We start from the raw sequence: 54711 nt of genomic DNA, 5'->3' as shown, positions 1-54711 counted from the left end.
TCGAAGGATTGCATGTGGAAGGAGTAGATGCTGCCATGTTCCTGCGTCGGACGGAATCTTATGTGGTAGCTTTGCAGCAGTTGGGCCGTTGCCTGAAAGCCGGTTCGGACCGTCATCCGGTAGTACTTGACTTTGTCAATAACCTTTCGGGGCGTTCTGTTTATGAGGCTATGTCAAGGGAGTTGGCTTATCATCCGGCGATCCGTGCTCCAAAAAGCTTTAAAGGCTTTATGGAGTTTGAGGTAACTGGATTTCTGTCTGATATCCGTGCCCGTGTGGATGATATGCTGGCGGAGTTGGATGCGTGGCCGGTAATGTATGAACGTTTAATCGAATATAAGGAACGTGAAGGACGCTGGCCGCAGGCAGCCGAAGGGAAGCTGGGAAACTGGTGCAACACCCAGCGGATTGCCCGGAAGAAAGGGACGTTGTCGGAAGATTATATCTTGCAGCTGGACCGGATTGGTTTCGAATGGGAGGTACAGGACAGCCGCTGGATGCAGTATTATGAAGAGTTAAAGGTTTTTATGTCCGTAGAACACCGTTGTCCCAAACGCGGTGAAAACAAACTGAATACCTGGTGCAACACCCAACGGCAGGCACGAAAGAAAGGTATCCTTTCCAATGAAAGGATACGGTTGCTCGATTCGATCGGCTTCTGGTGGGAGCAGGATCTGGATTCGCTCTGGACGGAGAACTGGCAGCAGGTACTTGCCTACTACAAAAAACACAAACGTTGGCCCAAAAGCAATGAAGGCAAAGCCGGCAGCTGGTGTAACACCCAGCGTAAGAACCGGAAACGAGGTTTACTTTCGGCTGAACGCATCGCCCGGATGGATGCCGAAGGTTTTATCTGGACTATCGATGATGTCTGGATGGAAAACTATGAAAAACTACAACAATTCTTCTCTGAAAACAACCGCTGGCCAACCGCCCGTGAGAACAAACTCGGCAGTTGGTGCTTCGTACAGCGCAGAGCCTTGAAAAAAGGCGAACTCCCTCCTACCCGTAAAGATCTTCTGGATAAGATCGCATTCCCCTGGAACTTAAAATAAAAAACGGGAAACTGCCGCTGCAGCCTCCCGCTTCCTAATAAACTACATAAAACACTTAAAAGAACAAACTTCTATTTTAGAACGCAACACCGAAGCGCACTCCCCAGTTGTTTATTCCATCCATGGAATAAGTCAGGACTTTACTTTTGTTTGTTGCATAATTATAGTAAGCAGCTACGTGCAAACCGAATTTCTTTTCAGGAGTAAAGAAAATATTCATACCAACTTCAGGAGCTACATAGAATCCCCATTGACGGTCGTACACTTTCATTACATTCATATAAGTCGACATTTCACTGTATTCTGCACCTAATTTAGCTGAAACATAAGGTTCAAACTGTCCTTCACGGGTAAAGCTATAACGGAATGCAGCACCAAAAGGCAACTGGAATAAAGAATGTTGCTGATCAGAAGTGATAGCAGATGTTTCGCTTACGTTGAGTGTCTGACGGTCAATATATTTATTGTTCGTGTGATAAGAAATAAATGCACCTACTGCAAAATTAGGAACCACATAATAACCGGCTTCACCGTGAGCACCCCAACCGCTTGTCTTGTCGGCAAAGTCATTACCGAACGGAGAGTTGATATCCCAGTCGATATTGAAATACATATTGTTTACTACCTGGGCGCCAGCCAGTGAAGGAATCGCTAAACAGGCGATAAGTAAAGCGACTAATTTTATTGATTTATTTATCTTTTTCATAAGACTCAAATTTTACTGATTCGCGTTTAATTATTTCCTGATATATGGTGATTGAACAAATGCCTGATCAATTGCACGGATGGATAGCTGAGTATCGATCTTATTTGAACCGGACAATAAACCTGCCATATATGAAGTCCAGATAACCGGTAACTTTGCATCAGCAGTCTTTGGTGTCGGAGATTTCAGGTCGACCATTTCAGCAAGCAGTGAACCTACGCTGTAGCTGTAAACAACAGGGTACGGATAATACCAGTCGTGCCAGTCATAACCCCATGTCGGTCCCCATCCCGGTCTCCAGTAATTAGGTGCCCAATAACCTGGGTAACCCCACCACCAATAATTGTTGTCATACCAGTTTGTAAAATAATTTACATTTTCAACAAAAGAAACCTGCAAACCCAGGTCTGCTTCTTCTTTGTCCATTGTGCGAGTGTAACCACGGCTTTCCATGTTACTGATAATTGTGGAAGTGATATCGTCTGCTTCAGTTGCTGTCCAGTACTGAGGCTTCTCGCTGTTGCCAATTACCAGTACACTATCAGGAATGTAGAATGTGGTGAAAGACTTGAAATCGGTCTTACTATCATGATTTGTGTACACCACGAAATCATTATCCAGCTTTGACATATCCGGATCTTTCTGACAAGATGCCAGTAAAAGGATCAACAAGAAAAAAGGAATAATCTTTTTCATCTCATTTTAACGTTTAAAACAGTTTATACTATTATTTGTGCTTATATATAAGTTACTCATGAAACAACAAGAAATTAAAAAAGGTTCTCTTCGATGTTATTTTGACTGTGTTAATTAACTTGTTGTAAGACTTCAAAACGCTCGTAAACGATAGTTAAAACGAGAAAAGGCCCGGAATAACTTACGCTATTCCAGGCCTTTCGATTATCTTTTAAAATAAATATTTATTTCAATGTCCCCTGTTGAGCATCCTGTATCATCTTTTCGTTGGCAAGGATCAGGATTTCCACACGGCGGTTCAGTGCACGTCCTTCCGGAGTGTCGTTGCTGGCAACAGGATCGTGAACGCCTTTACCTTCATATTCCATGCGGCGACCGCTTACACCTTGGTCGACCATCATATAGTCGTATACGCTTTTAGCACGTTTTTCCGACAAAGTCTGGTTGTAGTCTACCTTACCGGTGTTATCGGTATAACCAACGATCTTGATGTCGGTATCCGGATTTTCGTTTAGGCTAACAGCCAGTTTACGCAATGCGCTACGTGAAGCATCACTCAGTGTACTTGAATTAGTGGCAAACAGAATACCTGAATCGAAAGTTACTTTCAGGGCTTCACCGTTATTGATGGTTTCAACAGTCGTTTCGGGAGGAAGGGTTGCTTCCAGTTCCTTCTTCTGTTTATCCATCTTCTTACCGATCAAAGCACCGGCCGTACCACCGACAGCGGCTCCGATAACTGCTCCTAATGCTGTATTACCGGCCAATGCACCGATACCAGCTCCGGCTGCTGCACCACCACCTACTCCGATAGCGGTTCCTTTTGCCGTATTATTCCATGTTCCACAACTTGTAAAGACTACTGCCATGCATAGCAGTACAGATAATAGTTTTAAATGTTTCATCTTTTTGCTCTTTTATAAACTTTATATGAATATAACAGTTTATCAATCGAACATGTTGATAGAATCGCAATATTCAAGCTCGCCCTGTACAATAAAGCCTATTGCCTCGGGATCGAATTTGCCAACACCATCCTTCTGCGCATTCTTTACTACATATTCAATCAATTCATCCTCATCTATTTCAATGTCGGCATCATCGTCAGCATCGTCGTTCAGATAACCGCGTGATTCGTAGAATCGTAGATCAGGTCCACAATATAATTGATATCGTCATTGCTGAATTTGCCTTTCAATTCCTGAGGAAGATAGTTCTGAATAAATTTTACAGATTCGTCTTCATCGTAAATCAAATCGTCTTTGTCGCTCATAACTTTTTCAGTTTAATTGGTTACATACTTATGCAAAGATATTGCTTTAATTGAGATTTAAAAAGAATTATATGCTATTTGATCAAATCGTCCAAAGCATTGTTTCCTTCCTTCAATATGTTGTCGATGATGCCATGCTTTGTCTGGATTGTCAGATAAGTGGCTTTCAACTTTGTGATGCCTATCATTTCATCTGTAGAAAGTTCGGAACTATACTTATCATATTTTGTTTCGGCAAATTCGATATATTTCTTTTCCGCTTCTTCCCAATCTGCCTTAGAATACTTATCAGCACCAGCCTGTACTTTTTCTACGAACTTCGTGAAGTCCTTTACATACGAATCTTTAGATTCCCCGCAACCGCTTAATGTAAAGAGAGCCATCACAGCAACCATCATCATTAAAAACCTTTTCATATTCTTTTCCTTTTTAGATTAATGTTGCAAATGTAAACAAAAAAAGACCCGGATTTACAACAAACCCGAGTCTTAATCAATTTTCAATTTTTAATTTTCAATTCTTAAAGACCAGCCCCTCCCCTTCGCGATCGATCGTGATCGGACGGTTCTTGTCGATCTTCATGCCCAGAATTTCCTTCGACAGTTCGTTGAGGACATATTTCTGGATGGCACGTTTCACAGGACGGGCACCGAACTGGGAATCGTAACCGGCATCCGAGATAAAGTCGAGAGCGGCATCGGTAAAGTTCAAAGCGATACCGTTGTTTGCCAGCATCTTTTTCACACCGTTCAACTGTAAGGTGACGATCTTGCGGATCTCTTCCTCGTTCAACGGAGTGAACATGATGATCTCGTCGATACGGTTCAGAAATTCCGGACGAATGTTCTTCTTCAACAATTCCAGTACCTGAATACGGGTTTCATCGATCACCTTTTCACGGTTGTCGGGTGTAATCTTCTCGAAACTTTCACGGATCAGCGATGAGCCCATATTGCTGGTCATGATGATGATGGTATTCTTGAAGTTTACGACACGGCCCTTGTTGTCCGTCAGACGCCCGTCATCCAATACCTGCAAAAGAATATTGAATACATCCGGATGCGCCTTTTCGATCTCGTCGAAGAGAACAACAGAGTATGGCTTACGACGGATAGCTTCCGTCAACTGGCCTCCTTCATCGTAACCAACATATCCCGGAGGTGCACCTATCAAACGGGTCGCACTGAATTTTTCCTGATATTCGCTCATATCGATACGCGTCATCATGTTTTCATCGTCAAACAGATATTCCGCCAACGCTTTGGCCAGCTCTGTCTTACCGACACCTGTCGTACCGAGGAAGATAAAGGAACCAATCGGACGTTTCGGGTCCTGCAATCCGGCACGGCTACGACGTACGGCATCGGCTATCGCACTGATTGCCTCATCCTGACCGATCACACGGGTATGCAGTTCATCTTCCAAACGAAGCAGTTTGTCCCTTTCGCTCTGCAACATCTTATTAACAGGGATACCTGTCCAACGGGATACTACATCGGCAATATCTTCGCTGTCGACTTCCTCCTTGATCATGGCAGCAGCACCTTGCATCGTATGCAATTTGGCCTGTACTTCCTTGATCTCTTCTTCTTTGGCTTTTACTTTACCGTAACGGATTTCGGCCACTTTACCGTAGTCGCCTTCGCGTTCGGCTTTGTCGGCTTCGAATTTCAGGTTCTCGATGTCTATCTTGTTCTGCTGAATCTTGTTGATCAATTCTTTTTCGCTTTCCCATTGAGCTTTCTGTTTTCTCTCTTCTTCTTTGAGGTTGGCGATTTCCTTGTTCAACTGTTCCAGCTTGCCTTTGTCGTTCTCACGTTTGATCGCTTCGCGTTCGATTTCCAACTGTTTGATACGACGGGTTACTTCGTCCAATGATTCCGGTACGGAATCTACCTGCAAACGCAGACGGGCGGCAGCCTCATCCATCAAGTCGATTGCCTTATCCGGCAAAAAACGGTCGGTGATATAACGGCTTGAAAGCTGGACGGCCGAAATGATTGCGTCGTCTTTGATACGAACCTTATGGTGGTTTTCGTATTTCTCCTTCAAACCACGCAGGATAGAAATAGTATCCAGTTCATCCGGCTCTTCGACCATGACCACCTGAAAACGACGCTCCAGGGCTTTATCCTTTTCAAAATATTTTTGATACTCATCCAGGGTAGTCGCACCAATGGAACGCAATTCGCCACGTGCCAGTGCCGGCTTCAGGATATTGGCGGCATCCATAGCACCGTCGCCCTTTCCGGCCCCTACCAATGTATGTATTTCATCAATAAAGAGGATAATCTCACCTTCCGATTTGGTTACTTCATTAACAACCGACTTCAAACGTTCCTCAAATTCACCTTTATATTTGGCACCGGCAATCAAAGCTCCCATATCCAAAGAAAAAATCTGTTTCGATTTCAAATTCTCCGGAACGTCGCCACGTATAATACGATGTGCCAAACCTTCGGCGATAGCGGTCTTACCGACACCCGGCTCACCGATCAGGATCGGATTGTTCTTTGTACGACGGCTCAGAATCTGCAATACACGACGGATTTCATCGTCACGGCCAATCACCGGGTCGAGCTTGCCGCTACGGGCACGTTCGTTCAGGTTGATAGCGTATTTGCTCAATGAGTCGTATGTATCTTCTGCGGACTGACTGGTTACCTTATTACCTTTACGCAATTCTTCGATCGCTTTTTTCAGTTCATTTTCCGTCACACCTGCATCTTTCAAGATCTGTGAAGCAGTACTCTTTACGGTGAATAAAGCGAGGATGATATGTTCCAGGGAAACATACTGGTCGCCCATCTTACCGGAATAGTCGATTGCTTTCTGCAAAACGGCATTCGATTCGCTTGACAGATAAGGTTCACCGCCGGATACTTTCGGATAGGATTCTATCTGACGATCCAGCACCATGTTCAGATTCTGGATATTCACACCCAGTTTCTGGAAAAGGAAGTTCGTTACGCTCTCGCCCGTCATAATGACAGCCTTAAGCAAATGAACAGGCTCAATCACTTGCTGGTTGTTCTTCTGAACCAACAGAACGGCCTGCTGAACAGCTTCCTGCGATTTGATTGTAAAATTGTTTAAATTCATATGCTATATTATTTTCTTGTTATCTTTATTATTTTCAAATTTCACTGATATATCTACAAAAGAAATACCAGAATAAAAATAAGACATTTTGTCATATTTATATAAAATCAGAGAAAGACACCCTGTCGTTCAGTCGGAAGTAACGACACATTACGTACTTTCGGAGAGAAAACAACAAGAAAGCAAAAAAGGTTTGCCGGATAGTGTTATATTCGCTCCGAAAACTGGATCTGAGGATTGCTTCTTTACAGGATTCTCCGCTTTATCTTTTGATGATTCAAGAGACCCGGTAGCCTCTATCGCCCTAGCTTCAATCGTTTTACGTTCAATGGCTGTTATCTCTTTCCGCTTATCTTCCCAATACAATTTATCCCGTGCGATAGATTGCAAGAAGTTATCCATATTGATAAAATCCTCACCCATTTTAGCAGACGAATCGACAATAATATCTTCCGGAAGACCGATCCTGCGGGCTACTTCAACAGCAAACGAACTTCCCGGACTGCCGATGGAAAGCCTGTATAACGGCTGCATGCGTTCGGCATCGTAAAGCATGGCTCCGTTCACAACCCCGTCGGTCTCATAGGCAAAATGCTTCAGGTTCTGGAAATGGGTTGTTATTACCCCAAAGCTATGCTTCCGGTTAAACCGGTCGAGTATGGTTTCAGCGATAGCGCCTCCGATTTGCGGTTCTGTACCGCTACCAAATTCATCTATCAGGATAAGCGTTTTATTATCACAGTTTTCTACAAAAAACTTCATATTGGTCAGATGCGAAGTATAGGTACTAAGACTATTTTCTATACTCTGCCCGTCTCCTATATCGACAAAGATATGATCGAAAATACCTGTCCGCGAACTTTCATCCACAGGGATAAGAAGTCCGCACTGCAACATATATTGCAGCAAGGCAACCGTTTTCAGACAGAGGGACTTACCTCCTGCGTTTGCTCCGGAAACGATCAGTAACCTGTCCTTCCTGTTCAACCTGATATCCAAAGGGAATGCTTCCTTATTCTGTTGACGCAACTGTATATTCAGCAGCGGATGCACAGCCTGTATCCATTCCACCTGTTGTTCATTTTCAAAGACCGGTTTGATCCCATTGATACGCAGGGCAAATGAAGCTTTGGCACGGATAAAGTCCATTTCGCCCATAAAGTGATAGGAGCGCATCAGATCAGCAAGATGCGGGCGTACCAGATTTGTAAATTCGATCAATATCCTTGCAACCTCACGGCGCTCATCGTTCTCCAATTCACGAAGACGGCTACTGGCTGCTGCCACTGCTTCCGGTTCAATAAATACTGTTTTACCACTGCCTGAATCGGCATGTACCACGCCTTTGATCTTTCGTTTATTGGCTGCATTGACCGGAATCAACATATGGCCTTCACGCAGACTGGGTTGTGCATCCCTGCCGATAAGTCCTGCCGCCTGTGCCTCCCGTATCGCTATCTGCATATTGCGGGTAATGGCTTTAGCGGCTTCGGCTTTGTCCCTGCGTATATCCGCAAGCCGGCGCGAAGCATTATCTTTCACCTGGCAGGATTTATCCAATATGGAATTGGCTTTATCAATTAACAAAGGGAAAACGGTTATCCGACCGGCCATAAATGTCAATGAAGGATACTTCATTCTTCCGGTATCCGTCCTGGCATTATGCAGAAAGGCTACTATATCGCTGATAGTCTGAAGAGAATTCATCAACCCGGCTATTTCTTCTTCCGAAAGCCATGCCGTTATATCCTCTCCTATCCGTTGCAGGGTATCGCGGACATCCAAAAAGAAATCGACCGGGAAATCTTCTTTATTACGCAAGATTTGTAAAAACTCCCCTGTTTGCTCCAACCATCTGGCAATGGTGGCATAGTCTGTCGAAAAGTCCATCGCTGCGACCTTTTCTTCTCCCAGAGTACTTAAACATTTTTCTGTAACAAACTGACGAATTGTATCTATACCTATTCTTTGTTCAAAATTATTCGGGTAAATCATGTTCTCATTACTATATAGCATTGGCCGTCCATCAAATTTATAGACCAATATCTGTTTATAAAATAGTTTATTTAGAAAATGAGATTATCCATATTCCGACAGAATACCAACAAAACGATTGATCCGCCTCTCGCAAATATGCGAAGCTGACCGTTAGTATAATGACATCTCAAAGACCGGAGATGTGAACTCGAAATACGGATTTATACCGATGCACTAAACATAAAAAGGTTATTATATTGTTTTATTTACTCTGTTCGTACCGCAAAGATAGTTTGTTTTTTTAGATTTACAAGAGGCTTTCTGTCTTTGAGTCATTTTTTTAAGACCTTTGCGCTCAGACATTTCCAGTTTGAACGCATTATCTATTATGCAATTATGATGAAAAAAAGTATATCCGTCTTATTATTATTCTGTACATTCATATGCTTGTCATGTAACAAGTACCTCTTGAATGAAAAAGACAAGGAAGAAGAAAAAGAGGATATTTTTATTGAAGCATTCGACGGCTTTACAGACGTAGACCTATCCAAACGGAGCAATTGGATATTGGCAATGAATTATTCTTACATATATGATTACACTATAGACGGGAAAATGATTAAATCTTTTCCCAAAGATGAACCCTGTTATATTCCAGGCTTATTTATAGGAACAAACAACAATGGCGAAGACTGGCTTGCTCCGGGAGCTGGTCCGTTTATACTCTTTGCCTCACCTAGTTTTTACTCCAATTTCATATACGGAACTTCCGATACTGCCTCTATAAAGATTTTTGATCAAACAACCGAAGAAAAGTTATTAGCAGCCGATTGTCTATATTGTCAATATTCAGGAAAAGCATCTATAAGCATTTCCGGTACTCTGGTTCATTACAATGCTTTATTGGATTTGAATTGAAGAATGTTCCGGCCTCCGCTACTGTCATGCTGGACAACCAGATGTCAATCAAACCATTCAGGGACAAAAAGAACCCACAACATTATAAAGCGATTGTATTTGCTTATTGGGGGGAGGAATATTCACAAGTACATATAACAATGAACAACAAGACTTACATTGTCAAATTAATTCCTCATATTAACTTGCCCGATGAAAATAGTTATGCAACCCCAAGTATATCCCGCCACATAAAAAGTGATACATATTACAAATTCACCTTGTCTTTTGACAAAGAGAAGGATACATTTACTATTGGGGATATACAGAATGAGGTATGGAGTAAAGTTTCTATTTTATAGGTTATACCCCATATTATAAGACTCAACAAGCGATGCCCTTCATTTGTAGCATATTATTATAAAGTTAACGGATATAAATCATAAAATAAAAGGACTGTTTTATCGGCATCTTCCAGTATATCTTCTTTTCTTAGGTACTCGAAACCATTCTTTAAGTAAAAAGGAAGGGCTATCCGCAAGGCATCAACAGTAATAAAACCACATCCCGTTCTATTATCGGTAACAAACATTTTCTTGATAAAGAAGAGTATATCAGAACCCAAATGTTCATGTTGATACTTTTTACTTACAGCAAGTCTACCTATTTTCACTGCTGGATAATCATTCCTATGCTTTGCATGAGGAAAACGTTTTTTTATTCTGCGCCACGTAGCTTTATCACTCTCCGGGATAGATATTTTATCATTAGACAAACTAAAATAGGCAACAATGTCATCATCTGAAACCATTAGATAAGTAACAGAAAGCAAGCGTTGTTTATAAGGTAACGCATCTTCTACCAGAAAATTATTCAGATCATTATCTCCACAGTCAAAAGGTCTTAGCTGATAATTTTCCGATAACTTAATTATTCGGAAATTGGATCTCATACTTCTAAAATTTAAATGTCATCATTTTATTTATTCGTTGAAATCCTTCGTTCATTCGTTCCAGTTCTTCTTTACTGGCCTTTTTGCGCTGTTCTATTTTATAAATAAAATTGACAGCATCTTCGCCCTTTAGGACAGGTGTTGGTTTAATTTGTCGTGCCATAATATTTAATATTTTAGTCGTACAAAGTTAACAAGAAATTTCTTTCACAACAATCAATTGACCTATTATTTCATTAAACTTTTCCGGTATTCGTTTTTTGATTTCCCGCTTTATATCTTCCGGCATTCCATAATAAGCCTCTGCAATCCCGCCTGTTATGCAAGCCAGCGTATCGCTATCGCCACCCAGCGAAACAGCCAGACGAATGGCATGCTCAAAATCCGAACTATCCAGAAAGGCAATGATCGCTTCGGGAACGGTTCCCTGGCAACTAACATCAAAAGAATAGTCCGGACGAACGTCATCACAGGAACGGTCCAGGTCGTAAGAAAAGACGGTTTCTATATATTGCTTGATCTCCTGTTTGCACTTTCCGCTTCGTGCCAGGAAAATAGCGGCAGCAGTGGCTTGTGCTCCTTTTATCCCTTCGGGGTGATTATGAGAGACAATAGCCGTTTCCTTAGCCACTTCCAATGTCTTTTCCAATGAATCGAATTTCCATCCGACAGCACTTACCCGCATCGCCGAACCATTTCCCCAACTATTATAAGGTAACGGATTCTCTTCCATAAGCCAGTAACTGAAACGGCCACCATAACCGCCCATCGGACAAGGATATTCAGCTGAATACCGCTGCATAACCTTCACCAGGTCTCCCCCATTCAACAACCAGTCCGCAACGGCTACTGTCATGATTGTATCGTCGGTATAATCGCTTTCGTCCGTAAACAGCGGGAAGTCCGTTGTCTTTATATTATCAAACTCATAAACGGAGCCAATGATGTCTCCAGCTATTGCACCTGTCATAATTCTATCTTTTACAAAGTTTCAATTTATTATTCACTAACAATCCTGTCCGAACAAAACTTCTTCCGTTTACAGGTCTTACAGGGAATCCCCATCCACAAACAGTCAAATTGGTCGACAGCCTCTTTCACCAGTTCTTCCACCGAAGTAAATATTCCCGCTTCAAAGTTGCGGTTATCTTTTCCTTTCATACCCAAAGCGGCTCCCGTTAAGTTTGCCGACCCAATATAGGCCTGCTTCAAGTCGAATATCAACAGCTTGAAATGGACACGCGGACACAATACACGTTCCATCCGGCTCCAAAGCAAGGGATATTTATCGAAGTCGTCCCGAAAGTTCTGTCCCGGTTCTTTGGCATGGACCAGACGGACCTCCACACCTTCCTTCACCTTTTGTTCCAGTAGTTTCAACAGAGGGACGGCATTCTTTCCTTCCTTGATATAAAGGTCCTTAATATCGGCCGTCCCGATCCAGATCGTCCGCCTGGCTTGCCGGATAGCTTCGATAAAGAAGGTATAATGTTGTTCGTTTTTAATGTACTGTAGCATAAATAGTAACTTCTCTGATATTGGCCGCAATTAATCGATTGGTGCCGTTACGGTAAAAGGTGTATTACAGGCATTTATAGCTGCCTGTTGGCATATTCTAAAATTCTTTTCCGTAACAGAGTTATCTCCATACACATCAAGGAAAGGAGTATCAGAAAGTTCGACTTTGTAAATAGAGGTTATTAATGCCTGAAACAGCGTGCAAGAGGCAGTATATCGACCTATACCACAATCAAGATGACGATAATCTCTCGTTATATCCAACGGAGAATTGTTCAAGCTCGTATTTCTTAAGTTCTGGATTGCGGTACCGACCGGCACCAGTATATCCACCTCAGATTGGTTCATCATTACTTTCGTCGCATTGATGATGGCTTTGTACATCTTCTGTTGATTATATCCGTACTTGCCAAAATATTCTTCCTGACATCCGGTTCCATATGCCCAGGGCATTTGCCAGGCAATAACAGGTTTGGATTTACGACATTCGTTTTTTGCAATATCAATCAAACTGGAAAGAACAGGCTGATAAGTCTGATACCTTCCCGCATCATAAGAAACTTGTTGAAAGGTTATGATATTCCAGTCAGCATACTGTAATGCTTGCTTCAATGTAAAATTATCCGATATAGTCATCCACTCCATTTGATCATTTGTAACTTGATATATACCGATGGGAGAATTCTCCATATAACCTTCATAAAACTTTCTTAGAGAAGCTCCTCCCGCAATGAGGTGACCGATACAAATATGACTCAAACCGACTGATTTAATAATCCTTGGCAACCCACTTGTCGCATCTTCCGTAAAACTATTACCAATGCATAATATTTTCAACGCAGCAGGATTGACAGGAAGATGTTGCTTCTTATCAGACAAATGATTATTACTTTTCTGCCTCATAAACCGGAGGATCGTTCTGTCGGTATAATAAAAATAGAAGAAATGCCTTGACTCTATTATATTTTTAAGGACAGGGATGTCAGGCATATCCAAAGGCATGCCGGCCTGTATAGTCGTACTTTTTTCGTTTATCGACCAATTTCCTCTGCCATCGACATCTATAGACTGAAGGTTTGATTCGGAATTTGGTATGTTCGATAGGGCCTTTATATCGGTATTGACTCCATTGATCAACCAATTATTATTGTTTCCGATAGTTGTATAAAAGACTTTCTTTCCGGCGGGAAAAGAGATGACACTATTATCGCTGAACACAATCTCGAAGAAACCGGACGTTTGCTTAATTTCCCGAATGGACAAATCATTTTGCAAAGCCTGAAATAACAGTTCCTGAGAGACCCCAACCCAATCATCGCCTTCCTCTTTTTCCGCACATGAAATATTCAAAAGGAAAAACAAGCAAGCGAACAAAACATGTATCCTCATACCAACATTCATTTTATGCAGGCAAATATATAATATAACTTGATTTAACGGATTTCTAAATAAAATAAATTAAACGCATAAAGATTTAACAACAGCACCAAGTTGTATTTGTTATTGTTACTTTTACCTGTTGAAACAGATAAATAAATTAGTATGCTGATTATATTGACCTCGGCCAAAACAATGACCGGTACATCCAAAATAAAAGCTCCTGCCGGGACGATGCCGCGTTTCGCACAGGAAGCGAATGAAATAGCCCTGAATATGGCACAGTTCTCTACCGACGACCTGAAAAAGATTCTGAAACTGAATCCCAAACTGGCATTGGAGAATTACAACCGGTTTCAGGAATTCCATACCGCAGAGGTACACTCCTTACAGGCATTACTGGCTTATACCGGAGTTGTTTTCAAGAATATCAACCCCAAAGATTTCACGGAAGATGATTTCCTGTATGCAAACGACCATCTGAGGATCGCCTCCATCTGCTACGGACTGCTGCGTCCGCTCGACCTGATCAAGCCTTACCGGATGGAATATGAGGTGAAGCTGCCGGAGCTGGGAGAAGGAAATATGTATAATTATTGGCGTCCGCGTCAGACAGAACTGCTGATCGACGAAGTAAAAAAGAGCGATAACATCCTGATAAACCTTGCCAGCCAGGAAATACAGGGGGCGTACGACTGGAAGAAAGTCGGGAGCACCGTCCGCATCATCACACCGGAGTTCAAGGTATGGAAAGACGGAAAAGCGCAGACTATCGTGATCTACATGAAGATGGCCCGCGGCAGATGACACGATATATACTGAAAAACAGGATCACTGATCCGGAAGCTCTCAAAAACTTCTCTTGGGAAGGATTTACCTACGACGAGAGTCTGTCGAACGGGGATAACTGGGTTTTCCTGCAAAGCTAAATGAAAAGAAATTGCCGCTTTGTTCAATAATCCGGAGATAAAAACGTTATATGTATGTTCCTTTTTAAATGAATGATGAAATGAAAAAGACCTGTTTGCTATTACTTTTGCTCGTTGGAATAATCTACATAAACGAAGGTTACAAGATTATAAGCGAAGATATGCCGGTGAAAAGCACCACCGAAGGCTCCCTCTCAGACGTTGCCGACGAAGTGATCGCCATTCCGCTGGAAACAACATCCGACTGCCGGCTGAAACATGCCACACAGATCAAGCGCGACAGGAATGAATTGTTCCTGGTAAGCAACGGCCAGCTTTTTCATTTCGACTGCTCCGGCAAATTCCTTAGCCGGATCACCAGTAATAAGCATTTCCTGGTTACCGATTACGTCATCGATCCGCTCGAAAAACAACTGATCGTCATGGACGACCGGGAAAACGTTTATTATTATGATTACGACGGGACGTTGCTGGAAAGGAAAAGCCTTGCCGGAATCAATCCGTTGAAAACCCCTACTCGCCTGATGTACCATAACCGCCATATATGGATGACGGCACAATCGTTGTCACCCTCCGAAGAGGGGACCGGCAAACAATGTGTCAACCAGTGGCTCTATAAGTTCGATACGACATTCAACCTGCAGGATGCCCGCAAACTGACGGCTGCCGACCTGGGACGGTTCTATCTGGGTGCCTGCTTCTCTACCGAACTGTCCGTTACCAACGGGAATGTCTACGCCTATTCGCCTTCCACCCAGCCGGACGAGTTACTGGCGGATACGCTTTACCTGATCAGACGGAACAAACTGAATATACATGAGGAATATTCTTCAATCTTACCCCTCTGCATAGCCGGACGTTATTTGGTTTCCACTTACTCGGACGCAACTGATACGGATAAGAATTATACGTTCTGTTACGATCGCCGGGAAGACTATGCCTATAATGTTACAGGAGGCTTCGAAGATAATTTCTACCATACGGGAAGGGTTCCCGACCTGAAATCACTGAATATTTATAATAATTCTTTCTGTTATTGCCGTTCAGGAGAAGAAGTAAAGAAAGCATTCCCGGATCGTACGGAAGAAGATAATCCGGTGCTGTTCATTGTTAGGATGAAGGCATAATGAAGGATAAGGTAATTATAGCAAAATAGATATTTCAAATATTGTCAGATTTGAGCTATCCGATTATTGATCGGTTGTACCTGGCTCCCCTCTTGAGAGGGGGAAGGGGGTGTGTTATTGTTTAGCCCTATAACTAGCTTTAACACACCCCTTATCCCCTCTCAAGAGGGGAATTAGTTACTCCCGTCACTATAAACAGATAGTTCAATTTTTCCTAAATTGGCACATTGGCATATTACCACATTGGCTCATTATTTCCTAAGAATGAAATTATTCTACTACAATTACCCCCCTCTTTATCAGAACAATCTGCCGCAAAAGCGCAGTTTCATAACCGGATAAACAGTCAGTTTATCTATGATTTTTGTGAAACTGTCGTCTCCGTCGGTTGAAGTACTACCCAGGATTCCGGCGTCCGTATACACTTTGGGAGTTCCGTGGAACTGAACACCTAATTCAAACTGTACGCCGATACGCTTTTTAGGAACTGCACGTCCGAAACCTACTCCCAGATAAGGACGGAATCCGGCTGCTTTAAGACCGCCGGCGATATTACCATCCTTGTCTACCGGGATTGTCTGATCACCGATAACAATACCGGCCTTTCCACCTTCGTTCACATATTCCTTCAACTCATCACTGTGGCCAGTGATCTTCACTAACTTGGAACCGCCGAAATAAGCACCGGCCGTCACAAAGAAAGAAGAACTCAGGAACGGATAGTAGTTCACCAATAATTCTCCGGAAGCACGGCTCATACTACCTTTAAGGTCAAGCGTACTCGGATAGCTTCCCAGATCGGGGTCATTCAGTTCCACATCCACATCTGTGCTGATTTTAATACCCGGCATAAACGAAACACCTCCACGGATGGCAAAATGGGGAGTGACCGGAGTCGCTACATCAACGCCAATACCTGTTGTTCCGGCACTTACACCAACTGAAAGAGAATTGAAGATTCCCAATTCTTTCTGAGCGGAGACATAAGAAGAAATTACACTCATAGCTATGAGTGCACACATAAAAATTACCCTTTTCATAATCCAATAGAGTTATTATTAATACTAGCGGCTGCAAAAGTAATGAAATAAATATAACTTACATAAAAAAAGAAGTGGTACCGAAATTAATCCGATACCACTTCTTTTTTCTTATAAGGTCAAAGCGAATGTTATTCTTCTCCGCTTTCGTCTTCCTTCATATTATGGAATACATTCTGTACATCGTCATCTTCTTCCAGCTTTTCAATCAGCTTATCCAATGTTTCACGCTGTTCGGCTGTCACTTCTTTCAGATCGTTCGGGATACGAACAAACTCGCTGCTTGTGATTTCGTAACCGTTCTCTTCCAAATATTTCTGGATAGCGGAGTTCTGAGCAAATTCGCCGTAAATAACGACTTCTTCTTCGTCTTCGTCTACTTCATCCACTCCATAATCGATCAGTTCCAGTTCCAGGTCTTCCAACGAAATACCATCTTTCTTGTTGATATGGAATACACATTTATGATCGAACAGGAATTCAAGGCTGCCGCTTGTACCAGTGAGCCGCCATGTTTATTGAAATAACTGCGCACATTGGCAACCGTACGGGTTGTATTATCGGTCGCTGTTTCCACGAAGATAGCAATACCGAACGGGCCGTAACCTTCATAACTCATCTCCTTATAACCGGAGAAATCTTTTTCTACAGCACGCTTAATGGCACGTTCCACATTTTCTTTCGGCATATTCTCCTTCTTTGCATTCTGCATCAAAGCACGCAAATGGGGGTTATTCTCCGGATCAGGACCACCTGCTTTCGCAGCAATAGTGATTTCCTTACCCAGTTTTGTGAATACGCGGGCCATATTACCCCAACGTTTAAATTTTCTTGCTTTACGGAACTCAAACGCTCTTCCCATATTATATCTGTATTATATTATTATAAACTTTTGTCTTATCTCAATGATGCACCCAGTTTGCTTTCCAGATTCTTGCGAATCTTCTGCATGATCGCGTCGATCTGTTTGTCGTTCAATGTCTTCGTTTCATCTTGCAGGTAGAAACTTACGGCATACGATTTCTTTCCGTCCGGCAGGTTCTTGCCTTCGTAAACGTCGAACAGGGAAACCTCCTTCAACAGTTTGCGTTCGCTTTCTTCGGCGATCTTTTCGATCTCAGCAAACTGAACGGACTTATCCAGCAACAAAGCCAGGTCACGTTTTACTGCCAGGAATTTAGAGATCTCGGAGAATGTCACCTTATTCTTCTTTGTCTCCTTCATCAGCAATGTCCAGGACAACTCAGCATAATATACCTCGAAATCAATATCCATAGCCTTGCAGATCTTACGGTTTACGATACCGAACGTACCCAGTTCGCGGCCCGAAGTTGTTGTAATACTTACGCCTGTTGAATACATATCATTGCTCAGGTTTCCGAAGACAACCTTCTTCAGATTCACGCCCAGACGGATAAGGATATTTTCCACATAGGCTTTCAGTTCATATACGGTAGCCTTTTCATCTGCATGCGCCCAACTGTTTTCCACACGGTCGCCGCAAACCCATAATCCCAGGCGATAGTCTTCTGAGAATTCGGCCAGTGTAGCGTCTTCACGCTTCTTCTCTACATTATAATCGTAGCAGTTACCGAATTCGAAGAAACGGATATTGCCGTTCTTACGTTTCACATTATGTTCGATACTTTCCAGACCGCCGAACAACAATGTCTGACGCATACCGTTCAGGTCTGCACTCAGTGGGTTCATCAGCATAACGCAATGAGAAACCGGATAAGTAGTCAGTTCATCGTAATAAGCGGAACGTGTCAGCGAATTGTTCATAATCTCATTGAAACCTGAACCACAAAGCTGTTCAGAGATCAGGTTCTGCAGATCATAACTACGATCGGTAGCTGTCTTGTAGCTCAGGTTTGATTTTACGCTGTCGCTGAACTCTATATTATTATATCCGTAGATACGGAGGATATCTTCAATTACATCGACATCACGCTGTACGTCGATACGGTAAACCGGCACATGGATGGTCAGACCCTCAGCTGTTTCCGATACGATTTCCATCTCCAGGCTAGCCAAAATACTCTTAACGGTCTCTACCGGAATGTCCTTACCGATCAGACTGTTGATCTTGTTGTAAGTCAGTTCTACGGTATAAGGCTGTACCGGATTCGGATAAACATCCTGAATAGATCCGGTAATCTTACCACCGGCTACTTCCTGGATCAACAGAGCGGCACGTTTCAATACATAGATTGTATTGTTAGCATCCAGACCGCGTTCGAAGCGGAAAGAAGCATCGGTGTTCAAACCGAAGCGACGAGCTGTCTTACGAATCCATGTCGGATGGAAACAAGCCGATTCAAGGAATACATCCGTAGTCTGCTCCGTCACACCTGAATCCAGGCCGCCGAACACACCACCGATACACATGGCTTCTTCCGTATTGCAGATCATCAGGTCACGATCGGTCAACGTACGTTCAACACCATCCAGGGTGACGAACTTGGTACCTTCCGGCATCGTCTTCACGATCACTTTATCGCCTGTCACCTTGCCTGCATCGAATGAATGCAGAGGCTGTCCCATTTCATGCAATACATAGTTTGTTACGTCCACTACGTTATTGATAGGACGCAAACCGATTATATTCAGACGGTTTTTCAACCATTCCGGACTTTCTTTTACTGTTACGCCCTTGATCGTAACACCGGAGTAACGGGGACATGCCTCCGTATTTTCAACGATCACTTCGATAGCCGGAGTTTCATCGTCGATCTTGAAAGCGTCGACAGACGGACGTTTCAGTTCTGTCGGCTTACCGTTCTGTTTCAGGTAAGCAGCCAGGTCGCGGGCAACACCGAAATGGGAAGTTCCGTCCACACGGTTCGGAGTGATATCCACTTCCAGCACATAGTCGCTCTTTACATTATAATATTCCTTGGCAGGAGTTCCTACAACCGCATCAGCCGGAAGCACGATAATGCCGGCATGGTCTGTTCCGATACCGATCTCATCTTCCGCACAGATCATACCGTTCGACTCAACGCCACGGATTTTTGATCTTTTAATGGTAAAGACTTCGTCACCGTCATAGAGTTTCGTACCGTTCACAGCGACAACCACTTTCTGGCCTGCTGCGACATTGGGCGCACCGCAAACGATTTGCAAAGGTTCTTCCCCACCGACATTCACCGTCGTGATATGCAAGTGGTCAGAATTCGGGTGTTCCACACAAGTCAGAACTTCGCCGATAACCAGTCCTTCCAGTCCACCTTTGATCGTTTGAACTTCTTCTACTCCCCCGGTTTCCAAACCGATAGAGGTTAGTGCTGCTGATACTTCTTCGGGCTGCAAGTCGAAATCAAGATACTCTTTCAGCCAGTTGTAAGATATATTCATTGTTCTAAAATTTATTCAATCAAATTTCTATGCGTCTGCGAGATTCCCCGCTTGCGGCAATTTGACTGGCAAAAGTACAAATAATAGAATAATTATTCAACGAGTGTACGGACTTTATTCTTACCACAAGCCAAAAAATCTTATTAATCAACGGTTATTTCATTTCCAAATCTTTGTCCAATATAAAAATTCAGCCTAATTTAGAGGCGTAATTCTTACTGAATATCAAAAAATACAAACACACTAGGGATAAAATATTTACTTAATCATTCATAATGTAATGTCTAACAGGATTCTATCAGTGCAATATATACTCATACTTGTCCTATTTTTTATTCTAAATAGATCATGCAACCAGACAACGCCTCATAAACACATATTAATCATCCAGTCTTACGAAGCCGGCCTCCCTGCATATAAGAACATGAAAAATATCTTTGCCGAACAATTACGGAAAAGAGACATACATGCAGAGATCCATACCCTTTATCTGGACGGAACCAAGAAAACGGAGAAAAAACAAAAACTGACTATATATGAGGAACTGAACAGGTTATCATCCTGGAATCCGGATATCATCCTGACCTGTGACGATCCGGCCCTGAATGCCTTACTGACCTGCGACCATCCTTCCGTTAAAACGACTCCGATCGTCTTTACCGGAGCGAACTACCCGAACGTGCCATTCATTCAAAAACAGTCCAACATAACAGGCTTCCGTGACAAACCGGATTACAGAACCAATATAGAACTGATAGAACAACTCATAGGAAAATGTATTGTTGTGCGGGTTACCGACGATATCTATGCAGACAAAATCATCCTGGCAGACATGGATGAACAGATCAAAGATATCTGCAAAACAAACAATATCTTCTCCCCGGACAAAATACGCTTATCCGGAAAACGCGGTACCTCCATCTCCAAAAACAAAAAAATAATACCGGACGCCATGTACATAAGCACGATCAACGGAAAATCGACCCGTTCGTTGATCAAAGGGTTAGGCGAGAACTATTATAACAAGGCCTATCTGGCAATCAAAAGAGATTATCTGACTCTCTCTTTGGGACGTTTCAGTTCTTTCCCCGGTTTTCGGTCCTCAACGAAATGGTCGGTTATAATTATGGTGTAATCGGAGGATATGTCACGACACAGCAAGAACAAACAACCCTGGCCGCCAACCGTATTGCCGATATACTGAACGGGGCTCCAGTAAGCAACTTTCCACAAATTACGGAGGCAGGCAAAAAGTACATATTCGATTATAAAATACTCGACCAATGGGGAATCAGTCTCAACAAACTGCCGATAGACAGCGAGATCGTAAATATCCCCTTTTATATCCGTTACCAGTTCTATATTATATGTATAGCAGTTTTGCTGGGAATTATACTGATAATTATTATCATTTACCAGCGAATGTTGTATAAGAGAGAGGCTGCCCATAAAAAAGAGGTACAGGAAAATCTGAAACATGAGAAGGAATTTCTATCTTTCGCTTTGGAGAGCGGTAACATTTTCACATTCCGGTATAAAAACGGAACTTTCTATTTCGACAAAGAGTTTTATCATTATCTGAATATGCCAGAAGAGCCCATCAGTGCGGAACGTTTCAGCAAGGCTATCCACCAGGACGAACAGGCTGATTTCCAATTAAACAGGTATAAGCTGGATCATGGTTTCCCCTCCCGTCAGATAACCAGAAGAAGATATGATTTTAACGGACAAGGTCATCAGTGGTGGGAATTTCGGTATGCCCAGAACACCAACATAAAGACTGCCGGCAATGATTATTCCGTCGAAGTAAACGGCCTCTGCCTTAATATTCAACAAATCAAGGAAACAGAAATCAATCTGACCAAGGCCCTGAAAAAGGCGGAAGAATCCGATAAGATGAAATCGGCCTTCCTGGCCAATATGAGCCATGAGATACGTACACCGCTCAACGCCATCGTCGGCTTCTCCCAACTGCTGAGTTCGGATATGGAACTGGAGCAGGATGAAAAAAATGAGTTTATCGGCCTGATAAACACGAATAACGACTTGCTTCTCAAACTGATCAGCGACATTCTGGACCTGTCGCGCATCGAGTCCGGACAAATATCCTTTACCTATGCAGACTGCGATCTGAATCAATTGGTGGAAGATATCTTCAATACACATCGCGTACTGATGCCTCAGGGAGTAGAATTGCTCAAAGAAGTTCCGGAGATTCCGGCCATTATCAACACAGACCGTTTCAGACTGACCCAGGTAGTTACTAATTTCATTAACAATGCGACAAAATTTACCACTCACGGATATATCAAAGTCAAATACGAATACGACACCGAACATATCCTTCTGTCGGTCGAAGATACGGGAAAAGGTATTCCCAAAGATAAGATAAAGCAGGTATTCGAACGTTTCCAGAAACTGGATGAGTTTGCCAAAGGAACCGGTCTCGGACTGGCAATCAGCCTGAGCATTATAAAAACGTTTAAAGGAACCATCCTGTTGGATTCGGAAGAAGGGAAAGGCAGCAAGTTTACTATCTCGCTACCCTATACTCCTCAATAAAACGCTTATTGGCTTTTGCCTCTTTAGTCCATTCCGGTATAACGGTTTTCAGAAATTCATCTTTGGCAGCCAGTTCTGATTTCATATCCAGACCTATATATTTCTGCGCCTTCTCCTTGGTTGAGATATCGGGCATGGGCACTTCTTGATTATAACCGTGTTTATTCAGTACGTCTTTTATGACCAGGCGTGCTTGCATCGTTTTATACAGGCCATCGCCTAAAATACGTTGTACTTCCTGGGGAGCATGGAAGGCAGCGCCATGGGAAGCGATAGCAAAATCCCAACGCCACTGGGCCTGGCGAAGCAGTTTGAGCACGGGCTCCATCTGGTTATCCGACGCACCTCTATCCCAGGCAAACTTAGCTTCGATATGTGCTTTTACCAACTCTTTTTCCAATTTATTACGCAGTTCCATGGCTTTGTTCTGCCGGGTATATACGTCCTGACGAAGCACTTCCGCACTTTCATGATGACAGGTCTGGCATGTTTTTTCGATCATCGCCAACGGGCTTTGGATATGATGATTATTATATGACCGGAGCTCTTCCTCGACATACGGCATATGGCACTCACCGCAGGAAACGCCCCGGCGGGCATGGATCCCCATCTGAGCCAGTTCAAAATCCGGATGCTGGGCTTTCAACATGGGAGTTCTACTCAGTTTATTGACATAATCGGAAAAACCTATTTTATCGTAGTAGTTCTCAATAGCTTCGACAGTATACCCGGAATCCCAGGGAAGAACAACCTCTTTATTCTCCCCTTTTAAATAATACTCCGCATGGCACTGAGCACAAACAAGCGAACGCATCCTTCGGTCCGAAGCATCTTCAATGGGATCGCCTTCCCGTTTCAGAGCGTCGATCAGGAACTGACGCGGAACACGCAAATCCATACTCTCCGGATCATGACAATCGCCGCAACCGACAGGATTGACCACTTCCGATCCCCAGTCGTACCATTTCTTTTTATAGAACCCATCCGAACCCACTTCGTCTATCAGCCGTGGAACATCCAGGCTTTTACAGGCCCAACAGGAAGCGGGCTGAGGACCATCATTCGCTTTTCGCGGAGCTCCGGTACGCAAACTATGATAAAGATCTTCAATAGCATACATATGTCCTCTCGGAGACAAATAACTTTTTGAAAAACCATAACCCGCCCACAAGATTACCATTTCGGGCCGCATAGCCAGAATGTCTTCGGCCTGATTACCGTTATACAAACTTTTGAAAGTCGTATCCGCCGTATTTTTCCAACTCTTATATTCGTAGGAATTCGATAAATCCAGTTCATTGGTTTGAAAAAGATCTTCCGTTCCTCCGTTTTCCACTTCATCGATAAATATGATTTCTCCCCTATTTACATAAGAATATCCTGTAGTCACGATTAAAATGGCTATAACAGTTGCGAGCAGCAACACTTTTAAATACCCTACACCTAGTGTTTTTTTCATCAGATATAATTTGCTTATATAAAATCCATATGCAAATAGCTTTAATAAGCTTTGATTTTTGAGCTGTTTGATTTAGATCACAAATGTAGTAAAAAGATATTATGGACCAAGAGAATTTTGATAACTATAAAATAAAGCTGTATTTTTGCAGCATAAATAAATGAACCTCTATGCGTATCGACATACTGACCGTACTTCCGGAAATGATCAATGGAATGATTAATTGCTCCATCGTAAAAAGAGCACAGGACAAGGGACTGGCTGAAATCCATTTACATAACCTGCGTGACTACACGACCAACAAATGGCGGCGTGTGGATGATTATCCTTTCGGCGGTGAGGCCGGGATGGTGATGCAGATCGAACCGATCGACCGGGCTATCTCCGCTTTGAAAAGCGAACGGGAGTATGACGAGGTTATTTACACCTCTCCCGACGGGGAAACATTCAACCAACCGATAGCAAACAGCATGTCCCTGCTCAATAACATGATCATTCTATGCGGCCATTATAAAGGGATCGACTACCGTATCCGTGAACATCTGATCACCCGGGAAATATCCGTAGGCGACTATGTCCTGACAGGCGGCGAACTGGCTGCCGCTATTATTACCGATGCGGTTGTCCGCCTGATACCCGGAGCCATCGGTGACGAACAGAGTGCCCTCTCCGATTCTTTCCAGGATAACCTGCTGGCTCCGCCGGTCTATACACGCCCGGCTGATTATAACGGTTGGAAAGTTCCGGATGTGCTTCTCTCCGGCCACCAGCGTAAGATCGACGAATGGCGGTTGCAGCAGGCACAGGAACGGACGGCACGGCTACGGCCGGATTTGCTGAAAGGGGAATAAACCGAAACAACTTTTTTGACAAAATAACACCCTACCAGGTATTTTATAAACATATTGATATGTTAAAAAATATTACCCGGTAGGGTATTTTATTTTACCCGGTATATTAATCCGATTTACCCGGTAGAGTAGTGTCATTTTGATAGTTGTCTATTTTAGCAAAATACTCAAATCACTATTCTTTTGTCGCGCCATCAATTGCGCTATATATAAGGAACGGGGAAATAGATTGATCTCATTCTGTCCTTCCCAGATGCCATCCGGGCGATCGGTAAAATGACCGGGATACTTCTTACCTTTCAGTCCTATGCAATAATTATGTCCCGAAGTCCACGGGTTCTGTACGGCAGCACGGTTCACCCGGCAATTCCACAATACCTGCGTCACGCCTGCCCAGCCATGTCCGCTTCCCATCTGGCCACGGTCCTGTACGTTTATTTCGCCATCGGTGACGATATTGTCATATAATGTGCCGACAGACCAACGGTGGTGCGGACCTATATCGGCAAACGTCTGCGAAGCCGTGCAATTATAAAAGACATTCGGACCGCATACCTGTGCACCGGTTACATAATCATGACGGCCTTCCGTCGCCTGGCAGTTCATAAAGAGATTCTGCTGTCCCCAGTTATTGAAGGAATAACGATAGCCTCCGGTAATAAGGGACTTTGCTTCCAGGCAACGACAATCCACAACAGAAACGTTTTTGGCAAAACGTTCGCAACTGACAGCCGAGTAGCCGAAATAACGGGCCGTGATGTTCCGCACCCAACAGTTTTCCGCCTTATCCAGTCCAACGGCAATCCAACCGTGTTCCAGGTCTTCATAATCTTCAAACTCGGATTCAAAGCAGATATCCGATATACCGACCTCACTGATACGTCCGTCGAACGTATATTTATAGACTTCGCCGCCTCCAAACTTCTTATCCATCTGCATCACGACAGGGTTGTCGATAAAAAGACGGTTCCCTTCGATCTTCGTGATCTGACGCTCGAAAGCCAGGTTATATTCCTGCGGCGTCCATTGGCGTGTACCTTTCCGTTCCACGATCTGATCCATCTTAATGGCATGGATCCATTCCCGGGTACCGGGACGGTAAACGATCACCCGGTCGCCCACCTTAAAACCTTTTGTCGACGAAACCCGGAATGAATGGGTACCGACCGGCACGAAATCGTCTGTTATCTTCACCCGTGTATTCGGTATTTCCTTCATCGAACCGGCACCTTCCACCCGGATCAAAGTACGACGCTCTTTACCGGTAGCGATCAGACGGGTTTCATTGATATTATCGCCTTCTCCCATCAACACTATACCACCGGTGTTTATCACGACAGAACCTGCAATCCTGTAAACGCCCCGTTTTAAAAGGATCGTCCCCCGATAGCCGTTTTCATCCGGCTGCCTGCGGGATATTTCATCAATAGCCTCTTGTATCAAGGCTCCGCTATCCCCTTCTTTTACCGGAGAAACGACTTTAACAACCGGATATCGAGGAATACTTTTATTGCCATGATGATAGCCTACCCGGCTGAAATCAGGTATGGTATTGCCGTCTTTATCGGGAATATAAGTCAGAATACCTTCCTCACTGATCCTGACCAGCGAAGACTGCCAGGCCGGCGGCAGCTTCGTCTGTGCATGGCTACAAACGAAAGCTGCTCCGGCCACTAGTCCGATTATGATTTGTTTAAATGCGCTCATTCGATACTTAATCTTCAATGATTACACGGAAACCTACATTATGCACTTTCTGCCAGGGCAGATAAGATTTACGGTAATAGGCTGTCGAAGTTTTCGGATGATCGGTCCAGGAACCGCCGCGTACCACTTTTTCGGTTCCGTTACCTTGTGCCTTCTCGTTATAAGGATAAGGCAGATAGTCGGAACGTGTCCATTCGGCGATATTACCCTGCATATCATACAATCCCCAGGGGTTAGCCTGATAACCACCACCTTTCACCATCAGCATATTGCCGTCGTCGACATTATTGTCTTTCGGCTGGTATGTGTAGTATTTGTACCAGGGATCACCCGGGCTCATCGGTTGCGGGTTCACACCTCTTACCGCCAGCTTGTTCAGTTGTTTGTCACCCATATTTTCATAGGTGGCAAAATCGGTATTCAGCGCCCCGTACCAGAAATCGGATTCACTACCGGCACGACAGGCCCACTCCCACTGCATTTCGGTCGGCAAAGTCACTTTCAAACCGGTTTTCTCACTCAGTTTCTCACAGAAGGCCATCGCCTCTTCCCAACTGACACGGATGGCGGGTTGTTCCGGATTGTTGGCCGGATACCCCTGGTGCACATGATCCTTCCAAAGTTGGTTCACGAAACGGCTGTTATGATCGGGGAAAATCGTACGGAATTGTTCGTTACTCACCTCTATCTCCGCCATCCAGAATGCCTTTTTCACCTCCTGTTTGCTGGCCGGAGAGTAATCGGAATGTCCCTTGTTACTTCCCATCACAAACTTTCCGGCCGGGATGCGTACAAAGTTCATCACGATGCCCGGAGCCAGCTCGATGCTCTTCTTTGTCTCCTGTTCCTTTGCCAGCATGCTCTTAGCGATTGTTGCATCAAACGGCCAGCCTTTCACATTCACTTCTTTATCTTTATATTCCCTGCGTTCCGGTTTTACGGGAGACGGCTTCGGCTGTTTGTCCAGATAATCGGCATAGGCACGGATCTCCGACTGCCAGTCTACACCGGAACCGGCATATTTCTCCGTCAACTCCGTACGACGGCTGATCTGTTCCACTCCCTTAAAGATATTTGCTTTAAATTTACTATGATAAGGAGCATTAAAGTCAATCCAGTTATAAAGCGTTTTCCATTCCTTATCGGTCAGTTCAACACCATGATGTCCGGTTTTCAACATTTTGATCAGCTGGCTGGTCGAGGCATGATATTCGTACGGATTCAAGACTTCGATCTCCGCTTCCGGTCCCTGGCGGTGGATATACGGATGAAGATTCAGATAACTTTTGCCAAATCCGGTAAAATCATCGATACGGCCACCGGTAAAATCGGCCAGTTTATTGGAACCGTCATGGCAGGCGATGCAGGCACGGTCCAGCACCGGCTGTACTTCCAGTTCGAACGTGAACGGACGCTGTCCGCCTTCCGGCAATGCGATCGCATGCGGTTTGATAGTCGAAGCGACCACACGTTTCGGGATAGGTATCTGATTCTGGTCTTCGTGGCAACCGATACAGGAGACGGTTTCTCCCGGCATTCCGGTCAGCCAGCTACGCATCCACTGCACGGCACGTCCGCACGAATCCAGCGGCTGAAGCGAGATCGGCGTATTGGCAGGAATAGTGAACAATGCGGAACCATCCTCTTCGACCGGCACCGTGCCCAACAGGCGTTTGATATCCCATCCGCTCTGAACACCCTGTGCCCAATGGTCGGACGGAGTTTTATTATAAGCATATTCGTAAGACAACACACGGAATGCTTTCACCGTACCACGGGGTACGCCCTTCAAACCTTCACCTTCGTAAATATCCTGGATAAAGACAGTCGCCTCCTTCGTGCCCGGTTTCGTACGGTCGGGAATAATGGGGGGAACCGGAGTTTTCTTTACCGGTATCGGGTGGATCAATCCTTCACCTTCATACTCGGCAATCAGCGTCAGATTATCATACACGTCTACCAGATAAATGCCCCATAAAGCATTCGGATTCAATTTGGCGGCAACCAGATAATATTTATCGTTCAACGGATAAGGCTTGATAAACTGAGGCCAGACACCATCCACCAGCCGGTCTTTCACGATCGGTTCGATCTTGCGGTCGCGGAATGGCAGTTCCTGCACCATTCCCAGTTCCGACTTGCGGCCTTTGGAGGGATCGAACAGGATCAGACGGCCGGAACGGGCAACGCCATGGTGTCCGGAGATGATTCCGACAAAACCGGATGCCTGTCCGGGTATCGGCTTCGCATCGAATGTGCTGTTCGGAAAATAAGAGCCGCTGCCGTAAAGTGCTTTCTGCTCGGTTCCGTCAGGATTCATATGCATCACAAAGCGGGAGAAATAGTGTGTCAGGTCGGTGTACTCCCAACGGGTGTACATCACCTTGCCATTGTGCATGATGACCGGCGACCAGTTGGCATCCTGGTCGAACGTCAGACGACGCAGGGAACGGTCTTCCGGATTATAAAGCACCATATTACCGACCTCATCATTCCCGTTTACGCAAGGAACACCGTTGTAACCGATATTGGATACGGCAATGATCTTTCCCGAGGCAACCAGGTCGCATCAAAGAACTCAAGGTCTTTCTCGGGCGATTCAATCAGTTTTTTCAAACCTTTCCCGTCTAGTCCCACTTCGAAAACCTGCCAGCGCTTGTCGGTGTCGATCATGGAAAACATCACACGGTCGGCATCCCAATGCAGTTTCAGGTCGGGAACGGACGAACCGTTATCCGGCTTGAAGATGGTACGTGACTGAATGTCGCCGCGAAGATTCGATAGTTCGACGATCTCCGCATCGAATCCGCCACGCGGGGCGGAAGTCTGGTTCGACCAGTTATTATTCTGTGTTCCCAGCGAACGGGGATTGACCTGGCGGGCAGAGGTACCGATATGGTAACGGCCCACGATCAGTTTATCCATATCCAGTTCCGGATTGGCCAGCAGTATTTCCCGTTTTAACTGTAAAGCCTGCCGGGCATCTTTTATTGTATTTTCATCGTTTGAATAGATACCGGCAAAACCTTTGCCTACCAATCCTTTTAAGGTAGACAATCTGGATTGGTTTACGGCCTGGTCAAACGACTTACTGCGTTTCATATCATTGAAAGCCTCTTCAATGGCCCGCATATTAAGCCAGCTCAGCGACTCCTGCAATTCGTATACCTTCATGGCATCCTGCGCAATATTCAGGTATGTCACCACTTGTTTATCCAGCTCCTTCTCCTGACCGGCAGCAGCGATACGGGCTGTAAAATATTTTTTATCCGCCAGCAGGTCTACGACCGATTCGGCGATATGTTTTTCTATGGTAGCATCATAGGTTGTCACCAGGGCTTTCATGTCGCTTCCGGCAAACGGAAGGAATTGTGCCGATTCAGACGGATAGCCGGCAATAATATCTTCGGATAACTCTTTGCCCGTTATCCCCTGCAAGCGAAAAATAGCGGTCCCTGCGGAGGAACGGTTTTCCAATCCGATTTCCGCTTCAAAACGGACATATTTTTTATCCAGCGGAACGACGATCTGTGAGTTGGCATTCGCTATAATCGTCCGTTCGTATGTTTTCCCTTTCATAATGACCGGAACGCCTTTGGCATTGGCGTTAAAGACCGGGCGGCCTGTACCGGTATCCTTAAAAGTATCTTTCAGATCGTTCAGCCAGACGGAAGAACCGTCGGCCGCGATCAATCGGGCATTTGCCCATACAGCCTGGTCGTCGGCAGTTCCGTCGACCGTACCCCAGGTATAAAGTACCATTTCATCCAGTCCGGTCACATCGGCGGTAAACATTTCGGCAGCTTGTTTCGCCTTAATTACCTTTGAAGAAACCGGAAGGCTGTTCATTTTCATCTGTTCGTAAGCATTCTGCTTGGCAACGGCAATTTTCTCAGACCAGGAAGCAGGCGTGTTACCCTGCTTTTTCTGCTTTTGAGGAAAAGCGGAAAGCGAAAAGGCCAGGCAGGCTGATAAAACAATTAAACTCTTTTTCATGATATCTATCTCTTATATTTTACGATTTGCGGCATTACCGGTTTTATGAAATAAATCCCTGCTGCTGGTGGCAGTGTCCCACTAAAATCGGAAAGGAAGCCCCGCTTTTAACAGCGGGGCTTCTCACCCATACTTAAATTATTATCGAACGATTAATAGTTCGGATTCTGGATCAATACGCCGTTGGAGAAGTCGATCTGATCCTGTGGCAACGGGAAGTATTCATGCGCCTTAGACCAGGCTGTTACATGTCCCGCCAACAATGGATCGAGTTCAAGGCCATTCAGCTTATCCATGATTTTCCAACGTTTCATATCATAGTAACGGATCAACTCAAAGGGAGTTTCCACACGACGTTCATGACGGATCTTTTCACGCAACTGATCCTGTGTCAGATTGGCGGCCAGATCTTCCAGTCCGGCACGGTTGCGTATCTGGTTCACCATTTCCGTTGCACCGGCTATACCCAGTTCATTGGCAGCTTCAGCTTTCAAGAGTAATAATTCACCCCAACGAAGGAAGACCCAGTCCTGTTCACTACGTGTACTAGCCTGCCACATATCACCATCTTTCATCAACGGAGTCAACCATTTTACCATAGCCTTCTTCAAATCGCTTCTGTTTAAAGATACAATTTCGCCTCCCGGCCACTGATATTTATCATCGAAAGCAACGATCTGTCCCAACCGGTTATCACCTTCCTCATAATCATTGGTCAGGTTTGCAACCGGACGTACTCCGGAGTAATTGCCGTATATATGATCGAAATTATTATAATTGTTCGGAGCCAGAAACTTGATAGAGAAAACAATCTCCGGACTGGCTTCCTGTGCATCATAAGTAAAATTGTCGGCATAACGATCGGCTAATGAGTATCCTTTGATTTCATTCAACAAATTGTATGCTTCCTGCACTTCGTTACGATTAGCGACCTTACCGTCTTCGCCAAAGGCATGGAACATCAGAAGACGTGCCTTTAACCCCTGGGCAGCCCCTTTGGTTGCATGTCCGCCGGCACCCTTGAATGTCTTGTCGTCCATTTTATCGATAGCAGCCTGCAAATCAGTGATCAGATTATTGTAAACTGTTTCCAAAGATTCTTTCGGCATATTCTGAATTGTAAGATCCAGCGGTTCTGTCGGATACGGAACCTCACCATAACACAGATAAAGCAGATAATAGCAGTAAGAACGTAAGAAAAGCGCCTCCCCTTCATACTGGTTACGGACACTATTCATATCTCCGCCCTGATAATTCTTCAACTGATATAAGAAGATATTCAGACGGGTGATAGCTTCGTAGGCTTCCTTATAAAGTTCCGGAACGAAACCCGTCATAGACGGATCTATATTATCCGCCTGGATCAGGTCTGTTTTATACACATAGCTGGAACCGGAACTACCGTACCCATTATCTGTCAGACAGTCATAAACAACCATCCCATACGATAACGTTTTAGCCTGCATACCCTGATAACAACCGGTCAATGCGGAATCAAAATCTGATTTTGATTGCCAGAAAATACTTTCTGACGGAGAAGTTGTCGGTGGCGTATCTAAAATATCAGAACAGGATGATACAGTCATCATGCCGGCAACCAATAGTGAAATATATGATAGTTTATTCATTTTCATAACTATTTTACAATTAAATTAGAATTCAAGATTTACACCGAATGAAATGATACGGTTCTGTGGATAATAAACCAAACGTGTACCCTTTGTGGAATTATAATTACGCTCCGGATCACCACCCTGCGGGAATTTAGTTATTGTCAACAAATTATCACCAGAGAAGTAAAAACGCAGACGTTCGATCTTCGCTTTGCTTGTCAGTGCTTTCGGCAATGTGTAACCGAATGTCAGATTTTTCAAACGGAAATAAGAAGCATTGTACAACCAGTAGGTACTTTCACGCTGGTTCTTTGCACCACCTAAATCTGCGAAATACAAACGCGGATATTTGGCATCTCTATGATCTTCCGTCCACATATTGTCAATATAGTCTTGTGAGATCGGTGTTCCCTGATAAAACGGACGCAATCCCCAGCCACTGGCATAATGTTTTACTCCCTGTACACCTTGTCCCATCAAAGAGAGGTCGAAACCTTTCCAGCTAGCACCCAGGTTCACGGAATACTCAAAATCAGGGAAGCGGCCATCAAGTACTTTACGGTCGTTTTCATCGACAATACCGTCAGGTACTCCATTCGGACCACTGATATCGGCATATTTAATATCACCCGGCAATGTCTTATCATTAAATTGTTTGGGAGAATTGGTCACATCTGCTTCATCCCTGAAAATGCCGATTGCTTCATAACCATAGAACGATCCGTAAGGCAGACCTTCTTTATAAATCAATCCCTTAGAAGAATCCACATAATCGGCGCCGTATTTCGTCAATTCATTTCTAGTGCGATCAAAGAATACACCAGCATTATAACTCAATCCTTTGAATATGCCTTCCCGGATATACCCATTATAAGCCAGTGATATTTCAATACCTTTATTTACCATTTCACCAGCATTGACAAACGGAGCTTTCAACCCCAGTAATGAATTGCTCTGTGCCTCACGAAGAATATCGTATGTTCTTTTCTTATACCAGTCAAAAGTAATATTGAAACCGTTGAAAGCTGTGATATCGATACCGAAGTCGCCAATAGCCGTAGATTCCCATTTCAAATCACGGTTGGTAAGAGCTGTCTGTGCAACACCGGCACCTAAATTTGTGTTGTCGAAACTATAATCCTTACCTGTTGTAACCAATGCATAATAAGAATAAAGATCGACATTCTGGTTACCCAGGATACCCCATGAACCACGCAACTTCAAACTATTCAGCCATTCCCAGTTAAGATCCTTCATCCATTCTTCTTCAGTCATACGCCATCCCAAAGAGAAGGAAGGGAATATACCCCAGCGAGATTCGGATGAAATACGTGAAGAACCGTCGTAACGGGCATTCACTTCCAACAAATAGCGTTGTTTGAAAGCATAGTTGGCACGGAAGAAAGCAGACATAATGCCCCATTCTTCTGATTTACCTTTGTTAGTCTGTACAGAAGAAATACCTGTATTCAGTTCATGCAAGGGGAAGTCATAATTCTGACGGTAACCTTCCAGATTATCCATTTTATAATATTCCAGATTGTAACCTGCCATAAAAGAGAAGTCATGTTCTTTATTCGGAGTAGCCAGTCATATTTCAAATAAGTATATAAGTTATAATAAGAGCTGTTTTCCATTGTACTGGTCAAACCGGTTCCGTTTGTATTCAATGTACCGTTCTGTGTGCCGTCATGGTAATAATAAACCGGTGTTGGCAATGCTCCCCAATTCTTTATATGTTGTTGTTTGTAACGCATAGCACCTTTGGTATACCAACTCAAACCCTTGATCGGACTCACTTCCAGCCAAGCCTGTGCGTTTACATCAGTATTTACATAATTCTTGAAGTTTTCCGTTTCAGTAATAGCGACCATGTTTTTATTATTACTTTCAAAGGTAAATGCCTTCATCGTGTAACGCTTAATACCTGTACCATCATCCGGCAACCAGGGCATATAAGTCGGAGCCTGCGAAATAGTTGACAAATAAGCATCCGTATCACCCTGGCGTGTTTCCTGACGATTGCTGCGGCTGCCGGTAAAATACATTCCGAAACGTATCCAATCATTTACCTGTGAAGTCAGATCCAACGTTGCATTGTAACGCTTGAATTCCTGCCCTTTCATGGTACCAGGCTGATTGATCATGCTTAAAGAAGCATTGTAAGAAGTTTTACCGGTAGTACCGGCTACACTCAGGTTGTGCTGCTGAACAAAAGCAGGATCAAACATATAATCCAGCCAGTTGAAGCTAGGATATTTAGTCGGGTCGGACGGATTGGTATAATTCGCAATCATCTCATCCGAATAACGGTCAGTTGCCGGAGCACCGGAGTTATCCTTTGCCATATTGAAATATTTCATATAGGTAGGAGAATCCCAAATCACATCCAACAGATTTGTCGGATTGTGGACTGCAAAGTTTCCATTATAACGAACAGAAATACGGTCTTTTGTTTCCGAACCATTCTTGGTTGTAATCAAAATCACACCGTTTGCAGCACGTGAACCATAAATAGAAGCCGAAGCTGCATCCTTCAACACAGAAACACTTTCAATAATGTTCGGGTCGAGGGAGGCGAGGTCTCCCTCGACACCGTTAATCAGGATTAACGGATCGGAACCGGTACCGGAATAAGTACCCTGACCACGTACACGGATCTGAACTGATTCATTACCCGGTTGTCCCTTGTCGGAAGTGATACGCAAACCCGGCATCTGGCCTTGCAACATAGTAGATGTATTGGCTACCGGACGTTTGGCAATTTCTTCTCCCGTCACAGCAGAAACGGCACCGGTCAGGTTCACCTTCTTCTGCGTACCGTAACCTACTACGACTACTTCATCCAAATTCTGGGTATCTTCATGGAGAGTAATTTTCAGGCGGGCATTACTTGTTACTTTTATTTCCTGGTCTTTATAACCAAGATACTTTACCAATAAAACATCGCCGGTTTTAGCCGGGACAGTGAAGTTCCCTTCTACATCTGTAATAATACCTGTGGTTGTTCCTTTCACTAGTACAGATACCCCGATCATCGGGTCTCCGAATTCATCCAGAACGATTCCGGAGATAGTCTGTGTTTGCGCGAACAAACTTAGACTTGAGTTAAACGCCACCATTAATAATAATAATCGCCAAAACGATTGAGTGGCCCTTTTGATTTCTTTTTTCATTTAATCATGGATTTAATTAGACTTAAAATTTCAACAAATTCAATAACACAAAGAAACATATTCTCTTTTTTACAAAAGAAAACATGCTTCCAATTTAGTATTAAATTATTCTATATGAATAGATTGATACAAAAGTGACAGAAAAGTGATACGATTTTATCAGCCGCCCTGTTCCTGATTGTTTTTCATCTGCACAAATTCAGTGGGAGTGCATCCATAAAAAGCCTTAAAGGAATTGGAGAAGTAAGAGTGACTGTTAAATCCAAGATGTGACGCAATTTCAGAGACATTCATTTCGGATTCTTTCAACAATTTAGCCGCCATCTCGAGGCGTTTGTTACGGATCAGTTCCATCGGTGAAAGTTCGGTGATGGATTTGAGTTTACGATAGAGATTTGCACGACTGATACCGATTTCCGTGCATAATAATTCGACATCCAGCTTTTCATTGGATATGTTTTTCTCGATCACATCAAACAGTTTCTGGGAGAAACGTTCGTCGGCCGACTTCACCTCGATCCCCATCACATCCGGGGAGAAACGTTTTCCATAGAGTTTTTTCAATTGCTCCCTCGAGGCCAGCAGGCTGCGGATACGTGTCTGCAACACGTCCATATTGAACGGTTTCACAATATAATCGTCCGCTCCCGCCTGGAATCCTTCCTTGATATGGACTACCATCGAACGGGCAGTCATCAGAATAACCGGGATATGCCCTACGCGGATGTCATTCTTGATCATCGTACACAGTTCCAGTCCGTCGCGCTTCGGCATCATGATATCGCTGAGTACCAGGTCAGGGAAATCCTGCACTACTTTTTCGTAAGCCCTCACCCCATCGGCTGCTTCAATGACAATATATTCGGCTTCCAGGCTTTTCTTCAGATAATCACGTACATCCTTATCATCCTCAACCAACAGGATTTTATATTTCGGTTGATCTCCTTTTTCCGGTAACGGCAACGAGACCGATATATCCTCCGTATTCGTTATTTCCGCAATTTTATCTATTTCCCTGCTCTCTATCTGTTCTTCAGAGAATGCCGAACGGGATACCGGAAGGATAACGACAAAGCAAGCACCTTTTGTTTCCGTATGATCCACATAAATTACCCCACGATGGAGCTGCACAATCGTATAAACAAGACTCAGACCGATACCTGTCCCCGACAAATTAATACCGGACGTTTCAGGAATCTGATAGAAAGGAGTGAATATCTTATCCGCCTCTCCTTCTTCAATCCCTTTACCGGAATCTTTGACTTTCAGGATTACGTAATGAATGTTTTCATCTTTATACAATCCGTCAGTCTGTTTCGGGTCCAGTTCTTTCAGGGTTACTTCCGACACCTCCATAAGAACAGATTCACCGGAAGCCGTATATTTGAAGGCATTCGACAAGAGGTTAAAGACGACTTTTTCCAAGAGGGATTTATCAAACCAGCCATTGATCGTTTTAGGAGTACAATTCAGGGTGAATTTGACTTCATTGGTCAAAGCAATCTGATTGAACGCATAATAGATTTCTTTGATATATTCGCAGATATCTCCTTCACTTACCTTCAGGTCCATGCTACCCGCCTGGTTCTTATGCAGGTCCATCAGCTGATTGACAAGAAGCAAAAGTTTTTGGGCGTTCTTATAAATAATGGATAGCTTGTCATGCAACTCCGCCGGAATATCCACCCGTTTGACCAGTTCTTCAAACGGAGTGATAATCAGCATTAAAGGTGTACGCAACTCATGAGAGAAGTTTGTGAACAGACGTATCTTCGCCTGATGAAATTCTTCCTGTTTTTGTTTCTCCAGTTGTTTCATTTTCAACCCGGCTTCCAGGTTACGTTTGATATTTACATAATAAAGAATTCCGTAAATAATAGCCGCTAAAGCAATAACATAAAACAGATAAGCATACCAGGTTCTCCACAGAGGCGGCTGCACAACAATAGCCAATGAACGTCCTTCCTCATTCCAGACGCCATCATTATTAGAGGCTTTTACGCGAAAAACATATTTGCCGGGACTCAGGTTGGTATAAAAGGCAGAATTACGTTCTCCTACATAGTTCCAATCCGTATCATATCCTTCCAGTTTATAAGCATACTGATTTTGCGTCGCATAAATATAATTTAAGGCCTGGTAAGTGATTGAAAAGTTATTTTCATTATAAGCCAAACGGATCGTTTCCATGCCGTCCAATACTTTATTCAGGATAGCAGACTCATCACCGACTTTCACCGGATGGTTGTTAACTGATAATTGCTCCAATACCACAGGCGGAATATTATTATTTTTATCCATCGCTTCCACATGAAATGTCACAAAACCGTTGCTTCCGGCAAAACAAAGACTCCCATCCGGCAAGGCGATGCCGCTATGCAATGTAAATTCACGAATATCTATTCCGTTATGACGATGATAATTCCTGACTTCATCTTTCGCCGGATCAAACATGATCAGGCCGTTTACCGTACTCATCCATAACCGTTGATCGCTACTTTCCACCAACGTACAGATATTATTGTCCAGCAAACCTTCCCTGACAGTCATTATCCGTCGGATCGCTTTCGATTCATCCAGTTGAAAAATACCACCTCCGTAGGTTGATACCCATATCTCACCGGATTTAGTCCGGACAATCGCCGATATATAGTTATTGGGAATCCTGTATTTCTCAACAGAAGCCTCATTGGAATATTTTGTCAGCTGTTTTTTATGCGTATCGAAGCGAAGCAATCCCTCGGCCGTACTTCCCAGCAAAAAGACACCGTCTTCTTCTTCCAGGATACAACGTACGTTCGAAAAATAGATCGGTTCATCTACATTATTATAAAAGGTAGTAACCAGGGAATCATTCACAAAACAGGTCAGTCCAAATTCGGTCGATGCGCCACCCACCCATAAAACATCATTATGATCGCGAATGATAGAATAGATGGAATATTCAATCGGATACTGATGATACAAGGAAAATTTTTTGGTTTTGATATTAAACTTGTAGATTTCTCCTTTAGTCGTTCCGCACCAGACATAACCGTCTTCGTAAAAAACGGATTTAATGATATTCGTATTAAATGCGAACCGGACGGAAGGATCGATCAGGTAATAATGTGACTCATTCGTCCGCTTATTATAATTCAATAATCCGTATCCTTCTGTCGCTATCCATAAATCTTCGGGAGATTCATACGTAATAGCTCCGTAAATACCGGTCCTGATATTCAATTCTTCCTGTGGTTTATGAAGAATAAAACGGTTTGTGAACATATTCAGATAATTAACCCCTCCGGCAAATGTACCGACCCACAGCGTTTCGTCCCGGTCTACACAAAAACAATAAACCGAATAATGGCTTAATGACTTATTTATATCGTCGTAACCGGCCACCTTTACGATCCGTTCGGTCGCTTTATCCAAATCAAAAATGCCATCAAAAGTACCGATCAGCAGCTTCCCCTGCCATTCGATTATACAACGCACCGAGTTATTGCTCAATCCGCTGTTTAAATTAGTATATGAGGTCACCTCATTATCACGCAGATTGATTTTATTCAGTCCGCTATTCTTACAACCAACCCATATCTGCTTCTTATCATCTTCATAAATGGAAGTAATATTGTTGTTATTCAATGGCATATTTTTAGATTCACTCGTAAACTGACTGATCAGATTCATCTGATGGTCACATAGGAGCAATCCTTTGTTTCTTGTACCGATCCAAAATCTGCCTGAGCTATCTTCCAGCAAAGTCACTATCATTGCTCTTTCAGTATCATCTTCTATAGGGATATATTCAAAATGGTCTCCCTCCCTATTATAGCGATTCAACCCCTCCCAGGTTCCAACCCACAGACAACCCGAACGGTCGGTGTATACCGTAGAAATACTATTGGCAACCAATCCGTTTGTCTCCAGGTTATAGCGTTTAATCTCATTTGTGTTCAGATCTATCCGGTTCAGTCCATTGCTGGTTCCCACCCAGAGAAAACCTTCCTGATCTTCGGTAATGGAGGTGACGGAGTTATTCGACAGGCTCTGCTCATTTCCGTCTTCCCGATGATAGATTTTATATTCTTTTCCGTTAAAACGGTTCAGTCCGTTCTTGGTTGCAAACCACAAATACCCTCTCGAATCCTGATAAATAGTCATCACAGAGAGTTGGGAAATCCCTTCATTCAGATCTGAATTAAAAGAATACAGATAGTTTGTCTTTTCTGCATGTAGTGTTAATACGGAAAGGATTAGAAATAGTATCGAAAAAGATTTCCTGATCATACTTGTTGCATCTGATTTATGTAGAACAAAAATAGTAAAAGTTTCGATTAGCAAAAATAATCAATAGGAGATTAACAGCCGGTTTGTGTTTAGAAATAATGAACCTACTTTTCCCTTGATGGAAAAGTAGGCAAAAGATCAAGGCTACACCTGCTTCGCTACTCCGCATCCTACGTTCGCTGTCGTCTGTGAACTCGCTACGCTCAAACAGCACAGCCTCCGGACGCTCTCTACGGATGCTTCGTTTAACGCTCATCAGCTGAGGCCTTTCATAGAACGCTTGGCGTTCTCCTGGGATGCCGATACCACCTGTTAAATCCAGAAAGTCTTTGTTCTATAAGTATCGGTATCGGCCATCCTAAGCGGGTGAACGTCCGCTCCGGTGAAGCCGGTTGAGCCTTGATCTTGTTGTACTTTTCTATCAAGAGAAAAGTAACATTCAATTCTGATTCAAATAACCTCCTTATAAATCAGATTTACTGTATTTCCATAAATACAGTCGGTATCCCCTCTGACTTAACGGCTACTATGCTCTTTCCTTTATTCAGATTTACTTTGATGCGAGCCCTGCCGTTATAGGCCTGGACCTTACGACTGCCGGTAGATGTACCCTGATTCTGAATCAATGTTCCATCACCTACCAGTTCAAATTCAAGATATTTCTTTGAATCTAGGCAACGAACGCCTTCCTTATCGTAAAGCAAAGCTCCAACAGCACCGTGTCACCTTCACGAGACACAATATTCAATGTAGCAGAGGCTTCTTCTCCCCATTTTGCCGTCTGATATTCCTGGCTGATCTCATCCGTAATCTTTGTCTTTCCTTTTACGGCCACAGCACGAATCTCGTTCTTTCCTTCTTCATATACACAATTCCAACGCAGTCCGGCCGCCGGATAATCCTGACTGTTGCGTTTCTTCACTCCCTGGCTGACACCGTTCACGAACAACTCCACCTCGTCGCAGTTTGAATAGACAATATTTCTTTGCGATCTCCCTGGTTACCCCAGCGCACCGGCCAGCTATGTCCGTAAATATGTACCATAGGCTCGGTCGTCCAGTATGACTGAAAGACATAATAACTTTCTTTCGGAGTGAAATCACGCTCTATTACCCCTTTCTGATTCACATACGGGACCGGATTTTCGGGACGAACAGGAGTTGAGAAATCCTTGAACGGCCAGTAAGCAGCCCCAGTCAGCCACGGCATTGTTTCCTGCTCTTTCAAATGCCAGTCGATCAGGCGGACAATATAACTTTCCGACCAGTCGCCATCCTTCGATGCACGGGCGGCGCCACCGTATAAGGAAGCATCCCCGGCACGTTCGTCGGCACCATTGCCGGATTCAATACCTTTCAGATTGGCAAATACATTCTCTGAATGACGGCGGGCGTGGCTGTCTCCTCCCCACTCCACATGCAGGAAACGTTTTACCTTCTGCATCTCCTGTTCCGAAACGGATTTATAATCAGTAAATACCCCACGATACCATCCGGCCCAGATAGAAGGAGAATAAACATCCACAATATCACTACAAAACTCACAGCGGCGGATGGCCGTCATACGGGTATCATCCAAGCGATGAGCCAGGTCATGCAATTCCTTCATAAAAGTACGGATAGCCCCTTTATCAAACTCACTGAAATCGTTGGGCCAATCATTTTCGTTACCCAGACCCCAGATAATAACGGCCGGGTGATTATGATGCTGATCGATCATATTAGCTAGCATACGACGGGCCTGTTCCTTATATACCGGACCTCCCAGACCTCCGCGGCACCAGGGGATTTCTTCCCAGACAAGGATACCCAAAGAATCACAAAGTTGGAGGATAATATCTGATTGCTGGTAATGTCCGAGACGGATAAAGTTCACACCCATATCCTTCATCAGCTGCATTTCCGTACGCATCATATCTTCAGTCATTGCCTGGCTACTCCGGCATGATCTTCATGGCGGTGCGTTCCCTGAAGCAAAAGACGCCGGCCATTCAGGAAGAACGGGCCTTTTTCCTGAAATTCAAATTGACGGAAACCGAAGCGTTCTTCCGCTGTCAATGTCTGTCCGTCGGTATTTATAGTCAATTCGCAAGTATAAAGGTTGGGAGAATCCACGTCCCACAAGACGGGGTTTTTCACTTTTACTTCCGTCAGGAATTGATTGCCAAGAGGCTGAACATTTTCTATCGTTTGAGTAAATATCTGTTTGCGATTTGCATCATATACAGAGACAGTCACATCCGCCTTTCGTATATCTGCCGGATTATAGAAAGAGGCTTTGACTTTTACAGAACCTTCTTTCCGATTTGCCGAAAGTTCCGGTTCCAGGCGAATCTGTTCAAAAGAGGCTTTCGGAAGATAAACCAGGTTCAGGTAACGATACAGACCTCCGTAGAGATTAAAATCAGACAAATCGGACGGGATCATTTCCAGATCGCGCGAGTTATCGCAACGGATAGACAGAGGTACTTTTCCTTTGAAACGCTTCACCTGCTTATCATCCGCCATAAATGACTTCACGGCTTCCGTAATATCGACACTCCAACCGTCGTAACCACCGGTATGTTCTCCGACTAATGTGGTATAAACATATACTTTTGTCTTCTGTCCCGCTCCTTCAAAATCCAATATGATACGGCCATCCGCATAGGGATTATCAATTTTCAGCAGTGTTTTATACCAACCCGGTCCCTGATAATAATTCACATCGGGATCTACGGCATCTTCCGCATTGAAACAATGGGGAAGAGTGACTTTTTGCCAGACAGGAACCGTCTCCGGACTTCCCTGTGAAGCAGGGCGCACGGCTTCCCAGATTCCGCCCAGATCACCTTTCAGATATTCCCAGTTATCCGTTAATCGTATTTTTTGTTTAGAAGGTACTTTCCCTGCCATCGAAAAGCAACAAAACAGGAAAAGACAGGAAAAAAGAATGTTTCTCATTATTTATTCGTTTTATATTAGTTAACCATTATCAATAAAGATATACCAATGCAAAGATTGGTTAGTTCAGAATTTATCAAATATGAGTGTTTGTTTATAGCAACTGGTTGTACCTGGCTCCCCTCTCGAGAGGGGGAAGGGGGTGTGTCATATCCCCGCCATACAACCACCATAATCAGAGTCACTTGACTATTACAGGTTCATTTGCCGTTTGCTTCAGCTAACGGTTTACAAGTTGTTTCTCTCTTTTGGCTTCAGCCACATTTCTCCTAGATAGAAAACTGTAAGAAATGGGACTAAAGTCCAATGAGATAGACCACTTACTAATCCGTCAGCTGAAGCAGACGACAAATAAACCTGTTACAAGGCTTGTTTTATTGACTGGCTTTAACACACCCCCTACCCCCTCTCAAGAGGGGAGACAGTTACAACCAGTCAATAAACAGATGATTCAATTTTTTCTAAATTCACAATATCGCTGTTCCTTCCTTCTCCAGTTTCTGTTTCCGGAGGAGGGCTTCCAGATAATAATAATCAGCATATACAATCGGGACATCCACCTCCACATTGTGCATTTTAGTACCTGTGCTATGCAATAGCAAGAAGCCTCTGTCTTTGCCGGCTGCCGCACGGTAGTTTGCTGACAGATTCTCAAGGATTGTATTTGCTTTTGTAACATAATCCTGGCGTTTAGCCGGATCATACATGCTTAACTCATATAAAGCGGAAGCTGTAACAGTTGCAGCAGAAGCATCGCGAGGCTCATTGGGTATTCCCGGAGCATTGAAATCCCAATAGGGAACAAGGTCTTCGGGCAATGTCGGACTGGAAAAGATATAATTTTCTATATGCTTCGCCTGTTCCAAAAACTCAGGCAAACCCGTTTCACGGTAACACACGGTATATCCGTAAAGTCCCCAAGCCTGTCCGCGCGACCAGGCCGATTCATGTGCATATCCCTGATGCGTATGTTTATGCAGCACTGCTCCGGTAATCGTATCATAGTCAACCACATGGTAAGAACTGTAATCATCGCGGAAATGATTCTTCATTGTCGTACGGGCATGATTTACAGCTACATTATAAAACAAAGAATCACCACTTGTCCTGAACGCCCAGAAAAGAAGTTCCAGGTTCATCATATTATCGATAATAACCGGACAATCCCATTTATCCCGGCTATGGTCCCATGAACGGATTATCCCCGCACCCTCTTTATAACGGGTAGTCAAGGTATAAGCAGCCTGTAACAGAACATCCTTATAAGCCGCATCCCCCGTCAGCCGGTAACCGTTTCCGAAACTGCAATAGACTTTAAAGCCCATATCATGCGTTCCGCCGTTCATTTTCTCACGTTCGATCAAGGCTGTTTGCTGCTGCGCCTTTTCTTTCCAGAAATCGTCCTTGGTATATTCATACATGTACCAAAGTTCACCCGGGAAAAATCCACTCGTCCAGTCGCGGGAAATAACCATATGCAACGTACCATCCGGTTCGACATTACGCGGACTGGCCAACGGGCCCAGATTTTGTTTATCACGTAATTCCTGCTTTTGTCTCGGTTCCGCACAACGGGCAGCATCCATCTCGACAAAAGCCTGTTTGAATTGTGTTCCGGCAAAAGCAAAGTTCTCCTGAACCAGATCGGGTTTCTCGATTCCGCAGGAAGCCATAGCAGCCAGTAACAGAAAAATAGGAGTTTTGAATTTCATATTCTTTCAACTAAATAAGATAAATCAATAATAACTAAAACAGAATAATCACAGCCACAACAGCGGATGACGAAGAGGAAAATTCCGTATCACCTCATCATTCTCCGGAAAATGTTCCAACTCCGACCAAAGGGAGAAATAATTTTCATCAGGCGTATCGCAGACGCTGAATAGCAAAGCTGTATGCGCCACCGGCCATTCATCCCAATACATCACATCTTTTTCAAACGGCCACGCAGACTTATCCTTTATATAGGGGTACAGCCAGGCCACCCCTTTCTGCATATTCCGTCCGTCTTCCGTTGTATATTGCCAGAGATTATTTGTATCATCGGAAAGGATATGGCACACTGTTGCCATAGCATCCAGATTGAAAAGGGAATATCCGTACGGTTTGGTTCTCGCCAATTCCAACGGAAAACTACCATCCGTATCCATCTGTCCCGGTAACAGAACTGTTTGATAACGTTCGCGGCAGAAGTCCAGCACCTCTCTATTCCCGGTATACTTTGCAAACTGGGCCGCCTGCATCACCCAGCAGGTACCATGGTTGTTTTTGGCATTCATCTCATCCTTTCCGTAAGGATGGTTCGTCAGCCAGTATAAATAGTTGGAAAACCAGTCTTTGGTAGCAACGGCATCTTCACAGGAAAGCAAACCGGCCTGTTCCATTACGATCAGTGACTGCACGACTTCCAACAGATGAATAGTATCGATTATTCCTATTCCACGGCCCGTAACAATTCCTTTTATTGCCTGGGCGTATTGAAGATCGGGATTCATCCGTGTCTCCGGATCAATGAACCAGGCACGGATATGTTTTAATGCCTGTACAATATATTTCTCATCTTTCGTCACGATCCAGGCAGAAGTCAAGTCTCCTACAATCGAACTGAAACGGATCATTGCATGGCGATGAGCAACAAAGTTCTCCGGATTCGTTTCCCCGTCACGCCGGATATAGCACTGTCCGGATTAACCGGATCAGGCCACCAGTAATCACCTTCCGAATAAAAATCGTGTACCCCTCCGGCACTTCTCTCAGCGACAAAAGAAGTAATGGTGACAGGTTTTTGTGTTAAAGCCAGGTCTCCCCGGGTTATAATTTCCGTATGTAACAAATCTGATACCCGCTTTTGCAACCGCGTTCCGTCAGAACAACGGCAGCATACAAGTATTGTTGCAGAAATTAATAATAACAATTTTAGATTCATGGCATAGACAGATTATTTTCTGTCCAAAATTACGCCAAGCATCTCTTTCCGGTTTTTAATATTATCGCAAAAGCTTGCAGATTTATTACAAAAATGACATTTGATGAGATAATTATACAATACCGACAGATAATCGCATTCTAAATTTAAAATATTCCGTTCTATCCGTTATCTAGTATAAAAACGCATATTCATATGTATTCTCTTCTGCCGAATCACTGGATTTTTCACGTACAACCATACGAGTAATATAATCACCGGTAGTTGTAAAATGATATGTATAATTCACAGTCGTATCATCCTGACCGGAAATATTGTAGTAATAAGCAGATTCCGGCAAGTTCTTACTCTGATTACCATAAAATAGATTGAGCGGTGATAAGGCATCAAAACCGACCGGATTAAAAGAAGGTATTACACGCCATGGGAAATTACGTGGAGCTAAAGCCGTACTATATGTATATTCTATTCTTTTCTTATCCTGAGTAAATAAGGTAATATTGCCATTTTCCCAGGTATAAGCCTCTTCTTTATCGAATGTCTCCGATTTATAGCCGCTGCCATCTTCTACCGGCCAGTTCATTATTCGTGCTGCACTAACCAAACTAGCACCATTATATTTATAATTATATTCATCACTTGTATAGACCTCTTTATTCAAAGGGTTATCCTTCATAATAGATTTCCGTACAATGACATTTCCGCTCATAAGATACTCAATCCGCTCAATATCATCGCTGGGATTGACCATCGTTATCTTATTATCCACATATATAAACGGAACATTTTTACCTTTGACAAAATCCAATGAAGCAATCTTTCCTTCATTGGTGTATTTTACATTAACGAAAAAAACCACATCCGTCCCGTTCTTTGTACAAACGATTTGAGACAGTTTATCCAACTCCGGAACAACGGGCTTATCATCATCACCACACGATAACAACCCAATAGCCATTACCACTAATAAGAATACATACTTTTTCATCTCTTCCACATTTACTATTCAACCTCACAAAAGTAAAACATTTGGCAAAATAAAGGCAGATGTAACCAATTTTAAGTAATCTCTACATTTTAATAACATGGATTCACTCCCCTTTTATCAGCTGCTGTATCTTATTTTTATCGCCCACTACCCAGACCAGGTCGTCCGGTTCGAACACCGTATCGTTATCCGGCGTCATCAGCGAATCCCCGTTACGTTCGATCGCAACAATCAGGCAGTTGTACCGCCGGCCTACGTTCGACTGCATGATACTTTGTCCGAGGAACGGAAAACTGTCATCGACAACAAACGAATTGACCGTAACCTCTTTCGGCTGCCCGACCGAACAATCGGAACCGTTCTCCTGATCTTCCAGCTTAGCCTGAAAGGCTTTTAACTGTTCGTCGGTTCCTACCACAACCACCTTATCCTGCGGATAAATATGATCGGAACCACCGGGGATATAGATTTTATGATCACCACGGATGATCTCTACGATACTTACTCCAAACTCCTTCCTAAGCGGCAAATCCGACAGCGCTTTCCCTGCATAGGGAGAACAAGGGGAAACCGGAACTACGGCCAGGTGTATATCTTTATCACTTAACTGATTATTAAAACTCGCCTTCAACGGATTACGTTTCCGGTCGACCTCTTCCCTACGGTTCAGGTTAGTAAGGAAATGGGCTTCCAGCCTAGAATACTGGTTCAGGTCGCGGCGGAACAGAATAACAAGGATCAGGACTCCCACTGCAATAATAGCTCCGATGCCATATTGCACATGATAATATTTGATCAATACGATTGAAACAAACAAAATGGCGACGAATACCCTGAACAACACTAACGCCACCAGTTTCCCATGATTATATTTATTATCCTTCCACAGGCTCATAAACAACTCAGGCGAATTATTCTTGTTCGCCACCAATCCGGCCAGAAACGGTACCATCAGGAGAAGCGTCAGTACACTCATAATAATATTTCCCCACATCTCCATCGCCGGAAATTTTTCTACCAGCAACGGATAAATAACCTGGGTAGACAGCAACAAAATAGCCGTCAGCAACACCGAATGAATCAATATCTTTCCTACATAAATCTTTAATAGCTTACGCCAGTCGCTTTCATGGTTGATCGTTTTCGTTCCGGAAGAATAGCGGTCCAGAAAATCGCGCGTCTTATCCGGCAACACCTTGTACAGCCACTCAGCAAACGGTCCCGACAAACGGATAAAATAAGGAGTTGTAAAAGTCGTTATCACCGACACGGCAACGATAATCGGATAGACATACTCGTCGAGTACCTTCAACGACACCCCTAAAGCCGCAATGATAAAGGCAAATTCTCCGATCTGAGCCAGACTGAAACCCGACTGAATTGATGTTTTCAGCGGTTGTCCGGACAGAAGTACTCCGAAAGACGAAAAGAAAGCCTTCCCCACGATCGTCACCAACGTGATCAGAATGACAGGCCATGCATATTGCACCAGGACAGCCGGATCGACCAGCATGCCCACCGACACGAAAAAGATGGCGCCAAACAAATCCTTGACAGGCTTGATAATATGTTCGATGCGCTCCGCCTCTATCGTTTCGGCGAGGATAGACCCCATGATAAAAGCCCCCAAAGCAGCCGAGAAACCCGTTTTCGTCGCTACCACCACCATTCCCAGACACAGGCCCAATGCAATAACCAGCAACGTTTCATCATTCATCAGCTTCTTCACCTTTTTCAGGAAAGCCGGAATAATAAATATACCTACCAGAAACCAGAGAATCAGGAAAAAGGCGACCTTCAGGATACTACCGATCATTTCCTCCCCGGCAAACTCCTGGCTCACCGCCATCGTTGAAAGCAAGACCATCATAATAATGGCAACCAGGTCCTCGACGACCAATGTCCCGAACACAATCCCCGTAAACCGCTGGCTTCGCAAGCCAAGGTCATCAAAAGCCTTTATAATGATCGTTGTCGACGACATCGACAGCATCCCGCCCAGAAATATGGAATTCATCGTAGACCATCCCAGCAGATGCCCGACCAGATAACCAACGATCAGCATCGTTATCACCTCGGTCATCGCTGTAATAAAAGCGGTAGAACCGACATTCATCAACTTTTTGAAACTAAACTCAAGTCCCAGGGCAAACAGCAGGAAGACGACTCCCATCTCCGCCCACAAATTAATATTTTCAACGTCTACAACCGTAGGAAAAATCTGTACATAAGGCCCGGCCAGTAAACCGGCGACGATATACCCCAGCACCAGGGGTTGTTTCAGCCATTTAAATAATAAAGTAATTATCCCTGCGGATATAAGAATCAATGCAAGATCGGAAATCAAATCAGGTAAATGCGACATACACTATATTATTGATTAATCTGTTAGCTAACAAAAATAACATTTTTCCGTATTTTATCAAGTACAGCCAATGCTTTTTTCTAACTTTGCTAGAAATAAATAAAAACATCTATCTATTTACTTAAATCTGTTAGTATATGAAAAACAAGATTATTCTCTTTCTTGTTCTGTGTTTCTGTTTTAATTTAGCAGGATTCGCGCAAAGTACCGTTCATGAATCGGTCAAGTTCCAAAGTAAAAAGTTAGGAAAAGAGGTCTCCTACTCGATCTATCTCCCGGACGGATACAACAGCTCCGAACGTTATTATCCGGTGCTTTACCTGCTGCACGGTTATACCGATGATGAAACCATGTGGATACAAACCGGGCAGATGCAGGAAATTACCGACCGCGCCATCTGTAGCGACCAGGCCGTGCCTATGATCGTTGTCATGCCGGATGCCTGGGATACCTGGTATATCAACCAATACGATGGGAAGGTACCCTACGAAGACATGTTTTTTGAAGAGTTGATTCCCCATATCGAAAAGACCTACCGCGCCCGCAGTAACAAAGAGTTCCGTGCCATCGCCGGACTGTCGATGGGAGGTTACGGTTCGTTCCTTTACACCCTGCATCATCCGGATATGTTTTCCGCCTGTGCCCCGCTTAGCGCCGCTATTTTCGACGACAGCGTGATGGAACGCCGCCAGGCCGAATCCCACAAAGACCTCTTCGCCCGCCTGTTCGGTCCCGGACTGGATTACTGGCACAAAAACAGCGTCTTAAAAATGCTTTCCGAACTGGATAAAAAGGATCTGCCCCGCATCCGTTATTACATCGACTGCGGAGACCAGGACGGTCTGCTGGATGGTAATTTCCAGGCCCATAAGATCATGCGGGAGAAAGGGATAAAGCATGAATTTCGTGTCAGAGGCGGCGGACATACCTGGTTATACTGGCGTACGGCATTACCCAACGTCCTGGAATTTGTCAGCGGAGCATTCCGGAGGGATCAATAGTAATCAGTACCAAGATACCCCCAGAACATACCGGTGCGCCCCACTATGCACAACAATTACATACTCACATTCTTGCGCCTGAAGGCACGCTACTGCTTTATCTGTGTCATCTGTGGACCATATAGAAACTTGATACATTAAGTTCAATTATTTCTAAATTGGCATATTGGCTCATTTTTTCTATAATGGAACTATTGCCCATCAACTCATTATTTCTTATACCAAACCGGACCCGGCTGATTTCCCATTTCAAACTCAAGCGTTGCGCCGCTCATGATCTGGTCGTGGGTGATATAGCTCTTGTCGTAAGGCTGGCCATTCAGTTTGACTGACTGGATATAGATATTCTCCGCATTTACTCCCGGAGCTAAAATCTTGAATACTTTACCATCCGCCAAATGCATTTTTACTTCCGGGAACAAAGGTGTTCCTATCTCATACTGTCCGCCTACCGGATCGACAGGATAAAATCCCATCGCACTGAAAACGAACCAGGCCGACATCTGTCCACAATCTTCATTACCACAGATACCATCCGGCGCATTCAGATACAAATCATGCAAAACCTGAGCCACATACTTCTGCGTCTTCCAGGGTTGTCCCACCTTATTATACAGATAAATAACATGATGGCTCGGTTCGTTACCATGCGCATATTGTCCGATCATACCTGTACTGAAAATTGGCAGGTCTTCTTTCGCATCCGGAGCATACGTAAACATGCTATCCAGCTTTTCCGTGAAACGCTCCTTGCTGCCCAGCAAACCGATCAAGCCGTCCAGATCCTGCGGAACATACCAGAAATACTGCCATGCATTACTTTCGCAGATATCTTCCGTATAATCTTTCGCATTGAACGGAGTTACGAAATTACCCTTTTCATCACGCGGCTGCATAAAGGTCGTTTCAGGATTATAGACATTGCGATAGTTCTGTGAACGTTTATAGAATTCATCCGCAATCGCTTTCTTTCCCATCTTTTCCGCCATACGGGCAATGCAATAGTCATCGTAAGCATATTCCATTGTTTTGGACAACGACCAGTTTCCCATTTTTCCGGATCACTGTTAGCCGGTACATATCCCAACTTCTTATACTCCCCGATACCCCGGTAATCATCCCGGTTAGCCGTAGCAACACATGCCTGTAAAGCCAGTTCCGGATTAAAAGTACTGATACCTTTCAGGTAAGCATCCACAATCACAGGAACAGCGTGATAACCGATCATCATATTCGTTTCATGCCCATACAGGTTCCACAAAGGAAGGGCGCCATTCTGTTCGTAGAATTTCAGGAAACCCTGAATCATATCGTTCACACGTTTCGGGTCCGTATAAGTGTACAACGGATGGGCTGCCCGGTAAGTATCCCACAAAGAGAAGGTCGAATAATTATTCCAACCGTCAGCCTTATGTATCTGATTATCCGGACCATAATACGAGCCGTCCACATCACTGAAAATAGTCGGGGCGATCATCGTATGATACATGGCGGTATAGAACTTAACCAGGTCATCTGTATTATTGCCGTTCACTTCGATCTTCGACAATTCTTTGTTCCAGCGGGCAACAGCCTCCGTATGATAACGGTCAAAATCGTTGACCGGCACTTCTGCCTGAAGGTTCTTTGCCGCACCTTCCATGCTCACACCCGAAATAGCCGTATTCACCAGAATCTCTTCGTCCTTTTCCGTATTAAAATCGAAACGGGCGACATAGGCTGTACCGATACGGCCTTTATCCTTCGTCACAATCGCCGTTGTATCCATATGGTAAGCAACAAACGGTTTGGAGAAACGGGTCTGGAAATAGACATGCTGGTCGGGCGACCATCCCTGTGAAAAACGGTAACCGCGGATAGTAACGGAATCGACCACCTCGATATAAGAATCAAGCGTAAAATCCCAGTTCATCGCTTTCTTCAGATTCAGGAAAACGGAGGCTTCCGCCTTCGGGAACGTATAACGCTGGATACCGCAGCGTTCGGTAGCCGTCAATTCGACATTAATATTATAGTCTTTCAGCAACACCCGGTAATAACCGGCCGAAGCAGCCTCGTCATTATGTGAAAAAGTGGAATAAATACCCAGCGGTGCTTCAGCCTCTTTATACGGACGGGTCACCGGCATAAAGGAAATATCATATAAATCTCCTGCCCCGGTACCGGAAAGATGCGTATGGCTGAAACCGGCAATCGTCGTATCCGGATAAAAATAGCCTGAGATACGGTCCCATCCGGGCAACCCGTTATCAGGACTTAACTGCACCATACCGAAAGGAGCCTGTGCTCCCGGGTAAGTATTCCCGGTAAAATCAGTACCGATCATAGGATTAACATACTGCGCATAATCCGCCTCCTGTTGTTTCTCCGGCGTGCAGGCCATCAAAGCCAGCAAGGAGACCGCCAATAAAGTGATGTGCCTCATTTGTTTATAAATTGTTTAAGTCTTGACAAATATACAAAAAGAGACGTAACATTTAAACAATGTACGTCTCTTTCTATAACTAAATTCCAATGTCTATGGTTTATTAACCTTCATTTTCTTCTTCGTCCTCTTCATCCGGTTCTTCTACCGGCGGTTTTCTTACAAAGAATGCACTTAATTCGTACAAACCGTAAAGCGGGAAGAACACGACACTCAGTGTAAACGGATCGCTACTTGGTGTTATAAATGCTGCGGCAACAAGCAATCCCACAATGGCATGGCGCCTGTACTTATGGAAAAATCCTCTGTGCAGCAATCCCAGCTTCGACAACAACCACGATACCAACGGCATTTCGAAAACAATCCCCATCACAAAGATCAGCATCAGGAAGTTATCCATATACGAATCCAGGGAAACCTGTTCGGTTATATTAGCACTCAGTTGATACGTTGCCAAAAATCGAAGAGTCATCGGAAACACCATAAAATAACCTACGGCACATCCCAGGAAAAACATAATCGTTCCGAAAAAGAATACCCAGCGGATATTTTTCTTTTCGTTCTCATACAAAGCCGGACTGATAAATCTCCATACCTCATACATCAGATAAGGGAAAGTCAATACAAGGGCCAGCCAGAATGAGGTAGTCATATGAGTAAAGAACTGAGATGCCAGCTTGATATTTACTATATCTACATGAAAAGTATCATTGCAGAAATCAGGTAAAACATCAAACCACGGACTAATATCAATAAGCCACTTGTTCAGTTCACACAACCAACGATAAAGAATAAAATCAGCATAGCAGGGAGCCATAATAACGTGATCGAAAAGATCACGCATAAAAGCAAAACTACCGATAGCAAAAACAAAGAGCGCCAGAATAGAACGGAATAAAGTCCAACGAAGTTCTTCCAGGTGGTCCCAGAAGGACATTTCATCTTGTTCCAATTCTTCCATTTCGTCTACTTCTTATCGTTGTCGTCCAGCTTAATGTCGTCTTCTAATCCTTTTACACCGTCTTTAAAGTTCTTCACACCTTTACCGATACCTTTCATCAGTTCAGGGATTTTCTTTCCACCGAAAAGCAACAACACAACAATAGCGATGATAACGATTTCGCCTGTACCTAAATTTCCTAAAAATAGTAATTCGTTCATGATATTATAAATATTAGTCGTTAATATTCTCCTTTTAATAGGGGCAAAGATACTATTTGTAACGAATAGTCACTCCATTATTCTAAATTTATTACCTTTGCACCGTCTTAAAAAACTGAAATTAGAAAAAGATTAGAAAGATGAAAGCTTATGTATTTCCCGGTCAGGGTGCACAGTTTGTCGGAATGGGAAAAGACCTTTACGATAACAATCCCCTTGCAAAAGAGATGTTTGAGAAAGCAAACGAAATTCTCGGTTTCCGCATTACAGATCTGATGTTCGCAGGAACAGACGAAGATCTGAGACAAACCAAGGTTACACAGCCTGCCATATTCTTACACTCGGTTATCCTCGCTAAAACTTTAGGCGACCAGTTCAAACCGGATATGACAGCCGGGCACTCCCTGGGTGAGTTCTCTGCACTTGTTGCAGCCGGAGCACTATCTTTTGAAGATGGTCTGGTATTGGTTTCCAAACGTGCCATGGCTATGCAGAAAGCTTGCGAAGCCACTCCTTCTACGATGGCTGCCGTACTGGCTTTGCCGGATGCAACAGTTGAAGAAATCTGCGCAAGTATTACAGACGAAGTAGTTGTTTGTGCAAACTACAACTGTCCGGGTCAGCTGGTTATCTCCGGTTCAATCCCCGGTATCGACGTTGCCTGCGAAAAGATGCTGGCTGCCGGTGCAAAACGTGCATTGAAGTTGAAGGTGGGCGGTGCATTCCACTCTCCGTTGATGGAGCCGGCCCGTGCCGAACTGGCTGCCGCTATCGAAGCGACTCCGATCCACAAACCTTCTTGCCCTGTTTACCAGAATGTAAGCACAAAAGGTGAAACCGATCCTGAAACCATCAAGGCCAACCTGATCGCCCAGCTGACAGCTCCGGTTCGTTGGACTCAAAGCGTTCAGAACATGATCGCCGACGGTGCCGACCATTTCATCGAATTAGGACCGGGTGCCGTACTGCAAGGATTAGTCAAGAAAATCAATAAAGAAATGACTACGGAAGGTATGCAATAAGCTACAAATCCATGTATATAAAAAAGGTTGGCAAAAGAATATTGCCAACCTTTTTTTATTCTTAAATATGACTTCTACGATATACTTAATAATTCAATATTTATCAAAAGTGAATGTTACTTTTCTCTTGATAAGAAAGGTAACCGATCAAGGCTCAACCGGCTTCACTGCTTCGGTGAAAGACTCCACTCGAAAATCCGAAACTCGCTACGCTCAAACAACGGATTTTCTTT

At 43.9% G+C, this 54711-nt stretch carries 32 protein-coding genes and 8 pseudogenes; 10 read left to right on the top strand and 30 right to left on the bottom strand.

The window, feature by feature from the left end; all coding sequences use genetic code 11:
* Window positions 1-1055: Helicase associated domain protein (locus DXA15_RS10820; RefSeq protein WP_199676283.1), on the top strand; the 1055-nt coding region annotated here is incomplete at its 5' end.
* Between the two features lie 76 nt (window positions 1056-1131).
* Here the strand turns inward: DXA15_RS10820 and DXA15_RS10815 are convergent.
* The 7 genes and pseudogenes from DXA15_RS10815 to DXA15_RS10785 all read right to left on the bottom strand — a co-directional run bounded on the left by DXA15_RS10815 (window position 1132) and on the right by DXA15_RS10785 (window position 8827).
* A complete protein-coding gene (locus tag DXA15_RS10815; protein WP_046146718.1) occupies window positions 1132-1761 on the bottom strand; it encodes an outer membrane beta-barrel protein in 630 nt (209 codons plus the stop codon).
* A 30-nt stretch (window positions 1762-1791) separates the two neighbouring features.
* Window positions 1792-2457 (bottom strand): DUF4136 domain-containing protein, encoded by a 666-nt coding sequence (locus tag DXA15_RS10810; protein ID WP_128134023.1) that lies wholly within the window; start codon window positions 2455-2457, stop codon window positions 1792-1794.
* Between the two features lie 224 nt (window positions 2458-2681).
* Complete coding sequence (locus tag DXA15_RS10805) at window positions 2682-3362, bottom strand: OmpA family protein (protein ID WP_128134022.1); 681 nt, start codon at window positions 3360-3362, stop codon at window positions 2682-2684.
* Between the two features lie 42 nt (window positions 3363-3404).
* Window positions 3405-3730: pseudogene (locus DXA15_RS10800) on the bottom strand (hypothetical protein).
* A gap of 74 nt (window positions 3731-3804) precedes the next feature.
* Window positions 3805-4146, bottom strand: coding sequence for a DUF6565 domain-containing protein (locus tag DXA15_RS10795; protein WP_128134021.1), 342 nt, complete (start codon window positions 4144-4146; stop codon window positions 3805-3807).
* Between the two features lie 97 nt (window positions 4147-4243).
* Complete coding sequence (clpB, locus tag DXA15_RS10790; RefSeq protein WP_128134020.1) at window positions 4244-6832, bottom strand: ATP-dependent chaperone ClpB; 2589 nt, start codon at window positions 6830-6832, stop codon at window positions 4244-4246.
* A gap of 150 nt (window positions 6833-6982) precedes the next feature.
* Window positions 6983-8827 carry an endonuclease MutS2 gene (locus DXA15_RS10785; protein WP_309296728.1) on the bottom strand — a complete coding sequence of 615 codons (1845 nt, stop codon included), beginning with the start codon at window positions 8825-8827 and terminating at the stop codon, window positions 6983-6985.
* A 450-nt stretch (window positions 8828-9277) separates the two neighbouring features.
* Between DXA15_RS10785 and DXA15_RS10780 the strand changes: the two genes are divergently transcribed.
* Window positions 9278-9727, top strand: a complete 450-nt coding sequence (locus tag DXA15_RS10780; RefSeq protein ID WP_128134019.1) for a hypothetical protein — start codon at window positions 9278-9280, stop codon at window positions 9725-9727.
* Entirely contained in the window at window positions 9724-10068 is a 345-nt protein-coding gene (locus DXA15_RS10775) for a hypothetical protein (RefSeq protein ID WP_128134018.1), read from the top strand. The genes DXA15_RS10780 and DXA15_RS10775 overlap by 4 nt, the downstream gene beginning before the upstream one ends.
* Window positions 10069-10124: 56 nt before the next feature.
* Here the strand turns inward: DXA15_RS10775 and DXA15_RS10770 are convergent, their stop codons facing one another.
* From DXA15_RS10770 to DXA15_RS10755, 5 genes are read right to left on the bottom strand one after another with little or no spacing between them, the layout of a single operon-like run.
* A complete protein-coding gene (locus DXA15_RS10770) occupies window positions 10125-10658 on the bottom strand; it encodes a GNAT family N-acetyltransferase (protein ID WP_128134017.1) in 534 nt (177 codons plus the stop codon).
* A gap of 4 nt (window positions 10659-10662) precedes the next feature.
* Window positions 10663-10821: a hypothetical protein gene (locus DXA15_RS25265; protein ID WP_158579651.1), complete on the bottom strand. Its 159-nt coding sequence runs from the start codon at window positions 10819-10821 to the stop codon at window positions 10663-10665.
* Window positions 10822-10848: 27 nt separating this feature from the next.
* Window positions 10849-11628 (bottom strand): ADP-ribosylglycohydrolase family protein, encoded by a 780-nt coding sequence (locus DXA15_RS10765; protein ID WP_128134016.1) that lies wholly within the window; start codon window positions 11626-11628, stop codon window positions 10849-10851.
* A 29-nt stretch (window positions 11629-11657) separates the two neighbouring features.
* On the bottom strand, window positions 11658-12176 hold the full coding sequence (locus DXA15_RS10760; RefSeq protein WP_128134015.1) for a phospholipase D-like domain-containing protein: 519 nt from the start codon (window positions 12174-12176) through the stop codon (window positions 11658-11660).
* A 30-nt stretch (window positions 12177-12206) separates the two neighbouring features.
* Window positions 12207-13565 (bottom strand): DUF4886 domain-containing protein, encoded by a 1359-nt coding sequence (locus tag DXA15_RS10755; protein WP_128134014.1) that lies wholly within the window; start codon window positions 13563-13565, stop codon window positions 12207-12209.
* Between the two features lie 153 nt (window positions 13566-13718).
* Between DXA15_RS10755 and yaaA the strand changes: the two are divergent.
* Together yaaA and DXA15_RS10745 are read left to right on the top strand one after the other, a co-directional pair.
* Window positions 13719-14482, top strand: a pseudogene (gene yaaA, locus DXA15_RS10750) (peroxide stress protein YaaA).
* 80 nt (window positions 14483-14562) lie between these two features.
* On the top strand, window positions 14563-15609 hold the full coding sequence (locus DXA15_RS10745) for a 6-bladed beta-propeller (protein WP_128134013.1): 1047 nt from the start codon (window positions 14563-14565) through the stop codon (window positions 15607-15609).
* Window positions 15610-15908: 299 nt separating this feature from the next.
* Here DXA15_RS10745 and DXA15_RS10740 read toward each other — a convergent pair whose 3' ends face one another.
* The 3 genes and pseudogenes from DXA15_RS10740 to pheT form a co-directional block, all read right to left on the bottom strand.
* Entirely contained in the window at window positions 15909-16649 is a 741-nt protein-coding gene (locus tag DXA15_RS10740; RefSeq protein ID WP_010799921.1) for a hypothetical protein, read from the bottom strand.
* 131 nt (window positions 16650-16780) lie between these two features.
* Window positions 16781-17511 (bottom strand): annotated as a pseudogene (locus DXA15_RS10735) (YebC/PmpR family DNA-binding transcriptional regulator).
* Window positions 17512-17546: 35 nt separating this feature from the next.
* Window positions 17547-20009, bottom strand: coding sequence for a phenylalanine--tRNA ligase subunit beta (gene pheT, locus DXA15_RS10730; RefSeq protein WP_128134012.1), 2463 nt, complete (start codon window positions 20007-20009; stop codon window positions 17547-17549).
* 424 nt (window positions 20010-20433) lie between these two features.
* Here pheT and DXA15_RS27960 point away from each other — a divergent pair, with 424 nt between their 5' ends.
* Window positions 20434-21144 carry a hypothetical protein gene (locus DXA15_RS27960; protein WP_369683063.1) on the top strand — a complete coding sequence of 237 codons (711 nt, stop codon included), beginning with the start codon at window positions 20434-20436 and terminating at the stop codon, window positions 21142-21144.
* Window positions 21120-22571, top strand: coding sequence for an ATP-binding protein (locus tag DXA15_RS27955; protein ID WP_369683062.1), 1452 nt, complete (start codon window positions 21120-21122; stop codon window positions 22569-22571). Before DXA15_RS27960 ends, DXA15_RS27955 begins: the two co-directional genes overlap by 25 nt.
* Here the strand turns inward: DXA15_RS27955 and nrfA are convergent.
* A pseudogene (gene nrfA / locus DXA15_RS10720) lies at window positions 22543-23844 on the bottom strand (ammonia-forming cytochrome c nitrite reductase); the annotation flags it as partial. The gene DXA15_RS27955 and the pseudogene nrfA overlap by 29 nt on opposite strands.
* Before the next feature lie 356 nt (window positions 23845-24200).
* Here nrfA and trmD point away from each other — a divergent pair.
* Complete coding sequence (trmD, locus tag DXA15_RS10715; protein ID WP_128134010.1) at window positions 24201-24881, top strand: tRNA (guanosine(37)-N1)-methyltransferase TrmD; 681 nt, start codon at window positions 24201-24203, stop codon at window positions 24879-24881.
* A 150-nt stretch (window positions 24882-25031) separates the two neighbouring features.
* Here trmD and DXA15_RS10710 read toward each other — a convergent pair whose 3' ends face one another.
* The 11 genes and pseudogenes from DXA15_RS10710 to DXA15_RS10665 form a co-directional block, all read right to left on the bottom strand.
* A complete protein-coding gene (locus tag DXA15_RS10710) occupies window positions 25032-26588 on the bottom strand; it encodes a hypothetical protein (RefSeq protein ID WP_128134009.1) in 1557 nt (518 codons plus the stop codon).
* A gap of 7 nt (window positions 26589-26595) precedes the next feature.
* A pseudogene (locus tag DXA15_RS10705) lies at window positions 26596-30584 on the bottom strand (SUMF1/EgtB/PvdO family nonheme iron enzyme).
* A gap of 152 nt (window positions 30585-30736) precedes the next feature.
* Entirely contained in the window at window positions 30737-32212 is a 1476-nt protein-coding gene (locus tag DXA15_RS10700) for a RagB/SusD family nutrient uptake outer membrane protein (RefSeq protein WP_007652790.1), read from the bottom strand.
* Between the two features lie 24 nt (window positions 32213-32236).
* Complete coding sequence (locus tag DXA15_RS27595) at window positions 32237-33751, bottom strand: SusC/RagA family TonB-linked outer membrane protein (RefSeq protein ID WP_255419949.1); 1515 nt, start codon at window positions 33749-33751, stop codon at window positions 32237-32239.
* On the bottom strand, window positions 33667-35373 hold the full coding sequence (locus DXA15_RS27590) for a SusC/RagA family TonB-linked outer membrane protein (RefSeq protein WP_255419948.1): 1707 nt from the start codon (window positions 35371-35373) through the stop codon (window positions 33667-33669). Before DXA15_RS27590 ends, DXA15_RS27595 begins: the two co-directional genes overlap by 85 nt.
* 159 nt (window positions 35374-35532) lie before the next feature.
* On the bottom strand, window positions 35533-39648 hold the full coding sequence (locus tag DXA15_RS10690; RefSeq protein WP_128134008.1) for a hybrid sensor histidine kinase/response regulator transcription factor: 4116 nt from the start codon (window positions 39646-39648) through the stop codon (window positions 35533-35535).
* Between the two features lie 476 nt (window positions 39649-40124).
* Window positions 40125-42590: pseudogene (locus DXA15_RS10685) on the bottom strand (glycoside hydrolase family 2 TIM barrel-domain containing protein).
* A 467-nt stretch (window positions 42591-43057) separates the two neighbouring features.
* Window positions 43058-44302, bottom strand: coding sequence for a glycoside hydrolase family 88 protein (locus tag DXA15_RS10680; RefSeq protein WP_128134007.1), 1245 nt, complete (start codon window positions 44300-44302; stop codon window positions 43058-43060).
* 48 nt (window positions 44303-44350) lie between these two features.
* Window positions 44351-45516: pseudogene (locus DXA15_RS10675) on the bottom strand (alginate lyase family protein).
* A 172-nt stretch (window positions 45517-45688) separates the two neighbouring features.
* A complete protein-coding gene (locus DXA15_RS10670; protein WP_128134006.1) occupies window positions 45689-46504 on the bottom strand; it encodes a DUF5032 domain-containing protein in 816 nt (271 codons plus the stop codon).
* Between the two features lie 103 nt (window positions 46505-46607).
* Window positions 46608-48869: a cation:proton antiporter gene (locus DXA15_RS10665; RefSeq protein ID WP_128134005.1), complete on the bottom strand. Its 2262-nt coding sequence runs from the start codon at window positions 48867-48869 to the stop codon at window positions 46608-46610.
* Between the two features lie 137 nt (window positions 48870-49006).
* Here DXA15_RS10665 and DXA15_RS10660 point away from each other — a divergent pair, with 137 nt between their 5' ends.
* On the top strand, window positions 49007-49870 hold the full coding sequence (locus DXA15_RS10660) for an esterase family protein (protein WP_128134004.1): 864 nt from the start codon (window positions 49007-49009) through the stop codon (window positions 49868-49870).
* A gap of 209 nt (window positions 49871-50079) precedes the next feature.
* Here the strand turns inward: DXA15_RS10660 and DXA15_RS10655 are convergent.
* The 3 genes and pseudogenes from DXA15_RS10655 to DXA15_RS10645 all read right to left on the bottom strand — a co-directional run bounded on the left by DXA15_RS10655 (window position 50080) and on the right by DXA15_RS10645 (window position 53456).
* Window positions 50080-52295: pseudogene (locus DXA15_RS10655) on the bottom strand (GH92 family glycosyl hydrolase).
* A gap of 103 nt (window positions 52296-52398) precedes the next feature.
* Window positions 52399-53256, bottom strand: coding sequence for a twin-arginine translocase subunit TatC (gene tatC, locus DXA15_RS10650; protein ID WP_128134003.1), 858 nt, complete (start codon window positions 53254-53256; stop codon window positions 52399-52401).
* 5 nt (window positions 53257-53261) lie between these two features.
* On the bottom strand, window positions 53262-53456 hold the full coding sequence (locus tag DXA15_RS10645) for a twin-arginine translocase TatA/TatE family subunit (protein ID WP_007652767.1): 195 nt from the start codon (window positions 53454-53456) through the stop codon (window positions 53262-53264).
* A gap of 140 nt (window positions 53457-53596) precedes the next feature.
* On the opposite strand from DXA15_RS10645, the gene fabD reads away from it, so the two are divergent.
* Window positions 53597-54478 carry an ACP S-malonyltransferase gene (fabD, locus tag DXA15_RS10640; RefSeq protein ID WP_128134002.1) on the top strand — a complete coding sequence of 294 codons (882 nt, stop codon included), beginning with the start codon at window positions 53597-53599 and terminating at the stop codon, window positions 54476-54478.
* Window positions 54479-54711 lie beyond the last annotated feature (233 nt).

Origin of the sequence: Parabacteroides sp. AM58-2XD, from assembly GCF_003463685.1 — a bacterium.
GTDB lineage: Bacteria > Bacteroidota > Bacteroidia > Bacteroidales > Tannerellaceae > Parabacteroides > Parabacteroides segnis.
This window is presented reverse-complemented; position numbering and strand designations above follow the sequence as displayed.

What these genes read in the sequence shown, in the direction of transcription:
- DXA15_RS10700 (WP_007652790.1), bottom strand. Translation starts at nt 32,212, where the DNA reads ATGAATAAACTATCATATATTTCACTATTGGTTGCCGGCATGATGACT.
- fabD (WP_128134002.1), top strand. Translation starts at nt 53,597, where the DNA reads ATGAAAGCTTATGTATTTCCCGGTCAGGGTGCACAGTTTGTCGGAATG.
- DXA15_RS10740 (WP_010799921.1), bottom strand. Translation starts at nt 16,649, where the DNA reads ATGAAAAGGGTAATTTTTATGTGTGCACTCATAGCTATGAGTGTAATT.
- clpB (WP_128134020.1), bottom strand. Translation starts at nt 6,832, where the DNA reads ATGAATTTAAACAATTTTACAATCAAATCGCAGGAAGCTGTTCAGCAG.
- DXA15_RS25265 (WP_158579651.1), bottom strand. Translation starts at nt 10,821, where the DNA reads ATGGCACGACAAATTAAACCAACACCTGTCCTAAAGGGCGAAGATGCT.
- DXA15_RS10745 (WP_128134013.1), top strand. Translation starts at nt 14,563, where the DNA reads ATGAAAAAGACCTGTTTGCTATTACTTTTGCTCGTTGGAATAATCTAC.
- DXA15_RS27955 (WP_369683062.1), top strand. Translation starts at nt 21,120, where the DNA reads ATGGTCGGTTATAATTATGGTGTAATCGGAGGATATGTCACGACACAG.
- DXA15_RS10765 (WP_128134016.1), bottom strand. Translation starts at nt 11,628, where the DNA reads ATGACAGGTGCAATAGCTGGAGACATCATTGGCTCCGTTTATGAGTTT.
- DXA15_RS10660 (WP_128134004.1), top strand. Translation starts at nt 49,007, where the DNA reads ATGAAAAACAAGATTATTCTCTTTCTTGTTCTGTGTTTCTGTTTTAAT.
- DXA15_RS10755 (WP_128134014.1), bottom strand. Translation starts at nt 13,565, where the DNA reads ATGAGGATACATGTTTTGTTCGCTTGCTTGTTTTTCCTTTTGAATATT.
- DXA15_RS10785 (WP_309296728.1), bottom strand. Translation starts at nt 8,827, where the DNA reads ATGATTTACCCGAATAATTTTGAACAAAGAATAGGTATAGATACAATT.
- DXA15_RS10805 (WP_128134022.1), bottom strand. Translation starts at nt 3,362, where the DNA reads ATGAAACATTTAAAACTATTATCTGTACTGCTATGCATGGCAGTAGTC.
- tatC (WP_128134003.1), bottom strand. Translation starts at nt 53,256, where the DNA reads ATGGAAGAATTGGAACAAGATGAAATGTCCTTCTGGGACCACCTGGAA.
- DXA15_RS10690 (WP_128134008.1), bottom strand. Translation starts at nt 39,648, where the DNA reads ATGATCAGGAAATCTTTTTCGATACTATTTCTAATCCTTTCCGTATTA.
- DXA15_RS10795 (WP_128134021.1), bottom strand. Translation starts at nt 4,146, where the DNA reads ATGAAAAGGTTTTTAATGATGATGGTTGCTGTGATGGCTCTCTTTACA.
- DXA15_RS27595 (WP_255419949.1), bottom strand. Translation starts at nt 33,751, where the DNA reads ATGGCAGGTTACAATCTGGAATATTATAAAATGGATAATCTGGAAGGT.
- DXA15_RS10645 (WP_007652767.1), bottom strand. Translation starts at nt 53,456, where the DNA reads ATGAACGAATTACTATTTTTAGGAAATTTAGGTACAGGCGAAATCGTT.
- DXA15_RS10760 (WP_128134015.1), bottom strand. Translation starts at nt 12,176, where the DNA reads ATGCTACAGTACATTAAAAACGAACAACATTATACCTTCTTTATCGAA.
- DXA15_RS10670 (WP_128134006.1), bottom strand. Translation starts at nt 46,504, where the DNA reads ATGAAAAAGTATGTATTCTTATTAGTGGTAATGGCTATTGGGTTGTTA.
- DXA15_RS10810 (WP_128134023.1), bottom strand. Translation starts at nt 2,457, where the DNA reads ATGAAAAAGATTATTCCTTTTTTCTTGTTGATCCTTTTACTGGCATCT.
- DXA15_RS10710 (WP_128134009.1), bottom strand. Translation starts at nt 26,588, where the DNA reads ATGAGCGCATTTAAACAAATCATAATCGGACTAGTGGCCGGAGCAGCT.
- DXA15_RS10815 (WP_046146718.1), bottom strand. Translation starts at nt 1,761, where the DNA reads ATGAAAAAGATAAATAAATCAATAAAATTAGTCGCTTTACTTATCGCC.
- DXA15_RS10665 (WP_128134005.1), bottom strand. Translation starts at nt 48,869, where the DNA reads ATGTCGCATTTACCTGATTTGATTTCCGATCTTGCATTGATTCTTATA.
- DXA15_RS10770 (WP_128134017.1), bottom strand. Translation starts at nt 10,658, where the DNA reads ATGAGATCCAATTTCCGAATAATTAAGTTATCGGAAAATTATCAGCTA.
- DXA15_RS27960 (WP_369683063.1), top strand. Translation starts at nt 20,434, where the DNA reads ATGAAAAATATCTTTGCCGAACAATTACGGAAAAGAGACATACATGCA.
- pheT (WP_128134012.1), bottom strand. Translation starts at nt 20,009, where the DNA reads ATGAATATATCTTACAACTGGCTGAAAGAGTATCTTGATTTCGACTTG.
- DXA15_RS10680 (WP_128134007.1), bottom strand. Translation starts at nt 44,302, where the DNA reads ATGAAATTCAAAACTCCTATTTTTCTGTTACTGGCTGCTATGGCTTCC.
- trmD (WP_128134010.1), top strand. Translation starts at nt 24,201, where the DNA reads ATGCGTATCGACATACTGACCGTACTTCCGGAAATGATCAATGGAATG.
- DXA15_RS27590 (WP_255419948.1), bottom strand. Translation starts at nt 35,373, where the DNA reads ATGAAAAAAGAAATCAAAAGGGCCACTCAATCGTTTTGGCGATTATTA.